Source organism: Martinezella lusitana (assembly GCF_016901135.1).
Lineage (GTDB): Bacteria > Pseudomonadota > Alphaproteobacteria > Rhizobiales > Rhizobiaceae > Rhizobium > Rhizobium lusitanum_D.
Map to the genome: position 1 here is coordinate 1 of NZ_JAFEVL010000003.1, position 57,671 is coordinate 57,671.

At 59.0% G+C, this 57,671-nt stretch carries 48 protein-coding genes and 1 pseudogene (1 of these 49 running past the window's edge); 13 read left to right on the forward strand and 36 right to left on the reverse strand.

Annotated features, from left to right (window positions below):
• Window positions 1–276: 276 nt before the first annotated feature.
• A complete protein-coding gene (locus tag JTP94_RS00790; protein ID WP_204848669.1) occupies window positions 277–462 on the forward strand; it encodes a DUF3008 family protein in 186 nt (61 codons plus the stop codon).
• Window positions 463–1,210: 748 nt separating this feature from the next.
• On the opposite strand, the gene JTP94_RS00795 is transcribed toward JTP94_RS00790, so the two are convergent.
• Window positions 1,211–2,668, reverse strand: coding sequence for a PAS domain S-box protein (locus JTP94_RS00795; RefSeq protein ID WP_204848670.1), 1,458 nt, complete (start codon window positions 2,666–2,668; stop codon window positions 1,211–1,213).
• Between the two features lie 856 nt (window positions 2,669–3,524).
• Here JTP94_RS00795 and tkt point away from each other — a divergent pair.
• From tkt to JTP94_RS00810, 3 genes are all read left to right on the forward strand, one after another.
• On the forward strand, window positions 3,525–5,561 hold the full coding sequence (gene tkt, locus JTP94_RS00800; protein ID WP_204848671.1) for a transketolase: 2,037 nt from the start codon (window positions 3,525–3,527) through the stop codon (window positions 5,559–5,561).
• A gap of 516 nt (window positions 5,562–6,077) precedes the next feature.
• Complete coding sequence (locus JTP94_RS00805) at window positions 6,078–6,446, forward strand: response regulator (RefSeq protein ID WP_204848672.1); 369 nt, start codon at window positions 6,078–6,080, stop codon at window positions 6,444–6,446.
• Window positions 6,447–6,724: 278 nt separating this feature from the next.
• A complete protein-coding gene (locus JTP94_RS00810; RefSeq protein ID WP_204848673.1) occupies window positions 6,725–7,171 on the forward strand; it encodes a PRC-barrel domain-containing protein in 447 nt (148 codons plus the stop codon).
• Between the two features lie 161 nt (window positions 7,172–7,332).
• Here JTP94_RS00810 and JTP94_RS00815 read toward each other — a convergent pair whose 3' ends face one another.
• Window positions 7,333–8,190 carry an alpha/beta fold hydrolase gene (locus tag JTP94_RS00815; RefSeq protein ID WP_204848674.1) on the reverse strand — a complete coding sequence of 286 codons (858 nt, stop codon included), beginning with the start codon at window positions 8,188–8,190 and terminating at the stop codon, window positions 7,333–7,335.
• Between the two features lie 825 nt (window positions 8,191–9,015).
• Between JTP94_RS00815 and JTP94_RS00820 the strand changes: the two genes are divergently transcribed.
• From JTP94_RS00820 to JTP94_RS00835, 4 genes are all read left to right on the forward strand, one after another.
• Window positions 9,016–9,636 carry a hypothetical protein gene (locus JTP94_RS00820; protein WP_204848675.1) on the forward strand — a complete coding sequence of 207 codons (621 nt, stop codon included), beginning with the start codon at window positions 9,016–9,018 and terminating at the stop codon, window positions 9,634–9,636.
• Window positions 9,637–9,717: 81 nt separating this feature from the next.
• Entirely contained in the window at window positions 9,718–9,999 is a 282-nt protein-coding gene (locus tag JTP94_RS00825) for a helix-turn-helix transcriptional regulator (protein ID WP_271023415.1), read from the forward strand.
• 761 nt (window positions 10,000–10,760) lie between these two features.
• Entirely contained in the window at window positions 10,761–11,528 is a 768-nt protein-coding gene (locus tag JTP94_RS00830) for a response regulator transcription factor (RefSeq protein ID WP_204848676.1), read from the forward strand.
• A gap of 401 nt (window positions 11,529–11,929) precedes the next feature.
• The gene (locus JTP94_RS00835) at window positions 11,930–12,199 is read left to right on the forward strand and encodes a helix-turn-helix transcriptional regulator (protein ID WP_204848677.1); all 270 of its coding nucleotides are present in this window, start codon (window positions 11,930–11,932) and stop codon (window positions 12,197–12,199) included.
• Between the two features lie 33 nt (window positions 12,200–12,232).
• On the opposite strand, the gene JTP94_RS00840 is transcribed toward JTP94_RS00835, so the two are convergent.
• Entirely contained in the window at window positions 12,233–13,186 is a 954-nt protein-coding gene (locus JTP94_RS00840; protein ID WP_409456576.1) for a GGDEF domain-containing protein, read from the reverse strand.
• A gap of 310 nt (window positions 13,187–13,496) precedes the next feature.
• Here JTP94_RS00840 and JTP94_RS00845 point away from each other — a divergent pair.
• Window positions 13,497–14,222 (forward strand): annotated as a pseudogene (locus JTP94_RS00845) (substrate-binding domain-containing protein); the annotation flags it as partial.
• Window positions 14,223–14,462: 240 nt separating this feature from the next.
• Here JTP94_RS00845 and JTP94_RS00850 read toward each other — a convergent pair.
• From JTP94_RS00850 to JTP94_RS00895, 10 genes are all read right to left on the reverse strand, one after another.
• The gene (locus JTP94_RS00850; RefSeq protein ID WP_204848678.1) at window positions 14,463–16,607 is read right to left on the reverse strand and encodes a methyl-accepting chemotaxis protein; all 2,145 of its coding nucleotides are present in this window, start codon (window positions 16,605–16,607) and stop codon (window positions 14,463–14,465) included.
• A 16-nt stretch (window positions 16,608–16,623) separates the two neighbouring features.
• On the reverse strand, window positions 16,624–17,553 hold the full coding sequence (locus tag JTP94_RS00855) for a substrate-binding domain-containing protein (RefSeq protein WP_204848679.1): 930 nt from the start codon (window positions 17,551–17,553) through the stop codon (window positions 16,624–16,626).
• A 398-nt stretch (window positions 17,554–17,951) separates the two neighbouring features.
• A complete protein-coding gene (locus JTP94_RS00860; protein WP_204848680.1) occupies window positions 17,952–19,016 on the reverse strand; it encodes a glycosyltransferase in 1,065 nt (354 codons plus the stop codon).
• A gap of 1,145 nt (window positions 19,017–20,161) precedes the next feature.
• Window positions 20,162–21,850, reverse strand: coding sequence for a phospholipase D-like domain-containing protein (locus tag JTP94_RS00865; RefSeq protein WP_204848681.1), 1,689 nt, complete (start codon window positions 21,848–21,850; stop codon window positions 20,162–20,164).
• An 87-nt stretch (window positions 21,851–21,937) separates the two neighbouring features.
• A complete protein-coding gene (locus JTP94_RS00870; protein WP_204848682.1) occupies window positions 21,938–22,408 on the reverse strand; it encodes a histidine phosphatase family protein in 471 nt (156 codons plus the stop codon).
• Between the two features lie 188 nt (window positions 22,409–22,596).
• Window positions 22,597–24,120 carry a hypothetical protein gene (locus JTP94_RS00875; RefSeq protein WP_204848683.1) on the reverse strand — a complete coding sequence of 508 codons (1,524 nt, stop codon included), beginning with the start codon at window positions 24,118–24,120 and terminating at the stop codon, window positions 22,597–22,599.
• Window positions 24,098–25,114: a nucleoid-associated protein gene (locus JTP94_RS00880; RefSeq protein ID WP_204848684.1), complete on the reverse strand. Its 1,017-nt coding sequence runs from the start codon at window positions 25,112–25,114 to the stop codon at window positions 24,098–24,100. Before JTP94_RS00880 ends, JTP94_RS00875 begins: the two co-directional genes overlap by 23 nt.
• A 64-nt stretch (window positions 25,115–25,178) precedes the next feature.
• Window positions 25,179–26,654: a hypothetical protein gene (locus tag JTP94_RS00885; protein WP_204848685.1), complete on the reverse strand. Its 1,476-nt coding sequence runs from the start codon at window positions 26,652–26,654 to the stop codon at window positions 25,179–25,181.
• An 898-nt stretch (window positions 26,655–27,552) separates the two neighbouring features.
• A complete protein-coding gene (locus JTP94_RS00890) occupies window positions 27,553–28,023 on the reverse strand; it encodes an MEKHLA domain-containing protein (RefSeq protein ID WP_034505681.1) in 471 nt (156 codons plus the stop codon).
• A gap of 174 nt (window positions 28,024–28,197) precedes the next feature.
• On the reverse strand, window positions 28,198–29,100 hold the full coding sequence (locus JTP94_RS00895) for a LysR family transcriptional regulator (protein ID WP_204848686.1): 903 nt from the start codon (window positions 29,098–29,100) through the stop codon (window positions 28,198–28,200).
• A 139-nt stretch (window positions 29,101–29,239) separates the two neighbouring features.
• Here JTP94_RS00895 and JTP94_RS00900 point away from each other — a divergent pair, with 139 nt between their 5' ends.
• The 3 genes from JTP94_RS00900 (at window position 29,240) to JTP94_RS00910 (ending at window position 33,393) form a co-directional block, all read left to right on the forward strand.
• Window positions 29,240–30,469: an HlyD family secretion protein gene (locus JTP94_RS00900; protein WP_204848687.1), complete on the forward strand. Its 1,230-nt coding sequence runs from the start codon at window positions 29,240–29,242 to the stop codon at window positions 30,467–30,469.
• Window positions 30,470–30,546: 77 nt separating this feature from the next.
• Window positions 30,547–32,157, forward strand: a complete 1,611-nt coding sequence (locus tag JTP94_RS00905) for an MDR family MFS transporter (protein WP_204848688.1) — start codon at window positions 30,547–30,549, stop codon at window positions 32,155–32,157.
• Window positions 32,158–32,205: 48 nt separating this feature from the next.
• Window positions 32,206–33,393: an adenylate/guanylate cyclase domain-containing protein gene (locus tag JTP94_RS00910; protein WP_409456577.1), complete on the forward strand. Its 1,188-nt coding sequence runs from the start codon at window positions 32,206–32,208 to the stop codon at window positions 33,391–33,393.
• Between the two features lie 268 nt (window positions 33,394–33,661).
• On the opposite strand, the gene JTP94_RS00915 is transcribed toward JTP94_RS00910, so the two are convergent.
• The 15 genes from JTP94_RS00915 to JTP94_RS00985 form a co-directional block, all read right to left on the reverse strand.
• On the reverse strand, window positions 33,662–34,186 hold the full coding sequence (locus JTP94_RS00915) for an invasion associated locus B family protein (RefSeq protein WP_204848690.1): 525 nt from the start codon (window positions 34,184–34,186) through the stop codon (window positions 33,662–33,664).
• 191 nt (window positions 34,187–34,377) lie between these two features.
• Entirely contained in the window at window positions 34,378–34,848 is a 471-nt protein-coding gene (locus JTP94_RS00920) for a DUF4189 domain-containing protein (protein ID WP_204848691.1), read from the reverse strand.
• Window positions 34,845–35,540, reverse strand: a complete 696-nt coding sequence (locus tag JTP94_RS00925; protein WP_204848692.1) for a hypothetical protein — start codon at window positions 35,538–35,540, stop codon at window positions 34,845–34,847. Before JTP94_RS00925 ends, JTP94_RS00920 begins: the two co-directional genes overlap by 4 nt.
• Before the next feature lie 14 nt (window positions 35,541–35,554).
• On the reverse strand, window positions 35,555–36,130 hold the full coding sequence (locus JTP94_RS00930; protein ID WP_204848693.1) for an invasion associated locus B family protein: 576 nt from the start codon (window positions 36,128–36,130) through the stop codon (window positions 35,555–35,557).
• 7 nt (window positions 36,131–36,137) lie between these two features.
• Complete coding sequence (locus tag JTP94_RS00935; protein ID WP_312038130.1) at window positions 36,138–41,621, reverse strand: YadA-like family protein; 5,484 nt, start codon at window positions 41,619–41,621, stop codon at window positions 36,138–36,140.
• A 101-nt stretch (window positions 41,622–41,722) separates the two neighbouring features.
• Complete coding sequence (locus JTP94_RS00940) at window positions 41,723–42,142, reverse strand: hypothetical protein (protein ID WP_204848695.1); 420 nt, start codon at window positions 42,140–42,142, stop codon at window positions 41,723–41,725.
• Between the two features lie 314 nt (window positions 42,143–42,456).
• Window positions 42,457–43,371 (reverse strand): helix-turn-helix domain-containing protein, encoded by a 915-nt coding sequence (locus tag JTP94_RS00945; protein ID WP_204848696.1) that lies wholly within the window; start codon window positions 43,369–43,371, stop codon window positions 42,457–42,459.
• 302 nt (window positions 43,372–43,673) lie between these two features.
• Window positions 43,674–43,874 (reverse strand): hypothetical protein, encoded by a 201-nt coding sequence (locus tag JTP94_RS00950; protein WP_204848697.1) that lies wholly within the window; start codon window positions 43,872–43,874, stop codon window positions 43,674–43,676.
• 422 nt (window positions 43,875–44,296) lie between these two features.
• Window positions 44,297–44,989: an HAD family hydrolase gene (locus JTP94_RS00955; protein ID WP_204848698.1), complete on the reverse strand. Its 693-nt coding sequence runs from the start codon at window positions 44,987–44,989 to the stop codon at window positions 44,297–44,299.
• 208 nt (window positions 44,990–45,197) lie between these two features.
• A complete protein-coding gene (locus tag JTP94_RS00960; RefSeq protein WP_204848699.1) occupies window positions 45,198–45,872 on the reverse strand; it encodes a 4-carboxy-4-hydroxy-2-oxoadipate aldolase/oxaloacetate decarboxylase in 675 nt (224 codons plus the stop codon).
• 141 nt (window positions 45,873–46,013) lie between these two features.
• Window positions 46,014–46,850, reverse strand: coding sequence for an ABC transporter substrate-binding protein (locus tag JTP94_RS00965; protein ID WP_204848700.1), 837 nt, complete (start codon window positions 46,848–46,850; stop codon window positions 46,014–46,016).
• 28 nt (window positions 46,851–46,878) lie between these two features.
• A complete protein-coding gene (locus JTP94_RS00970) occupies window positions 46,879–47,643 on the reverse strand; it encodes an amino acid ABC transporter ATP-binding protein (RefSeq protein ID WP_281434772.1) in 765 nt (254 codons plus the stop codon).
• A complete protein-coding gene (locus JTP94_RS00975) occupies window positions 47,640–48,398 on the reverse strand; it encodes an amino acid ABC transporter permease (RefSeq protein ID WP_204848701.1) in 759 nt (252 codons plus the stop codon). The genes JTP94_RS00970 and JTP94_RS00975 overlap by 4 nt, the downstream gene beginning before the upstream one ends.
• A complete protein-coding gene (locus tag JTP94_RS00980) occupies window positions 48,395–49,102 on the reverse strand; it encodes an amino acid ABC transporter permease (RefSeq protein WP_204848702.1) in 708 nt (235 codons plus the stop codon). Before JTP94_RS00980 ends, JTP94_RS00975 begins: the two co-directional genes overlap by 4 nt.
• A gap of 4 nt (window positions 49,103–49,106) precedes the next feature.
• Window positions 49,107–49,865 (reverse strand): SDR family oxidoreductase, encoded by a 759-nt coding sequence (locus tag JTP94_RS00985; RefSeq protein ID WP_204848703.1) that lies wholly within the window; start codon window positions 49,863–49,865, stop codon window positions 49,107–49,109.
• A 281-nt stretch (window positions 49,866–50,146) separates the two neighbouring features.
• On the opposite strand from JTP94_RS00985, the gene nac reads away from it, so the two are divergent.
• Window positions 50,147–51,052, forward strand: a complete 906-nt coding sequence (gene nac / locus JTP94_RS00990) for a nitrogen assimilation transcriptional regulator NAC (RefSeq protein ID WP_204848704.1) — start codon at window positions 50,147–50,149, stop codon at window positions 51,050–51,052.
• Window positions 51,053–51,082: 30 nt separating this feature from the next.
• Here nac and JTP94_RS00995 read toward each other — a convergent pair whose 3' ends face one another.
• From JTP94_RS00995 to JTP94_RS01030, 8 genes are all read right to left on the reverse strand, one after another.
• Complete coding sequence (locus JTP94_RS00995) at window positions 51,083–52,285, reverse strand: pyridoxal phosphate-dependent aminotransferase (protein WP_204848705.1); 1,203 nt, start codon at window positions 52,283–52,285, stop codon at window positions 51,083–51,085.
• Window positions 52,286–52,337: 52 nt separating this feature from the next.
• Window positions 52,338–53,105 carry a 5-oxoprolinase subunit PxpA gene (locus JTP94_RS01000; protein WP_204848706.1) on the reverse strand — a complete coding sequence of 256 codons (768 nt, stop codon included), beginning with the start codon at window positions 53,103–53,105 and terminating at the stop codon, window positions 52,338–52,340.
• Window positions 53,106–53,144: 39 nt separating this feature from the next.
• On the reverse strand, window positions 53,145–54,143 hold the full coding sequence (locus JTP94_RS01005) for a biotin-dependent carboxyltransferase family protein (protein WP_204848707.1): 999 nt from the start codon (window positions 54,141–54,143) through the stop codon (window positions 53,145–53,147).
• Window positions 54,140–54,850: a 5-oxoprolinase subunit PxpB gene (gene pxpB / locus JTP94_RS01010; protein WP_204848708.1), complete on the reverse strand. Its 711-nt coding sequence runs from the start codon at window positions 54,848–54,850 to the stop codon at window positions 54,140–54,142. Before pxpB ends, JTP94_RS01005 begins: the two co-directional genes overlap by 4 nt.
• The gene (locus JTP94_RS01015; protein ID WP_246754602.1) at window positions 54,847–55,275 is read right to left on the reverse strand and encodes a hypothetical protein; all 429 of its coding nucleotides are present in this window, start codon (window positions 55,273–55,275) and stop codon (window positions 54,847–54,849) included. The genes pxpB and JTP94_RS01015 overlap by 4 nt, the downstream gene beginning before the upstream one ends.
• Before the next feature lie 29 nt (window positions 55,276–55,304).
• Entirely contained in the window at window positions 55,305–56,696 is a 1,392-nt protein-coding gene (accC, locus tag JTP94_RS01020) for an acetyl-CoA carboxylase biotin carboxylase subunit (RefSeq protein WP_204848710.1), read from the reverse strand.
• The gene (accB, locus tag JTP94_RS01025; protein ID WP_204848711.1) at window positions 56,696–57,136 is read right to left on the reverse strand and encodes an acetyl-CoA carboxylase biotin carboxyl carrier protein; all 441 of its coding nucleotides are present in this window, start codon (window positions 57,134–57,136) and stop codon (window positions 56,696–56,698) included. The genes accC and accB overlap by 1 nt, the downstream gene beginning before the upstream one ends.
• Window positions 57,137–57,396: 260 nt before the next feature.
• Window positions 57,397–57,671, reverse strand: partial view of a bifunctional allantoicase/(S)-ureidoglycine aminohydrolase gene (locus JTP94_RS01030; RefSeq protein WP_204848712.1) — the 3' end only. Its footprint extends 562 nt past the window's final position; 275 of the gene's 837 nt are visible here — the last part of the coding sequence; its start codon lies beyond the right edge, outside the window; it ends in the stop codon at window positions 57,397–57,399.

Sequence of the window (57,671 nt, forward strand, 5' to 3'; positions counted from 1 at the left end):
CCGTCATGGCGTTGATGATGCATCTTTCGAGCCATCGTCCGGCAATGGGCGAGTTTCGGTTGCAAATCGGATTGAAGATCGTCGGATGGCTAGCAACGCTCGTCATGGTCGCCGCCGCTATCGGCCTATTCGCAACCTGGTAGGTGCGAGGCTCTGTTGTTGCGGTTGCAGCATGCGTCTCGAAGGGATTTTCCGTTGGCATGTTGGAACGTTCAATGTCTTCCGAAGTTATAGAATTGCCGCCCATGAAAGCGGTAATCTTCAAAGGAGATCGAAATGCCCGCGAAATCCAAAGCTCAACAAAGGGCTGCTGGCGTAGCGCTGTCCGCAAAGCGTGGCGAGACTTCGAAAAGCGAATTGAAGGGAGCCTCGAAAGAAATGGAAAGATCCATGAGCGAGCGGCAACTGGAGGAGTTCGCATCGACCAAGATAAAGGGTAAACCGGAACACGTATCCAAATGAGGATGCGTGGAGGAATGACCGATGCTTCATCACTCCACAATGCTCAAAGCACTTACGACGGCCTTACTTTTGGTCGCAATCACAACGACAACATGGGCACAGTCAGCACCCAGTGCCCTCAGCCAGGAGACGGCCTTTCTTCGCGCTTTTGACGGGCAGTTTACCGGAACTGGTAGGTTGGAGCGTGCCAATGGCTCAGACCACACGCTGACGTGCGAATTCAAAGGCAATAGCGTCGGGCGGCAGGCTGTCTTTGACGGACGCTGCACGACAGCGATCATACTTGGCATATCGATGCGGATCAGTATCCGATATGACGCAGAGACGAGGCGCTATTTGGGCTCGTTTCACGAGAGCATGGGCACCATTGCAGTCCTTGCCGGCTCTCGGCAGGGCGAGACGCTTTCGCTCTCTTTTACCGAGACGGCAAAGAGTATTCGTCCCAATCCACCCGCACGACTGACGATCACACGAAGAAATCACGACATAGTTTTGGCACTTCGCAGAACAAAGCCAGGTCGGGGTCAAAACCTTGACCTTGTGTTGCGCCAAAGCTGAAGTCCACCATTGGCTCACCTGCAAGCGCTCATCTGATGAGAGCCCGCCTCGAGCAGCAACACCGCCTCACGCGTATCATTTTCGATTGCGTCATCGTAGGAGTCTATCAAGAAGGCAAGTATTCGGTCGGCATGGCGCGTCAATATTGCGGAACGGTCGCTTGGATCCGCGACCGAAACGAGGACTTCGATTACGCAACGAGACGTTCTGTCCTAACCATGAGGCGGATCGACAAACCCTCGCGTCTCCATTCGCGAGAAATCTCGCCACCGAGCTGGCTGCGGACCGTCGCCTTGGTGAGGATACTGCCAAAACCATCACCATCGGTTTGCCGCTCGACCCGCGGCCCGCCGATCTCGGTCCACGTCAGGATAAAGTGCTCCCCATCCTCGGCGCATGCTATATCGACGCGTCCGTCCGAGGTGGAAAGAGCTCCATATTTCGCGGCGTTAGTTGCAAATTCATGCAGCAGCAATGCAAAGCTCGTGACCGCGCTGCCGCTAATAGTGACATCGGGGCCTGTAACGATGGCCCGCGATCGCCGGTTGTCGGTGCTGACATCGTAGGGCGCCACAATCGTCTGGATCAAGGCGTGCAGCGTGGTTGTCTGCTCGTTGCGACTGGCTGCGTCAGACGTGCGAGGAACCGTCAAGGCATGCGCAAGCGCCAATGCGTTCAATCGGGCCGAAACAGCGGATGCGAGTTCGCCCGGTGTCGTTGCGGCTCGCGCGCTTAAGGACACAACGCTGCTTGCAAGACTGAACAGATTTTTGACGCGGTGGTCCATCTCCCTGATCAGCAAATGTTGCTGCTCTTCCGCGCGCCGGCGCTCGGTTATATCGCGAGCGATCTTGGATGCACCGACTACGCGGCCTTCGCGATTTTTGATCGGCGACACCGATAATGATATTTCGACGAGACTGCCATCCTTCCGGCGTCGGATCGTTTCATAGTGGTCGATGCGTTCGCCACGGCGGATGCGAGCCAGGATCTCTGGCTCCTCGTTCTGTCGATCCAGAGGAATAAGCATGAGGACGGGCTGGCCGGTTGCTTCCTCCGCCGTGTAGCCGAACAGACGCTCGGCGCCACGGTTCCAGTTGACGATTGTGCCGTTCAAATCCTTGGCGAGGATCGCGTCGTCGGACGATTCAACGATTGCAGCAAACCTTTGGGCTGCCTCTTCCGCAACGGTCCGTTCGGTCAGATCGACGAGCATATTGACTGCGCCGCTAAGATTTCCGGCGGCGTCGAAGATCGGAGTTGGAAATGCGAGGAAAGCCACACGTGTACCATCCGGCCGCTCGGCAACCGATTCCAGCCCTCTGACGGCGCGGCGCTCTTTCAACGCGATCGCCATGGGGCATTCGTCGTGCGGGAGAGGTGTCCCATCGGGCCGGTAGAGCTTCCATGAGCCGCAAAATTCGCTCGCTCCAAGCTCGGGACTGACACCCCACATCACAGCTGCTGCTTTGTTGTAGAACGTGATCCGACCGACAGCGTCAGTCGTATAGACGGCTTCCGGCAGTGCCTCGAGAACATCTTGAAGCGCCAGCGGATGATAGAGCGAATTTGGTTGCGATCCACCTTTAGCAGAAATTTCGGAGGACTCGGTGATCACATCATTCTCGCCAATCGACAGATGGTTCATCGCGTACACTCCGTTTCCCGGCAATGCTTAAAAACCGCTGCGTCATGCGCAGATAGTATGGCCGCGGTAACAAGGCCGAGGATAGGTCTTCTTCACTTACAATTAAAGTACAATCGGGCGGCATCGTAGATGGAACTATTAAGGCGGCAGGACGAGGGATTGTAGATCGAAAAATACTATGGCGATTGGTAGAAATTGTCTTTTTTCGCTGCATAGGTCCATTTTACAGGTGCGCGATGCGACGCCCGCGATCCAGTCATTGAGAAATTCGACCCCAGATTACCGCCGACCGAGACGGCGCCGGAGATCTTATAGGACGCGCCGATACCGATATCGAAAGCATGAATCTCTGCCAGGTTTTCCGAATTTGGACGACTTGGCGATCACGATCAGGTGCGGCATCCTTGAATGAACGCGTGACGCCCTATTCTCTCTCCAAGTGTGCTGAGGCAACGATCGACATGGCGTCGCAGAAAGAGAATTACCTCAGACAGCGCGCCTATCAAATTTAGCGGGAGCGGCGACGGCCGCATGGGGAAGATCTCCGCCATTGGCTGAAGGCGACTTACTTGCCGGAATGGGGCGCCCACAACGATGCTTGAGACCCCACAAACGGCGATATTTCCGTCCTTTTGGCAAGGACGGCGCCGTCGGCGGCAAAGGCAAGCGGGTAAGGGATGCCTAATCGCTCGCGCCGCCAAAGCCGGTGAAGCACGAAACGGGAACCCAAGCCACCCAGTGGCGTTCTGGACTCCTTTCTGAAATCAGGCGTGGCGCCAGCCAAAACAGTTCCCGATTTACGCAGGACCACCATCTGCGCGTCAGATGGCACGGCAATAAGTCCTTGGAGGAATAAATGCAAAACCAATCTCAAGCGGTCGACAAGGCCGTACCGGCTCCCAAAGATCAGCATCTGCGCGATCTCGCCAATTGCATCCGTTTTCTGTCCATGGACGCTGTCGAAAAGGCAAAAAGCGGCCATCCGGGAATGCCGATGGGCATGGCGGACATCGCAGCCGTGCTGTTTTCAGACTTCATGAAGTTCGATGCCGACGATCCATATTGGTTCGACCGCGATCGTTTCGTGATCTCGAATGGCCACGGCTCGATGCTGCTCTACAGTCTTCTGTACTTGACGGGTTACAAAGACATGACGATCGAAGAGATCCAACGGTTTCGTCAGATCGATAGCAGGACGCCCGGACATCCGGAATATCACCACGCGCCCGGGATCGAGACGACCACGGGGCCGTTGGGACAGGGGCTGGCGAATTCGGTTGGCTTTGCTTTTGCCGAACGGATCATGAATTCCACCTTTGGCGACGATCTCGTCGATCATTTCACCTATGTTTTCCTCGGTGATGGATGCACGATGGAAGGCATCAGCCACGAGGCGATTTCGCTCGCTGGCCACCTGAAGCTCGGAAGACTGATCGCCTTCTTCGACAACAATTCCATATCCATCGACGGTGCCACCAGCCTTGCCGAATCCGACAATCAGGCCGACCGTTTCCGTGCATCGAACTGGCACGTGCAGGAAATCAACGGACACGACACAGACGCCATTCGCACCGCGATCATTGAGGCACAGAAAATTACCGACAGGCCATCGATGATTTCTTGCCGAACCATCATCGGCTTTGGTTTTCCGACCAGGGCTGGCACGCAGAAGGCGCATAGCGACGCGCCGGGAGAAGAGGAAATCGCCGGCGCCCGCCGGATCCTCGCTTGGTCCGCCCCTCCATTTGAAATCCCGCAACCGCTGCTCGACAGTTGGCGCCAAATCGGCGCGAGGGGCCGGCAGGCACGGATGGCCTGGGCCGACCGCGTGAAGGAGACGCCGGAAGCGCTTCGAGAAAATTTCGAACGGCGCATGAAAGGGGAGCTCCCTTCCGACTGGCGTCAGGCAATCGTATCGGCCAAGGCCGAGCTGCTTGCCAGCGAGAAGGACCTGGCGACGCGGCAGGCAAGCGGCATCGTGCTCAATCACCTGTTCGATGCCATTCCCGAAATGCTCGGCGGTTCGGCGGATCTGACACCGTCGAACAATACAAAGGCTAATAATCAGGTTGAGATCACGCCTGGCCACTATACCGGTTCCTACGTCCACTACGGTGTTCGTGAACACGGCATGGCGGCCGCAATGAATGGCATTGCGTTGCATGGTGGCCTCATTCCCTACGGCGGAACATTCCTGACGTTTTCCGACTATTGCCGACCGTCCATTCGTCTTGCCGCTATGATGGAAATCCGCACTATCTTCGTGATGACGCACGATTCCATAGGCCTTGGCGAAGATGGTCCGACACACCAGCCGATCGAACATCTGAGTGCGCTGCGCGCCATTCCCCGGCTTGCCGTCTATCGACCGGGTGATCCCATCGAGACTGCCGAATGCTGGGAAGCGATCCTCGACGCACCCAGACGCGCGGCATTGATCGCTTTATCCCGGCAGCCGATGCCTTTTCTTCGGCATGATGCCGGTGGCGAAAATCTCTCGGCGAGGGGCGGCTATATCCTGCTCGACGCCGAAGGCGGAGAGCGATGCCTCACGATCATGGCAACCGGGTCCGAACTGCATCTTGCGAAGCAAGCGCGGGCCGTCTTGCAGGGCGAAGGGGTTCCGACCGCCGTCGTTTCCATGCCCTGCCGCCTGATATTCGAAGAGCAGGATGATGATTACAAACGCAAGGTTCTCGGCGAAACTCGGGCACGCGTTGCCGTTGAAGCAGCGGTGCAGGATTCCTGGGATCGCTATCTGGGACTCGATGGCCGTTTTGTCGGCATGCACGAGTTCGGCGCATCGGGCAAGATTGACGACGTCTACAAGAAGTTCGATATCACGACCGACGCCGTGGTTCGTGCCGCTCGAACGGTCTTAAGAACGGCTTAAGCGCCGAAATCACCCGTACCGCTCATGAAAGCCCAATAGTAGCCGGTGGCCCAACGCCATCGCAGACGATCTTGGTGAGCGCCAGCATCGGAGCAGCAAGGATCGCGCCGTGTACAACCACATCCAAATATTCGAGCGCTTGATCCGAAATATAGCGTAGCGAACGCCTGTGCCCAGAACAGGCGCTTCAGCGCACTTCCGATAAGGCCGGATAAGGAATGGCTCGTCGTGGCACCTTTTCGAACGCCATCGAAGCAGTTCCAATAATCGAAACCTTCGTTCCGGCTTGGCGGCAATAGAGGCAATAAAGCAGACGGCAATTGCCTGCGATCCATCGGTTTGCCCGGAGTCATGAATGGTCACTGTGTGCTTACTTTCGATATACATTGAAAGGCACGGATCAATTTCGAGGCGAGCCGCGTTACATATCCACTGATGCTTACCTTGAACCACGCCAATTCACACCTGCCGCCACCACTTCCAAAGGAGCGGTGGCCCAAGAGAATTGATATTTCAATGGCCCATGCCCGTATTGCCGTTCTCGTGGTCGAGGACGAACCACTAACGAGGATAGACATTGTCAGTGCTCTGGAGGATGGCGGGTTTCTGGTCTTTGAAGCTGCAAACGCCGACGAAGCCATTTTCATCCTCGAACAATATACGGAAATACAAGCCCTGTTCACCGACATCGATATGCCCGGCAGCATGGACGGTCTGAAACTGGCAGCCGCTGTTCGAGATCGGTGGCCGCCCATCAAGATTATCGTGACGTCCGGCCACCAGTCCATTCTGGAAGAGAACCTTCCGGTCGATGGGCGGTTTTTCAGCAAGCCCTACAGCCCTGAGAGAATTATCAGCGCAATACGCGAAATGGTGGCAGCCTGAGCGAGGTCGATACTGATCATCATCCACATTTGCTGAGCTTTCGTTGCCTGCCCACTAGGTCTCAAGGATGAATGCTACTCAGGATTGTATGCCCCAACTATTCAGATTGACTTTATCTCTTTGATTGCGTGCGGAATAAAAGTCCAGCCGACGGGCTATCGTCGTGAAAAGACGAAAAACAAGATAAATCAATGAACTAGGGAACGTTTTCCACTCGCAAGGGTTACCTCCCGGTAATGGCATGCACCTTCGTCTGCCGTACTTTACAGGAGTGTCCCATGAAAATTCGTTCGATCGTTGCCGGCTTGACGCTCACGTTTATGAGTGGCGCAGCCTTCGCTCAGACGACTGCCGCAACCGGCGCAGACGCCGCCATGGCTGGCCCCGGCATCACAATGGGCAAGACGGCAAACGGCGCCCTAAAATACGTCAACATCCAGGACGATGATCTGGTCACGTCGAAGCTGGTCGGCATCGGCATATACAACAAGCAGAACGAAACCATCGGTAAAATATCCGACGTAGTCATCGGTGAAGGCAAGTCGGTGATTGGCGTTGTTGCAAGTGTCGGCGGCTTCCTCGGTATCGGTGAAACCTACGTGGTTCTCGATCCATCCTCGATCGCGCTGGCGCCGGACAACGGCACCTGGAAGGCTTATGTCGACACCTCGAAAGAGGATCTCTCGATGGCCCCGAAGCTCGACTATTCCAAATTGAGGAAATAATGCCGGAGCCAGCTTCGCGTCGGCCCTTTTCCTTCCGACGTTGTTGCACTGGAAACATCCGGCGCTCCAAAAACGTTGGCTCCGGATCACCGCCTCTTCTCCTGTACGGCTATTCCACGCGCGCATGACATGGAGAACGCTAGATCGATGGCGGGCGCCTATCATCGCAAGAATGCTTTCAAGGCCTCCGCCAGAGCCACAGGATTTTCCTCCGCGACATGATGCCCGCTGTCGATCCCATGTCCTTTTATCTCGTTGACCCAAGGCCGCCAGATGTCGATCGGGTTCCCGTACAGCTCCTCCATGTCGTCCTTCGTCGACCACAGGCAAAGGGTCGGACATCGCACTCGTCTTCCCGCCATTCTGTCTTCGAGGTCATGCTGCCGATCGACCGTCAGTCCTGACCGATAGTCCTCCAGCATTCCATGCACGACTGCCGGGTCGTGGATGACATCAAGCAAATCCTGATACGCCTCAACACCCATCTGGTCTGGTTTCAGCCCGCCGTACCACGCGGAAGGATTTGCCGAGATGGCTCGTTCAGGCTTGTCCGGCGTCGCGAAAAAGAACCAGTGCCACCACAGCCGAGCGAACTTCTCGTCAGCACGTTCAAGCGCTTCCAGAATGGGAACGCTGTCGATCACGGCCAGTTTCGTGACGACGTCCGGATGCTCCATCGCCATTCGAAACGCTACATAGCTGCCACGATCATGTCCCGCGACGACAAACCGATCATGGCCTAGCCGCCTCATGAGCTCGACGCAATCCTGCGCCTTGGCGCGCTTGGAAGACCCAGCATGGCCGCTGCTTTGCGGGGACTGAAACGAACGACCGAAACCGCGCAAATCCGGGGAGACGACCGTGAAGAACGGCGACAGCAGATCCGCGACCTGCCCCCATGTCATATGCGTGCGGGGATGACCGTGCAGCAGAAGAAGTGGCGGGCCGGAGCCCCCATGGCGGACGCGAAGCGCTCCAGGTCCGACGTCGATCATTTCCAATTGGAAGCCGCAGAACATGCATTCTCCTCAGTCTCCGGTACGAAGTCGGAGCAAGTGCAAAACACCGGAATACAGCATTAAGAGAAGCAACCCGAGAGCACCCTAGATATTGCGACGTTCCTTCCATTATATAATTTGAGTTGGGTCAGCGGCTCCTCAGCATGTCTTGGCCATTTAGTACGACTTCAGTCGCCGACCTTCGCCGCTGAACGCAGGAATTGCCTTTACTGAGTTGGTGCTGTTGCCGGTGGAGTTGAATTAGCCGCCGATGGCTGGATCGTCGTCTGGGCAGGCGGAACGCGAGAGTCCGATGGACCCACGATAGACCAAAAGCTCCAGGCCAGAGCCGCGACCAGAACAACCGCAAGAATGGCGATCCAAGGAGACCACGCCGGCCGATCAACCGGCGTCGTTCTAAGGTCGAGGCGGGGGTTGTTGGTATCTTTACTCATTGCAACACTCCTGCGGAAGGAAAATCCTTGGCTGCAATAAAGGTTCCACTAGCGATGCGAAATTCGAGTGACCGAATCCGTGCACCGAGTACAACGAAATATTCGCGGGTAGTCCCATCGTCAGATCGATATCGAAGAGCAGATCCACGGCGTCTGAGCAAGGGTCACCAGCTGGTCCTCTATTGCCTTGCTGAGCTCGTGCATCGGAAACAGAGTTATCGGTCGGAACGATGCAGCAGCGACAACGCTCATCACTACAAGCCTTGCCACCAATCATGTCGCCCGCGAGGGGAATCCTGCAATGCAGGAGCGCTTTACGGAGCCGTCGCAGCGGGTACCGGCAGGGGGCTATCAGGTAGGTGCGGGAGATGTCGCCTGGATGAACACATATATGGTCACGCTGTTCATCTTTGGAGCGGTCGTGCTGCTGACTGCGTGGCTGCCGCTGGCTCTGCGTCATATGCCGTTATCGCTGCCGATCTGTTGTGTGGTGATCGGCATGCTTCTGACGTGGTCGCCCCTCGCGCCTCTTCCGCGGATAAACCTGCTCGATAGTCGCAAGCTCACGGAACATCTAACGGAATTCGTCGTGATCGTGGCATTTATGGGCGCTGGTTTGAAGATTGACCGGCCGCTGGGATGGCGGCGATGGGCGATGACCTGGCGATTGCTCGGGATTGCCATGCCGATCTCCATCGGGATGATTGCCCTCCTCGGCTGGGGTGTTCTCGGGCTGGAGCCGCCTCCGCGCTCCTGCTCGGTGCGGCACTCGCGCCTACCGATCCCGTACTGGCGGGATGTCCAGGTCGGACCACCGCAGACCGGCGAGGAAGACGACATCAGATTCGCGCTGACCTCGGAAGCCGGCCTCAACGACGGACTCAGCTTCCCCTTCGTCATGGCCGCTATCGCCGTGACCTCACAAGGAAGCAATCATCATGGATCGATCGCTCATTGGTTCGCCGTTCACGGGTTCAAAACGACCAATCTGCGTCGATCACGTAACCTGTGACATGCTATCACGTGATGGGATTGCAGCGTGATATAGTCAATTGCGTTGATGCTCCCCCGAATGGCTTAAGGAGCAACTCAATTGAACGAAGAGACGGCTGAGCTTTCTGCAGCACTGCTATCGGCGATGGCCAGTCCGATACGGCTCACACTTCTTATGCTCCTCGCAGACGAGGAGCTATCCGTTAGCACCATTGCCGCACGTCAGGGGATCAGCTGTTCATCAGCTTCGCAGCACTTGGCAAAGCTGAGAATGCAACGCTTGGTAACAATTCGCAAGGAGAGGCAAACAGTCTACTATTCCAGTCGGTCGCGGGCAGCAGCCGCGCTTTTACGCACATTGGACGCAATCGTCTTCGACTAGTCCAACTGAACACGCTTCACGGGCTCATCGCAAATTTCCAAGCTCAATGGTGTCGTATTCCCCTTTTTCAAATAGCCATGAAGAGCGCGTTCGCCGTCCATTTGGGCAGCTAAAATAAACCGTCGGTAGATGGTAGAATAATTGCTACCGGTTTGGATGCCACCCCCGATCCGGCCATTGCAGTGTCCGACGAGACTATGCCCCAAGCGGTGTCGTCGGACGCCCCCTCGCCCGGGTGGTCGACAGGTTATCTCAAACCTCAAAAACGAATGAGTCGCATTTGTTGACGCCGCGAGAACGGTCGCCTCCGCATCCGTCTTGTTCCAAAGCGCGGCCAATAACGCTTGCCTTTTACTCTGTTTTGTCACCGCGATGCCGTCGATCGCGTCGGCAACGTTCGCCAATGCGCGAGGAGAACTCAACCGTCTGAGTGACGAGCTGCGGCGGAAAACAGTGACGCGCCTGGCCGACATGGTTGATGGCCAAATTCAGTATCCAACTACTCCCTATGGAGTACATTCATCGGCTATAGAGTTGCGTGACAGCGTCGTCAGAGTATTATTAATATATTTTAATGCACTCAAGAACTAAAAGATATAATAGGTAGTGATCGATAATAAGATAAACCTAGATTGAGGGGAACAATATGAAGCAAGAAGCAATGTCGAAATTTAGACCAGGGCTTTGCTATCCAAAGAATAGAAGTATTCGGGCGATCACAAGAAGAATAAGGGCCACACTAAAGGTTGGGGGTATCGACCATGAACGGGCAGTCATTAACGAATGAGAAGTTTGCTTCAGAAACAGCGGCGCGCATCATTTCAGTTCGAACACCGGATTCATTGAGGCCGTTTGTTGCCTCGGGGATCGCCGGCGCTGCGGAATCAGAGGACTATGTCCTTCTGATCGACTCCAGGGCTCTGGACCGCGAGTGCCTCTCAAGAAGTCTCACCGACTATGACGACAGCATGAATATCGTCACCGTAGCGTCGTTCGAGGAATGGCAGATACGGGACATGCAGGTCGCACCGTCAGCCATTCTCTTCATGATTGGCGGACGCAAGGTTTCCGACTCCGAAATCAGCACGAAGATTTGCGCCTTGGTGGAGAGATTCAAGGCGAGTCCCGTGATCGTCGGCGCCGACAGCGACGAGCTCGCACAGCTTTTGCAAGCACTGGAATGCGGTGCTCGCGGCTATATTCCGACCAGTGTCGACGTCAAGGTCGCAGCGGAAGCCGTGGCCCTTGCACGTGCTGGAGGTGTATTCGTGCCTGCCAGCAGCATTTTGGCTGCCAAGGAGTCGATTACTCCCGCCGCGAACAGGAGTTGCTGCCTCGACAGTCTGTTCACTCCGCGCGAGGTCGTTGTTGCCGAGGCGCTGAGGCGCGGCAAGGCAAACAAGATCATTGCCTATGAAATGGACCTTTGCGAGAGCACCGTGAAAGTTCATATCCGCAACATTATGAAGAAGCTCAATGCGACGAACCGTACGGAAGTTGCCTACAAGATCAGGGAACTCGTGCAGTAACGCTTTCATCGCGCCGGCGAGCTTTGGTTGCTGCCAACCATGTGGCATTGCTAAAGATAGCGGTCGTCGGCGTGAACTTGATATGGCGACAGACGAAGCGTCCTAAGTCAAGGCATTCGTCATCGCCAACGTCGGATCTTAGTCCTTGAAAAGATTGAAGCCGCTGGCCTAGGCCAACGCTGGCCCGCTAGGGCAGCACTACAATTTCACGACATTCCGGCGCTTGCCGGTTTCGTTCTGTGCAGCATTTCTGCGCAGCATTCAAGTAAATGCGGCCTTAAGAATTTCAAATGGACGCCCAACTGCGGCGGAGACTTGAGCTCGCCTGTGACACTTGTCTGTGACAAAGGTCAGCCTCTGCGATTTTCTCTTCTTACAGTTCTTTTTGAAGCGGAGAGCGCATGGGCGGCGTTCGGCCCATGGGAGAAGAGCGCCTCGACCCCGCGCAGATCCGGGCTGCGCGCGCGATGCTGGGTTGGTCCGGGTCACAACTGGCAAAGAAAGCCGACATTTCCTTCTCGACGATCCGCCGAATGGAAATTTCCACCGCAAAGGTTCGAAACGAAGCCCTGACGCGTGTCCGCCAAGCCTTTGAGCTTGAGGGGATACGCTTCCTTCGCGACGGCAAAGGACGAATCTCCGTCGGATTGGGCGATAAATCACACCCATGAATGGGATGGACTTTGCCACACATCGGCGGACGGCTATGATGGCCCCGCCGCCCGAGCAGGATGTGCATCCGGTTCAATACTGATCTGGTCGCGCCCCTTCATTTTGGCGGCGTAAAGTGCGAGATCGGCTCTTCGGTAGAGCTCACCGACGTCATCGCCACGCACGGCACAGGCGATACCAGCAGAAAACGTATAGCGAAAGCTAGCGTGCTCAGGTAGCGGCCGTGACTGCCGCACCGCAAGCAGCATACGATGGACGATCACCTCCGCGTCGTCCGGGGTCGTGTTCGGAAGAATGAGGACGAACTCTTCACCGCCGACCCGCCCGAAAATATCCGTCCTGCGGACCAGTCTTTGCAGCGTGATTGCGAAATCCTTCAGGATCGCGTCGCCAGAAGCGTGGCCGAAGCGGTCGTTGATGTATTTGAAATTGTCGAGGTCCAGCACGGCAAGACATCCAACCGGCTCCGCAACGCCGCCATGGTTGCGCACGAGCTCGTCAAGCTTGGACATGACGAACCGCCGGCTGGGAATCCCTGTCAATTCGTCTGTCTGTGAAGCCTTGAGCGCGAAGTCACGATCTTGCCGGAGTGTTCTTTCGTCGGACCGGATGGAGGTGATGTCACTTGCAACACACAACATCCAGCCGCTGGGCTGCATGGTCTCCGTCATCCAGAGCCAGCGGCCGTCATGGAGATCCGTCTCGAATGCCCGAAACCCGCTCTTGCCGCGCCTGGCCAGCGTTGTCAGCAACCAGCTCTCGAAATCGTCGGTGTTGATGATCGTTCCACGACTAGCATGGAAGTTGCGCCGCATGAGCTCTGGCCATAGCGGATACTCATCCTCGTCTATGAACCACGCCGCGCGAAACGCGCGGTTGGAAAAGCGAACACGGTCATCCTGGTCGTAGACCGCGACCAGCACCCCCGCGGCTTCCATCAACTGCGCAACCTGTAGCATCGTTTCATTATCGACCAAGGCCGTCATGCCCTCAGAATGGATCGTCTCCTCCCAAGCTTTAATCGTGAGCGACGAAAAAACAAATAGGTCGGCCATGCAAAACCAAACAAGCGCCCGAGACCGGGCGGGAAACGTCTTACGCTCATCGTGATCTGCACAGGGCCTGCGGGCGAAGTTCACACCGCAAACGGCAAGTCAGCAAAGCTGGATACCGGGTGCTAATCAACGATCGCCGGCAATGCGATGCCGTTGCGACTGCGTGAAGCGGTCTCGAACATACGCTTTACAGAGTAGCTTCACGTTACGAAACGTCCCCAGTCCCAGATGGCTACCAAGCCTCATGACCGTCGTTTGCGAGATCAACATCAACCGTCATTTCGATCACGTTCATGCGTTGATCAATGCAGACCAGCGGCAATTCGATGCGGTGATCCTGTTCGGCACGGCCTTTCGCGAGGAAACGCTGGGTGATCGACGGCTTGGCCCAGGTTTCCCGCCGATGTTCGTTCTTGCGAGAGACAGCCAAATCCCCGGCGTCCCCGCCATCGCCTGCAATGCCGAACTCGCCCTCAGCGAAATCGTCGACTATCTGTTCGACAAGGGGTATCGCCGTCCGGGCTTCATGGCCGGCGCAAGAGCCCTGTCGACGGCACTTGGAAGGCGCCATCACTATGCAAATTTCTGGCGACAGAAGGGCGTCGCGAACGTCGTTGAATTGACCGCGGAAAGATACAGCGCACAGGCCGGCGCGGAGGCGGCACGCATTTATTTGAGCACGACTGCACCCGGATCGCGCGTCGACGTGTTGATGTGTGAAAACGACATTTTGGCGCTGGGAGCGATGGATGTCGCCCGGAGCGAATTCGGTCTCGAAGTCCCGCAAGACCTGGCAGTCGTCGGCTTCGACAATATCGAGCTCGGCGGCGCCCCTCCCTATGGACTGACGAGCTACGAACAGCCTGCCGACGAGATGGTCGACGCCATTGTCGCAATGATCACCGGAAAGCGCCCGTCTGAAACGGTCGTCCTACCGGGACGTATTGTGCGGAGACTATCAGCTTAATCGCCGAATCCGGGGCCATCGACGATCACCGCCCCGCATGGGGTGGATCGTCTCGCCAGCGACCCAGAGCACGACCCGCGGCTCTGAACCGCCCTCGCTCACATGCTCGATCGCCTTTGATCATAACAATGATCTGTGCGGTCGTGAGGCGCCCAACCTGGCCTTGATGCACGAACGAATGCGACCGGGCTGAAACATGTTTCAACCCAGTCGCATGATCGAAAGCTCTTGGCGCCGACGTTAGGACGCCAATGCGTAGAGACGGGACCCGGGGACAGCGGCGCTGCGTGTCTTGAACCGATGCACCAAGTCCGCGAGGTTTTCCGTCTCCTGCGTCAGGCTCTGGGCAGCCGCCGTGGTTTCCTCCACCATGGCTGCATTCTGCTGAGTGACCTTGTCCATCTGATCGCCGGCGGCCGAGACCTCTCTCAGGCTGGCGGCCTGTTCACGCGCGGCAACCGCGATTTCCGCGACCGTGCTGCTCATCGCGCTGACTTGCTCGACGATCTGTGCAAGCGATGTTCCGGATTCGCCGACGAGCTCCACGCCTGCCTTGACCTGAGCGGAAGACGTTGAGATCAACGCCTTGATCTCTCTCGCGGCACTGGCTGATCGCTGCGCCAGTTCTCGCACCTCTTGAGCGACGACGGCAAAACCTTTCCCTGCTTCGCCGGCGCGTGCTGCTTCCACACCGGCATTAAGGGCAAGAAGATTGGTCTGGAAGGCGATCTCGTCGATGACGCCGATAATATTGCCGATCTTGGAGGATGAACCTTGAATTTCAGTCATGGCCGCGATCGCGCGGGCGACGATCGCCCCGCCGTTCTCGGCATTGGCACGCGCGGTGGCAACCGCGTTCTGAGCATGGCTTGCCCCTTCCGCCGTGCCGTTGACGCCTCGTGTCACATCGCCGAGAGCAGCCACCGTTTCCTCGAGTGAAGCGGCTTGCTGCTCCGTGCGACGGGCAAGATCGTGAGAGGCTGTCGAGATTTCCGAAAGGCCCGATTTGATCGTACCGACCGCACGGATGACGGAATCGAGAGCCTCCTCCAGACTGGAGACCGAGTTGTTGAAATGGTCCCGGATACGGACATAACGACCGTCAACCTCGCCGACACGTACGGTAAGGTCGCCCTTCGAAAGTGCATCGAGGCCCAGAGAGATCTGCTGGAAGGCGTGCTCCATCACCTGCGCATCGGCAAGCCGCTCGGCTTCCTGGCGCAGGCGCTCTTCTTCGGCCGCAAGGCGAGCCCGTTCGGCATTGGCTTCCGCGATGACCTTGCCGCGTCCCGTCTCCTGGAAGACCTTCAGCGAGCGTGCCATGGCGCCGAGCTCGTGACGATGTTCGGTACCGTCGACCACCATTGTGTCGTCGCCGCGAGCAAGCCGCTCCATCGTCCGCGCCATCTTACGCACGGCCGAGGAAATCAGCTGACCGACGAAATAGGCGAGCACGAGACCAATCACGATCAACAGGCCACTGAACATGAGCGTCGAGCGCGTGGCGGAGGCGACCGTCGTATCGACCGAGCCATCGAGCGACTTCTGCCCATCGATGACCGTGGCCTGCAGATTCTGGAAGCCCGTCGCGATTTTCGGTGCCAGAACATCAAGTTCGCTCGCGCGGATCTTGTTGGTCTGCAGCAAGATATCCCTCACGTCGCCAAGACGGCTCGTGTAGTTCTGCATCAACTGACCGGCGCCTAGAACACGCTTGTGCTGCAGTTCACCCTTTGCCACCTTGGCGGCAGCATCGTTCAAAGCCATCGCGTCGTTCAGCGCCGATTGCGCGATGTCGTAAGATGCAAGATCGCCGGAGTAGATGAAGCGCTCCGAGAAATAGAGGCTGCGATTCAATGCCTCGAGTGTTGCGCCGGTCGCATGCAGGAGAGCGACGTCGTTCTGCCGCCAGGCGCTGCGCATGACGTCATTGAGCGCGATACTGGTCCAGGGGCCGAATTCGGTAACCTTGGAGATCAAGGCTTCGCGCCTTGCATGCAGGGAGACGATCTGCTCGAAGGCGGTGCCATAGGCCGCTACATCCTGGCGGATCGTTGCCATTCCCGCCTGCAGGGCGTTGTTTTCTGCGAAGCGCTGGTCGTCGGCGGCAAATGCCTTAACCCCCACACGGAACCGGTTCACGACATCCTGCGTCGGGCTGGATCGGAAAGCTTCCACCGACATCTGAATTTCGTGCAGCTGATTGCTGTAATCGGAAATCGCAAGGCTCTGGCCGGCGGTGCTGCGGTAAGAGGAGAAGATAGACGAAAGTCCGTCCATGCCGGAAATCGCACTGACCGAGAGTAGGCTCATGAGCAGGATCAGCGGCAGGAAACCGGCCGTTATCTGCGCGCGGATGCCAAGTTTATTCCAAAAGCGCAACATCATAATCCTCGTTTGCTCACTGGGTCTTCGGCAAGTATTGGGCGATGTTCTGGGGCGTGACGAGCTCGAAGGGCACGTTGTTTTCTCGTGGCACCTTCTGCCCGTTTATGAGCTTGATTGCGGCGTCGACCGCTGTAGCGCCCTGCCCGGAGGCACTCTGAAGGATGGTGACGTCCAGATCCCCGGCTTGCATCGCCGCCAGCGCATCGTCGGTCGCATCGACGCCTGCGACGACGACGTCCTTCATCGACATACCGTTTCGCTTCATGGCACGGATGGCGCCGACCGCCATCTCGTCGTTGTTGGCGATAACAGCGTCGAACTTCACGCCGGCCGACAGCCATTCCTGCATTTGCTGATCGGCGTAGTCGCTCGACCAATAGGCCGCCTGCCGCTCCACGATCTGGAGACCCTTGCAATCAGGTGTGGCGATGACATTGTCGATGTCCTGCGTGCGTGCCCGCGCGGCTGCGTGGAAGGGTTCGCCCATCAGCACCACGAGGCGTCCCTTGCCTTTCAGGAGTGAGCAGACTTCCTTCGTCTGCATAGTTCCCGATTCGGCTTCGTCTGACGCGACCACGACCTGGTTTTCCGGCAGATCCGACAGGTTCGAGGGGACGTTATTGATATAGACCAGCGGAATATGGGCATCGGCGGCAAGCTTGGTCATCTGCGGGCCGAGGTCGCCATCGGAGACGGCCAGGATGATGGCGTCGACCTTATCGGCTATGAACTGCTGGACCTGCGCCTTCTGAGCGTCGTTGTCGCCTTTGGCGTTCTGCACGACAAGTTTCAGCCCAGAAATCGTCTTTCCCTGCGAAAGGACTCCGTTGAGCAATGCGGTTCTGAATTTATCCAGACCGGACATCGATACGCCGATCGTCTGTGCGCTTGCAGTCGAGGCGGATATCGCCATCACGAAAGCAGCAAGTATGGCTTTTCTCATTATCCATCTCCGTAAGACGCGCACCGCGTTGAAGATTTATAACGAGTTTTTAGTTAAATTTTACTTTACGATAACCAAATTACTTAAGAATATCATCACATACGGAGCGTGACTGGTCCGCTATATATTCATTTTTAGAATATTTTACTTAGCTGCATTATTTGTTGGTAATATTCTCTACCCTGCAAAACATCGCCTTTGAGCCATAGCGACAACAGCGAAATGCCATCACCGATCGGTGCGGCGGCAATTCAGCTCTCCTTGATTGCAGCATTGCAACGCCTGTATGATTCAACGATGCCGATAGCGCCCGGTGCTTGCGGGTTGTGGCGAATCGCGGACAGGATCCGGGGGGCTCCAAATTGGCCATTCCCATAGTCTGTGAACCCGAACCTGCGCTATCCCATGATATGCCGGATGGCTTTTGAAAGGCGCAAAAGGAACTCAGGTCTCGACGAGGCGACGAGTTTCCACGACAGAATGGTCTTCGCCATGCGACGGGGCAGGATGCCTGTCGAAAGAAACCAGGCTGCCTGCATCGCACGGCGGCGTCCGGATACGTTCATTTCCAGGCTGGCAACCGCGCCGGCGGTCGCCAGGGAAAGCCTGGAATCGCCGGCGACGGGGTGCTGGTCCCTATCGATGCAAAGCGACGCCAAACGCTCCTCCAAATGGACGGGATCATGAAGGCCGACATCCGGCGGCACCTTGAGGCCGATCTCCGTCGCCTGATCCGACAAGGCTTCCAGCCGATGAAAATCATGCTGTACGCGCCAGCGCGCGCGTTGGCCAAGCCTCTCCGCAAAGACCGAATGGTTGGCGCCATGTATGCGGTAGGCACCAAGGCAGTCGTCGATAGATGTCACGTCGCCATGCAGCGGCGCGACGGTTGCCAGATACCCGTCTGCCCCTTGTCGGAAATCCTGCTCGGGAACCGGCATGATCCTGTCCAGGACCGAGCGCTTGAACGCCAACCCGCTCGTGACGGTCGTCTGATAGCGCCCTCTCTGCAGCAGCTTCGGGGTGACGTCGCCGGAATCGAAGGGCAGCTCCGGAGGCGGAAACACATCCTGCACATGCATATGCTCATCGACGATATGCAGCCTGAACTGCACCTGGGCTGTTTTGTCCTCCCAAGCATCGACGACCTCGGATATGGCGTTTGGATAGAGATAATCATCGGCATCGAGAAACAGCACGATCTTGCCGCTGCTCGATGCAAAGCCAGTGTTGAACGCTGCGGCATGGCCGCCGTTCACCTCCCGCAGACGCGTCTTGATCCGCGAGCCATAGGAAGCAACGACATCGGCGGTGTCGTCCGTTGAGGCATCATCGACGACAATAACTTCCGTATCGTCGTAGTTCTGCTCCAGAGCGCTGTCGATGCTGCGCCGGAGAAAGCGGGCGTAATTGTAGTTCGCAATAACAATGGAAACTGGAACACGGTCTTGGACGGAATACATCGCATTGAACCTCGCAGATCTGCTTTGGTCGCGGCGAACCTTCTCATTCAGGTCCTTGTGGATAGATCCGTTCCCGGCAGACGCGGCTTTCGGGGCGCAAATGCTGTCTCAGAGACATGCCGACCAACGGGTGCCAGGGATCATGCTCGATCCGTTTGCACCGTTACGAACCTCTTTAGTTTTGTGGCTTTTGAATGACTGGCCAAGAAATCCGACGACCTCGTCGATGCTTTCTTCGAATGGCCAAGCGTTACGACGACCGCGCGCGCTTGATTGACGTGGACATGACTAGTCGATGCCATTCTGCTCGCAAGATGGCAGGTACATGCTGCTTTCGAGTAGCCGGGCAGGCCCCATGACTGCCCATTCGGGTGGGTTAAATAAACCTCTGGTAGGTGGTAGGATGCTTGCTACCAGGTTGGATGCCACCCCCAACCCGGCCAGTGCCGCGTCCGACGAGACTACACCCCCAGCAGTGTCGTCGGACGCACCCACGCACAGGCGTTGGGTCATCTCAATTCTCAAAAACAATTCTGCTGTCTTCGTTGAGCGCGACAAGCGGGAGAATTTGCCAACTGGCGCGCTAAAAGGTCACGCAAGCGCCGCCTTTGGGAAGGGCCAGGCGGGGACACTCTGCAATACTGGCCCCTTGTATCTTGTATTTTGTATTTTGCACGAACACTCCGATCGCAGATCGCGTAACCCCAGTTGACCAGTTTCTTCGATACGTCGTCCCCGAGATTGCTTAACCGGGTAGGTGCGCCCGCAAGGGACGAGACTTCGGCTGGCGGACAGGGCAATGCATTATCAGGCGCAAGCTTTGAGGGATCCGTATCGATACCCCAATAGGCACCGAAGCGGCCGTACCCTTGCATGGAGACAAGAGACGCCTCTTCAGTCAGCGCTCCGGCTTCGAAGCGACCAATGAGATCGCGACGACGTAGCGCCCTCACCTGATTATCCGACACATCCAGGATCCGGCGAAGCTGACTGACCCAGTGGAAAGCAGGGCAATCGCGTATGAGATGGGATCGTTGATGCGATACCCCTTCTCCCCTCGGGGAGAAGGGGTATCGCATCAATAAGGTTCATGGACCATCGCCTTGTCGGGCAGGCAATTGCCGCGACCAGGGTCATCGATGTCTTCAATGCGAGAAGAGAAGACGATCCTTTGCGGATTGGGAGCCCGCCGCATAGAAGCGACGAAACCAGGCGTCTTGCCCGGCAGCCGGGGGCCGCGCGAGCGTCAAGCTGTTGGGTGCGCCCGAACCCTGCATTGCGGCGCGAAAATGCAGATGGTCGAATATCCGCAGGGCCTCGATGGCGTAGGATGTCGCAACCCGCTGATCCTCGATCATGACAAGATTGTCGCCATTGCCCGTTTCGCCGCTCGGCGACAGATTGGATGATCCGGTGAACACCTTGGCGGTCGGCAGGTTGAAGTCTGTCACGACGAACTTGTCATGCTGATGAATGCCGCTTCCACCACTCCATTCGGTCTTGAAGGGCTCCGGCGCATGGCTTGCGAGATAGCTGAAATCCACCAGGCCGACAGTGCCGTCGGGCTTGCGGATTTCGAGCCCCCCTTCCTTATCGGAAATGCCATAGCTGAACACGTCCTTGCCTATCAGCCGATCGACCGCCTGGCGCACCGAGCCCGACCGGATCTGATTGAGGAAGGCGATTGCGTAGAACACCGATGACGACGCCTGGTCGATTGCCGCACCCACGGGACTGAGCGACAGATCGCTCGACTTGTGCGGCGAGAAGCAGAAATGCGCGGCGGGCATGCCGGCGGCCTGAACGAGGTTCCACTTGCTGCTTATGCTGTCCTGGCTGAAGGCCGCCAATCCCTGGAAGGCCAGATCGAAAGCGCGGCCAAACAGTTCGGCCGCGTCGCTCGAATGAAACACGAGCGCATTGTTTGCCTGTATGTAGAGACCCCGGTAACTGAAATTGGTGGAGCCGAACAGCACTTTGATGGGTTGGCCTCCGCGCCGGACGATAAAGACCTTGTTGTGCTGCAGGTTCTTGAAATGCATCCGTTTTACGGCATTCGATCCAGCCGAAACGGCGAGGCGCGCAGCCGCCTGAGATTCAGCGCTGCCAGCTGGTTTGTGCGATCCCGAATTGTCTATGACGGCGCGAACCCGCGTACCGCAACTCTCAAGTTTGGCAACGATGTCGCGTTCGTTGAAATCATAGGCGAAGACATCGATGGCAAGATTGGGATCGTTCACCACCTCGTCCAACAGGCCGAATATGAGGTCATAGGCTTCGAAGCCGAGCCATTGATAGACGTCGCCCTGCAGCTTCGTAAATGTCAGGCCCTGATCAGGATCGCTCGGAATCACATTCGGATTGTTACCGAATTTATCGGCATAGGCCTGCGAGGAGGCGAAGTTGCGGGTGAAACCGACGTCGAGATAGTCGCTGTACGTCATGCGATCGAGCGAGATCGGAAGCTCGGCGACCTGATCGCCGCTGCGCAATGCGCCGGCGGCGTTCATGTGCATTTTGGTCACCCTATAAAGATAGTCGCCATCCGTTGGATCATAGGGAAAATCGATCCAGCGGAACTTCTGGAAGGGCGCAGAGGTCGACGGAAAATTGCGGAAGCCGTCGACGCCCTTCCCTCCAGGGGTATTGTAGTCAAAATTCAAGCGGTTCTTCAGGGTCACATAATCGGCCGAACCCGGACTCTTCACTTCGATCGCGAAGCCGACGAAATCATCCTCGGGGTCGGTAACGTCCATCCCGATGAGACACATGCGTTCGCCTCGCCAGAGTTTGATCGCAAGGCTGCCGTTGGTACCTGTGTTCGCAAAAGCCATCTCAATCCCCTCGTTTCGTTGTAAAGAAGGTGATGCTCGTCTCACATGCGTGAATGCTGAAGGCTGCGAATGCCTGTTAAGATCAGACTAGAATGGTTCGGATACGTCCGAGACCATGGGCACGCTGTCGTGGAAATCAGCGACAAGAACCAGATTGAACACGGTCGGCACCCATGGATCGGGATAGCTTCCCTCAGGCGCGCCGAGCGCCTGCATCAATCCGGGAATATGGCCGTGATGCCAGCAGATCAGGATCGTTCTGCCGTCAAATTTAGGTTTGGAAAGCAGCGCCTCGGCCAAGGCAGCATAGTCCTCATCGGCATAAGGTGTGTGCAATTCGAGGCCTAATGCATCGGCGAGAGGCTGCACTGTCTGAACGGGTCGCTCGCTGTGTTTCGATATGGCCGCGGCGAATATGAAATCGGGGAGACCAAAGGTTTCAGGATACCAGGTGACAAGGGCCTTAGCCCGATCCTGACCTTCAGGTGACAGATTTGGGTCGGCCTGGTCGTCGGGCTTTTCGGCATGCCGCATGATCAATATTTTGACAGGCGCCATTTCATCCCTCCTTGGCTGCCGTCACCTACAATCACTACCTTAAACTGGATTCACGATATTCGCTCTGCAACCAAGAGCAATGCCAATTATTGGCTTTAACAAAAGTTTCATCCGGCTGCGGTCTTTGCAGCAGCCAACTGACTTGCTGCCTTTGATGGCGTCGCGCCCGTAGGGACCAAAGCTCCGGATCATGGAGACGTGGCTCCCGGCGTATTGGGAACCGGCGCAGGCTTTTGAGGACTTGCCACCTGAGGCGTGTTGGCAGCGCCGGAACCTGTTTGCGCTGGTCCAGGTGCGGCGGAGGTCTGTGATTGACCCTGCTTTGAATTCGTTGCGCCGCTGCTCGGCGGCGCCTTCATGGTTGCCGCCGTATAGAACTGAAAACAACCGAATATGATGAGGATGACGACGAGCACGCCGTAGACTTTGCCGACAATTTTCCGAACCCGATTATAGTCCGACACGCTTTTCTGGATCGGCTTCTCGCTGAACTCCTCAATTTCAGAGGCAGTGAGCACCTGGTTCAATCGCAGGGTCCATATTGTGCGTGCCTTGTCCTGGCCTGCAAAGTAGCTGCCGTTCACGAATGTCTGGACGCAAAACGACAAGATCAGGAACGCAGCGGCACCAATGGCAAATAGGCCAGCAATCCAGGCGTTGGGTGTCCTCGAGGCGTCGGAGAGAATCTTGATCACGAAGGGAGTGGTGGCAACGGCGAGATCCTTCCACAACGCACCCGTCATATCTTGCGCTCGCTGGGTCGCTTTCTGCGCCTCGTCCACGACTGTCTTGCGCAAGTCGGCAAGGGCCTTCAAGGTTTCCTTGCTACCGGCCTTCACATAGGCCGCGTAGGCGGCCTTCGCGGATTCAAGACTCCCGTCTCCGAATGCGGCGAGTGCCCCTTGACGATAGCTGCGCGCCCACTCCGCCGCGAGCAGCACGTGACGGGTCTCCGTGTCCCTTTCACCGCCTGTAAACACCCAAAGCACACCGTCACTAAGCCGCTCAAACAGCGTCACCAACTCGACAGCTGAGGCGCTGACCTTTCGGCTGGGCGGGCCGGAAAGCTGATAGACCGTGCTGGCAGCGTCCTTGTAGACTTGGTCTGAAAGCGCCGCCATGAGCCGGGGAGCCGCCAACAAGCGCCAGGCCCCGAAGGTCTGCGAGGATAGCTGCGGGTGATCCTGGAGCAGCCATGGTCGTATGTCCCCGGGCACGAGCCCTATGCTGCTTGCATCATGACTTATGCTTCGAGGATTGGGGAATTCCTTCACCCGATCGAATGGGATTAGAGGCTGCTCGGTCCAAGGCTGAAACCTCGCACCATAGGAGGTGAACGCCTGATCCGCAGTCAGGTCTGCAACGCACACATGAAGGCAGCTATCCAGGTTTTTTGCCGGGCTGACCAAGGATTTTCCGTAGAAAAGCCGAAGAACGGCAGCATCCATGACCTTGTTGAGCGTAATGGCGAAAACCGTGTTCGCAAGCGGCACATCGCCATCATTGAGGGCGATGTCCGTACCATCCCGTCTGATCGTGACGGAGCTCAGGAAAGCAGGAATATTGGCGCGCAACGTCTGCCACTCCGCGCGCAAACCCGCATCATCAAGTCTTGCCCTGATGGTGATCAGCTCCGCGTGCTCCTCGACCTCCTTCGTCGGACGCGTGCGAAGAATAAGATCGAGGATCTCAGTTGGGGTCATCGGTTTCAACCACCAGCTTGTCGTGGATGATGATCATGCCGTCGTCGGTCTTTTCGATCAGCGCGCGGAATTCGTGCGGCACCCGGATCTCGATACCGTTTGCGGTCTTGTAGTACAGGGTCTTTGGTCCCTTCACCTGATCGGGAACAAGCTTCATCGGCACCCCTGAGATTCGCTCGACGCTGAGGGCACGGTTGAACTTGGCGAGCAAGGCGTTGTCGTCCGCAAGCTTGTGCCCGACGACTGTCTCGAGAAACGACCGCTGTTCCTCGCTATCGATCTTGCCGCCGCCCGAAGCAGCATCGTATGTCCGCTTGGTCAATTCCTTGACCACCTCGCCATCGACCAGGTCCGGATTGTCGCCTATCACCTTGCGCGTCACATCCACGAGCTTCTTCGTCAGCTCCGCGTCGCTCAACGTCTGGCGCGCGCCAAGAAAGGCTTCGAAATATTGCGCGACCTTTTGCTGGTTGCGCCTGTCCAGCACCGTCAGCTCGCCGCCCTTGTCCGTGAGTTTGATGAGGGCCGCCTTTTGCAGCGCCGCCTTGTTCTGGACAAAGGTTCGCTGAATGGCTTCAAGACTGACCATCTTCCGACCGCCACTGCCATCCTTCAGGTCGTAGGCGACGACAGTTTCATCGTCATATTTGAGAAGCGCGAACGATCGCTTTGCCTTCGCCCTCAGGACAAATAGCAAAATCGCCCCTTCAGCGGCGGTTCCACCATGATGGCTCTGAAAATCCTCGGCCAGCTTTTCGCTTTCCTCCTGGAAGAGCCCTCCGTTCGATGCGATGCGGCCAAGACGCTCACGTGTCGAAGATGCATCCGAAAAAGCATAGGGCAAGCCGCCGTTCACGGACCTGATACGGTCGACGAAAAAACTCTCGAACTCGCCGGGATTGACTTCCTCCAGCTTGATCAGGCCGTTCTTCGGCCCGACGAGATGGAAGATCATCCTTTCGATCTTGAGCTCATTCAATTCGCTGTCATCGAAAAAAGCCAAGCGCCCCTCCCAAACCCACCGGTGAACACTCAGAAAATAGGATCAAAGTAATATAAGGCGATCATCAAGCCTGGATGACGTTGCTCGTGCAGCCATGCTTTGTGCCACATCCCGAGACACATGGTACGGTGCTCAATGGTACTGTCGGCGCAGCCGTCCAGCCGGCAACCGCGCTTTCGAGATGCACTGCCAAACTCGTCGCACTCGAATGAGACGCCGTCGCCAGAACATCGCCGCCTGCGACGACCTGCGCCGGCGTGATGAGCGACCATGCTCCGTGTTTCCATAGGGCACCTGCGTGTGCCGCGACCGCGACCGCCGTCGGGTGGCTGATCGACGTACTGCCGTGCTTGTTATCCGGCCCAAAGCTATAGAACAGCCTTGCATGCGCAGCGATCGTAGCGGGAGGCGAGCCCTTATGGCTCATGTCGGCGCCATGATGAGGAACCGTCAGTGCCGTTAAGGCATGAGCCGGGCCGCCGCCGATCTCGCTATAGCCTGCGTCACCCGTCAAGAGCCAGCTGGCCTGATAATTATCGTCGTCAAGGTAGCAGGCGATCCCATTGCCATTCCGCGAGGTGCCGCTGCAGCGCTTGATCGATAGGGTCTGCCCACTGCCATTGCTGATCGACCGTGTTGTTCCCGGCGCTGCGGACCAGATATGGAGCGTGCCACCATTTTTGAGGATGCGGTGAGCAAATGCGTGATGGCGTGGCCCCAGATTATATTGCCGCGGCGCAACCCATCTTCTCGCCCTTGCTCCATGATCGCTGTTTTCCCCGGCCCAATGATCGGTATCCCAGTGCGACAGGACAATCGAGGGAGAACCGCGCCAGCAAAACCGAAGCGGCGTTGGTCGTGTTTGACGATTGCCATAAGCGCCAGCACCGAGGTCGAAGTACAGCCGCGCAGTCTCGGAACTATCAAGCAGGCCGATGGCGCTGCCTTGACCGATATCATACATCGCAATCATGTCGATCGTACCGACGCCGGACAGAATAGCGTCAATGTCCCCATCGGCAGCATCAGGCCACGCATCGACATCGAATGCATTCGACAGTGCGGTCGCCGTATCGCCCGTTACCTGCCCCAATGAGAGCAAGTGCGCTATGATCGGCGCGGCCAATAGCGACCCGTAAACATCGACGGGAAAACTTCCCGTAGTTCCGAGCTCGATATCGAGCCAATCCTCTTCGCCGATAGCGATCAGGAAATCCCAATATCGATCGCCCCTCTTCGACGTTACCTCGATGTTGTAAATCGGCATTTCATCGAAGGGGTCTTTAGGGGGGCTAAGGTAACCTTTAAACAATTGCGACCAGAAATCGCGCATCTGACGGCGCGTATCATCGGGCTTTCCCAAATCCATCCATACATCGAATGGAGGTCCGAACCAGCCAGCATCGACGGCGTCAAACGAGAAAACAGCCTCTTGCGCCGTTGCTAAGTTGTCCGGCTCATGATGGTCGAGGCGAGCGTAGGATCTAGCCGGAAATTTCGGCCACGCAACTTCGGGATTGATTGAGAAGATCCGATTCATTGCCCTTCTCCTGCAATGCGGAAATCCACTCTATATTTGCCCGTTATGCAAGAATAAGCAAGTTTATATTTCGCGCAATAATAATTATCTTACGTACAGATAGTATCTAATTTTCAAATTTCAGTTGTATTCGCAGCATTTTACACAGGTTGATTGGCCTGATCGGATGACAGCCGGCAAGCCGGCCTGGAGATTACCTTGGCTCAAGCTTTCTGAGTTTCCAGAAGTCACACCAATTCACGTGCGATCGATCTTCGCCATGGACTCGCAGGCAATAAACTCCGCGCTTACGGACGCAGGTCATTCGACGTATCGCAGACCTGTAGCTGGCATTGGCGTCCCCCAGCGGAGGTCAGGGTAAGGCGCTCGGTAAGCTTGCTTTGGCAGCGATCCGGGCCATCGACAAATCGGTCAAACAATGGGACGCCGCGTGGAGATGAGTAGTGAATAACCACTGCGCCACGCTGACGAATGGTCGTCTGGAGTGTCTCACAGCTTGCGGCAACGGAGGGGGTCCCTGCCTCCGCAACAGCAGGCGCAATACATATCGCGAAGACGAGCATGCCAATCGAATTTTTCATGTTGCTCTCACAATTGTCGTTCGAGAAAGTTGCAGACAACAAAGCATATGGAGAACCATCGAGCACTCCGTTTATTGCTGTGGAACCCGTATTAGCCGGATAATACTCGAATAAATTACAGCTCATAGTGGAATGTCAAATTTTGACGAACCGGGCTGCCGCGCCCGGGATACCCTGGCGTGGCGTCTTCGATCATTTAATCTCAACAGGGCTGCTGCCTCATCCTTCGCCTTGGGAGAATTCGAGCCGTCGGCCTTCACAATCAGCTTTGTCGGCTTCTGGGGCGATAGCGAGACGGTAGCTATCGCCGCGCAAGCCTAGGCGTCTTTCCATCTGGAAAACGTCGCTGCCTGTCCGCACCTGATCCCATCACGATCGACGAGCTGCCAGACAATGCCGTCCTCGATCCAGAAGCGCCGCCCGGATTTTGCAATCCTCAGCCCACGATAGTCGGAAATAAAGCCATTGCGCGTCACCGCATCCAACAACCGCTGGCGTTCCGCGCGATTGGGAAGCTCCGCCGAAAGACGTGAAGGTAGGGTTACAAACTCGTCCCATGGATATTCGAAGCAATTTTGCCCGGCTTTGTTGGCATAGATGAAGCGCGGATCGGCGTCCGTGTTGTGGGCCACGACCACGAAAGGAGCATCGTGATAGAGCCAATCCGGTCCGAGCCCCTCGTCAACGAGAGGAGCCCCAACGATGCGACGAAAACTGTCGGTCAGCAGTTCGAAGAACGCTCCATCAACCGATAGATCCGCGGCATTGACTTCAGGTTCGCTAGTCATCAATTCCCTTCCCATCATCCTGTGCATCGATGGGTGCGATATCTACTAAATTGCCATCAAGATCGAAAGCAGGTGAGATGCCACACCGGCCAGAACGACCAGTTTGCCAATGAATGCCCTTCTCCTGCCCTATGCGCGAGCCAGATCGTGGCTGGCGGCAGACTACAGGATCGCTCAGGTCATCCATTTGCGATGTTCGGCAAAGCGTTCCACCAGGAGATCGATGAACAGCCGCACCTTGGTCGGCAGATGGCTGCGGTTAGGATAGACGGCATTGATGGTGAATTCCACGGGACGGTAGTCCGGCATCATGCGGATGAGCCGGCCGGCGGCGATGTCCTCGAAAATGATGAAACTCGGGCCGAGGAATATCCCCTGGCCGTTCGCCAGAAGATAACGCAACGTCTCGGCGCTGTTGGAGACGACGTTGCCGGAGACCTTGACACTCTGCTGCTTTCCCTCGGCATCCTCGAAACGCCATTCGTCGCCATAGGGATAATAAGCATATTGCAGGCAGTTGTGCTCGGCGACTTCGGCCGGCGTCTTCGGCATGGGATGGGTTTCGAGATAGGCCGGGGAGCAGACGAGCACATGGCGCCAGGGCGTGAGCTTGCGCACGACCAGCGAAGAATCCGGCGGCGGCACGGTGCGGATCGCGAGATCGTAACCCTCCTCGATCATGTCGACCATGCGCTCGCCGACGCTGAAATCGAGAGAGATCAACGGATAGAGGGCCATGAACTCGCTGATGACAGGCAAGAGGAAGCGCACGAGCGCCGTGGTAGAATAGATCTTCAGCGTGCCGCGCGGCGTGGTAGCGAGCGCGCCGGCCGCCTGGTCGGCCTCCTCGAGATCGGCGAGAATCTGCGAGGAGCGTTCGTAATAATATTTGCCGGTTTCCGTCAGGCTGACCTTGCGCGTGGTGCGGTTCAAAAGCCGCACGCCGAGGCGATCCTCCAGCGATTGCACGTGGTTACCCACCATGGTGACGGACATGTTGAGCCGGCGGGCAGCGGCGGAAAAACCGCCACATTCCACCACCCGGCCAAAGACTGCGAGGCTGGTCAGCCGATCCATATTGCCCTCGGATTATCCGCTGAGAGTTGATGATCCTTCCAGATTTAAGGAGATTATCAGAAGGACCGTTTGGACGCATCTTCTTCGCATCAAACAGGACCCCATGCAAATGGGGCTGCGATATCGAAGGAGAAGGACAATGGTCGAACTACCCCGCAACGAGGCGTTCAGGAACGCAAGCCAGGCCGAGGCCGCTCCGGCCGGCGAGATGGCAAAATCTCCCGTCGCCGAGGCTCCACATGCGCCGGTTGTCGAGGCGCCCGCCTCTGCCGCTGCTACGGCTCCCAAGACCGGCCGCAAGCTCATCAAGCGCGGCGTGCTTGCCGCCGCACTGCTGGCCGGCGTCGCCTTCGGTGCCGACTTCGGCTACCACTACTGGACGGTCGGTCGCTTCATCGAATCCACCGACGATGCCTATGTGAAGGCCGATTACACCACAATCGCCCCGAAGATTGCCGGCTACATCAAGGAGGTGCTCGTCAACGACAATGACACCGTCAAGGCCGGCCAGGTGCTTGCCCGCATCGACGACCGAGACTATCAGGCCGCTCTTTCCCAGGCGAAAGCCGATCTCAAGGCCGCAGAGGCCGCGATTGCCAACATCGATGCGCAGATATCGCTGCAGCAATCGCTGATCAACCAGGCCAAGGCGACGGTTGACGCTTCGCAGGCCTCGCTCGATTTCGCGCAATCGGATGCCGCCCGCTCGGCCCGGCTGATCAGCAATGGTGCCGGCACACAATCGCGCGTCGAACAGACGCAATCGACTCGCGATCAGGCTACCGCCGCCGTCGAGCGTGACCAGGCCGCCCTGGTTGCGGCTCAGAACAAGGTGCCGGTGCTGCAGACCCAGCGAGACCAGGCCGCCGCCCAGCGCGACCGCGCCGCCGCTGCGGTCCAGCAGGCGGAGCTCAACCTCTCCTATACGGACATTGTCGCCGCCGTCGACGGCACGGTCGGTGCCCGCTCGATCCGTCTGGGACAGTACGTCACGTCGGGCACGCAGCTGATGGCCGTCGTACCGCTGCATTCGGTCTATGTCGTCGCGAATTTCAAGGAGACGCAGTTGACCTACGTGCGTCCCGGCCAGTCGGTCGAAATCAAGGTCGACAGCTTCCCCGATGTCGCGATCAAGGGTCATGTCGACAGCCTCTCGCCGGCGAGCGGGCTGGAATTCTCGCTGCTGCCACCGGACAATGCCACCGGCAACTTCACCAAGATCGTCCAGCGCATCCCGGTGAAGATCGTCATCGACGACGAACACCTGGTGGGGCTGCGCTCCGGCATGTCGGTCGAGCCAGAAATCGATACCAAGGCCGCGCAAACCGCGCCTGCCAACGCCGAAGGGTTATCCAGTCACGCTGGATGATCCTTCCCATTCTTCGCCAATTATCATCTCAACATCGTCATGAGATTATTTCCGCATCAGTCGGAAGGAGAAGCATCATGGCCACTCTTCAGATCGTCGCAAACAACAATTCCGCCGCGGCAGCCGCCCCGGTCGCCCGGCCCGCCATGAGCCCGCTGCGCATGTGGACCGCCGTGATCGGCTCCACGCTCGGCGCCTTCATGGCCGTCTTGAACATCCAGATCGTCAATGCCTCGCTTGCCGACATCCAGGGCGCTATCGGCGCCGGCACGGATGATGGCGGCTGGATCTCGACATCCTATCTGATCGCCGAGATCGTCGTCATTCCGCTCAGCGCCTGGCTTGCCCGCGTCTTTTCGGTCCGCATCTATCTGCTGACCAATGCCATCCTCTTCCTCCTCTTCTCGGTCGCCTGCGCCTTTGCCGCAAACCTGCAACAGATGATTGTCCTGCGTGCCATACAAGGCTTCTCCGGCGGCGTCCTGATCCCGATGGCATTCACCATCATCATCACGATGCTGCCGAAACCCAAACAGCCGATAGGCCTTGCCCTTTTCGCCCTTTCCGCGACCTTCGCGCCGGCCATCGGCCCGACGATCGGCGGCTACCTCACCGAAAACTGGGGCTGGGAATATATCTTCTACGTCAATCTCGTGCCGGGTGCTCTGATGGTCGGCATGCTCTGGGCATCGCTTGATCGTTCGCCGATGAACCTTTCGCTGCTCGCCAAGGGCGATTGGCCTGGCATCATCACCATGGCGATCGGTCTTGCCGCGCTGCAGACCGTGCTTGAGGAAGGCAACAAGGACGACTGGTTCGGTTCGCCGTTCATCGTCCGCCTGTCGGTCATCGCCGCAGTCTCGCTGACACTCTTCCTCATCATCGAGCTCCGGGCCGCCCATCCGCTCCTCAACCTGCGCCTGCTGGTGCGCCGCAATTTCGGCTTCGGCATTGTCGCCAATTTCCTGCTCGGCATTGCGCTCTATGGCTCGGTCTTTATCCTGCCGATCTATCTCACGCGCATCCAGGGCTATAATTCCGAGCAGATCGGCATGGTGCTCGCCTGGACCGGCATTCCGCAGTTGATCCTGATCCCGCTGGTGCCGCAGCTGATGAAGCGCTTCGATGCCCGCCTGTTGATCCTCGTCGGCTTCGCGCTCTTTGCCGCTTCGAACTTCATGAATGTCTACATGACCGGCGACTATGCCAGCGATCAGCTGTTCTGGCCGAACATCGTGCGCGCCATCGGCCAGGCGCTTGCGTTCACGCCCCTTACGGCGATCGCCACCGCCGGTATCGAACAGGAGAATGCCGGCTCAGCCTCGGCGCTCTTCAACATGATGCGCAATCTCGGCGGCGCGGTCGGCATCGCGGCGCTGCAGACCTTTCTCACCAAACGCGAGCAGTTCCACTCGAATATCCTGACGAATTCGGTCTCGGTTTTCGAAGACGCCGCCCGAGATCGTGTCGCCAGGCTCACCAGCTATTTCATGAACCATGGCGTCAGCGACCAGGCACTTGCCACCCACAAGGCGGTCATCGCCATCGCTTCCAGCCTGCGCAAACAGGCCAACATCATGGCCTTCAGCGACACATTCTTCCTGCTCGGCGTAGCACTCGGTGTCGCCCTGCTTGCCAGCCTGTTCCTCAAGAAACCCGGTCACCTCTCCGGTGCTGGCGCGCACTGAGCGCCGCACCTGAAACAGGAGGAGATAGTCATGACCATGCTGTACGACATGCCCGAAACCGCAAGTCTAAATGCCAGGCCGACGCGCACCAGCATCAATACTGCTGCGACCCTCAGCCTCATCGAATGGCTGACTGGAGACGAGTGCCACGCTCTCGATGAAGCGGGTCTCGTCTCCGGGCTGGGGCGCCGTTTACAGGCGCTTGGCCTTCCCGTCGACCGGCTGACGCTGCACTTGATGACGCTGCACCCGGAATTCATCGGCCGCACCTTTTCCTGGGCGCCGGGCGAGCCGATCGAGATCCACGACCGCGAACATGGGATGCGGCTGGCGCTTGCCAATACCCCGCTCCAGAAGGCGTTGGAAACCCGCGAACTGTTGATCGCCGGACCAGGCGAGAGCCCGCACGGCCGCTGGCAGCACATCGATGTCTTTTCCGGCCGCGGGCTCGTGCAGCTGGTGATAGCGCCGCTCTGCAATGCCGATGGGCCGATCAGCACTGCCGTCTTCGGCACCAGGCGGCCAGGTGGTTTTACATCCACCGAGCTGCAGGTGATCGAGCGCATTCTGCCGGCGCTGCGCAACACCAGCGAGCTGCGCGTCCTGCGACAGTGCGAACTCAGCCTGCTCGACACCTATATCGGCCCCATGACGGCAAGCCGGATCCTTGCCGGACACATCCGTCGCGGCGAGATCGAATCCATGGAGGCAGCGCTTCTGCTCTGCGACCTGCGCGGCTTCACAGAATTGTCCAATCAGCTCCCTGCCAGCACCGTCCTCGGACTGCTGAACGCTTATTTTGACAAGGTGGTGCCCGCGATCACCCGGGAAGGCGGCGAGGTGCTGAAGTTCATGGGCGATGCCGTTCTCGCCTTCTTCCCTGGCATCGATGCGTCCGGAGCCTGCCAAGCCGCGTTGGTGGCTGCAAAAGCCATCCTCGATGAAGCGGACGACTTCCAATATGACGGCATCCGCGTCAAGGTCGGCATCGCGCTGCACTATGGCGAAGTCAGCTACGGCAATGTCGGCTCCGGCAACCGGCTGGATTTCACGCTGATCGGCCCCGACGTCAATGTCGTCAGCCGCATCCAGAGCATCTGCAGCGAAAGGGGCGAAGCGCTCTTGATGTCTCACTCCTTCCGCGAGAAGGCGAGCATTGGAGACGCGGTGCCGATCGGGCCGCAGCGGCTGAAGGGTTTCGCTGATGCAATGGAGCTGTTTACGATTGCGCATTGAGGAAGAGTGTCGGAGGAACGCTACTATATCCGACCGATCTTCTTAGCAGATCTCAGGACATCTCTGGCACTCGTCTGCTGTCGTGGAGTCAGCGACTTGAAGGAATTCGATCCCCCAGCGTTCGGAATCAGAACTGGGAGAATATGGCTGTAGGCATCTTGGACCTAAACCACCAGGTTCATACCATAGGCTGTGGCATCCCGCAGTTTGCGGTATTCTTCCAAGACGGAGCAAACCTCTGCCAAACTTTGGTTCTCCCCGGTATTTTCTACCTGGGACTCAAGGCGGCAACGCGATCGAGGGCCGCCGAGAAGCCGTGTAGCGACACCTGAAAGCTCAGCGGCTTGTCCGCATCAGCTGTAACCTTGAGGTTTAGGCGCGAGCCCGTCCGCAACTTTGCAAGTGTCGCGGGATCGATCGGCAACAAGGCAATACATCCCGTCGGCAAACAGGTGCGGAAACGCACCGGCTTTAAAGGCGGCTGATCATCGACATTCGGCGTTACACCGGAGTCGAGAACGATGCCGAACGGGAGGAGGAATGTTGCGATCGCACTGCCATCGGGGCGCATCTGCATCTCGACGGCGAGCAGCCTCTGACCGTTCTGCTGGGTCTGATCCTGCGAAATCGAACATGCTGGCGCCTTGTCGCGCAGGTTGCATGCAACTCGCCAGTCCTGGTAGGTCTCCTGCACGGTCGATGCGCCGTTTGGCAGAGCTGACTGGGCAAAGGCTGCCGGAGCGAGCATGAATATGAGGCTCGAACAAAGAAGGGCGAACCCCGAACGAGACATGCCGTCGATTGTCCTATGAGGTCGGGTAGATGTCGCGATGAGCAAAGGGGCGCGTCTTTCTGTTACAAGGAGGACAGGGTCCTCGATTGGTCTATAGGGTAATGAAGGACGAAGGGGTGAGGTCCGCGCGACCACTGGAAGCATGGCCTCCGTGGCTTCCATCCCGGTGGCCGCATCTAGTCATGACTGGGTCATGTACACACCCACTCGCGAACCTTGCATTGCGACCCTGAGCGCCCACATGCTTTGAGAGCAAGGTCCTCGGCATCTTGGCGCGTCGGTGCGGAATTTGCGCTCCACGGTGTGGCTCGATTGTTTTCTTGCTTGCCGATGGCGAGCGCGCCGCAGTGATAATACGGAAATCCGGTGTTATCGTCGTCTTTCCAATGCCGGTGATTGCGGAATACGCTGACCACGACACACTTGCTGCCGCCGTCCCGCTCGCAATGCTTGAGGGCGATATCCATGGCTTCCTGTCGCTTGTCGGCGCCCCAGAAGAAACCGTGTTTTTCATCTGGCGTGGAGTAGGCGATTGCGGCCCATATGCCGCGTTCGGGCGGTGGAACAGGAGCCTCCGGCTCCGTGGAGAGGTCTGCCGCGCTTGGGTGCCCTGTGGAGGCGAGCAGCATGCCGATCGCCGCAATGCTGGACCTGAATCTCATTTGGCACCTCCTTGCTTCCCTGCGGCCGACGCCACCGAGATAACGACGCAGCCGTTTCCGGCCGGCAGGAGCATCGCGTCGCCTCCGTTATTGCCAAGTTCGTAGACGCCGACCTGTCCAAGAGTGTTGATAAGCTTGCTGCCGTTCGAAAACTTTGCCGAAATATCCGTGCAGGAGGCCGTGAACGGCGCCACGCGAACCATTGATCCTTCGCAACCGGATGCGATCGGCGCGGCGAAGACGACGCCCGCAGCCGGGCCGCTATAGCCCTGAGTGGCATAGTTCATGCCCACGAGTGCTTGCACCGCATGCTTGTCGGCTGCCCCGTTATTCCAGACCGACTGGACATTGTATTGGGTGCCGTTTGTCAACAATTCGCCGAGCGCGGGAAAGACGGTGGAGCAGGATTGCAAGCCGGCCTGTTTGGCGTGCTGCAGAAACGGCGTGTCGGCCAGGGCTTGATTGGCTTCGTTGGTCCCGGCAACCGCCGGCTGCGATATGAAATTCTCGACCGTGTCATATTGCATGACGATGGCGGCGGCGGCACTGACAACGGCAATTGCGAGCAGCGAGAAAATGACTGTTTTCCGCCAACCCCGCTTCGGCTTCTCTTGGTCGCTGACCAAGCTTTGACTCTCAGCGCCGTTCTGGTTACGGGACATTATTCGATCGTGGATTGATTGCTGATTCATTGAATATGGATCCGTCAATTTATCGCCTTAACGGCTGTGGAAAGGCCCTTGAGGGTCGCGGTCACGCTGATCGTCGTCCCATCTGTCGTCAAATAAGAGATCATTGGCGCCGCGTTTTTCGAAATCTGTTCACGCAGTACAGGCCCCACCGGCAGCATGCCGACGCAAACCGCTTTGCTGCATCCTTCGAGTTGGACTTGTATCGGTTCTTTGCGTCCCTCGAACCTCAGCGAGACAAGGCCGTCGCTCCTGGCAACCGGCGCGGTGCGCAAGATCATGTAAGGACTGCCTTTCTTGTTGGCCGCAAGCGACCAGCTGAACGCAACCTGTCCTGCCTGGTTCTCGATGATCTGGGTAACGTTGCAAACCCGTTGGCGGATCTTCAGGTTTTCGTCGCAAATCAGTGTCCAGTTTTCGAACGGACGAATGGTCCTCTGATAGTCACCAAGCTTCAGCTCCGGAGGCACGACGACTTCGGAAGGCTTTATTCGATAGTCGGAAGAGGCTGCCTCCTGTGCGGCCGCGGGCGGACCGAACAGGAGCAGACAGGCGATGAAAGCCACAACGCCGGAAAGCGTTCCCTTGACCATATCGGACTCAATTCAAAGTGAAGCTGAGACCGGCGCCGATACCGACTTGCCCGCCGGCTGCCGTACCCGACAAATTCCCTCGAACCCGGCCATTTTCACTGGTGTAGCCTGCACCGAAGGCCAAGGCACCTTCTCCCCGCCACAGGCCGCCGCCGACCGCCACGCTTACCTTGCCGGGGCGATCGTCATAACGAAGCGATGCCGCGGCAAGCCCTATTGCGGCCGCCTGCCTCGCCTCCGAGCGTACGTCGCCAATCTCCTGGTTCAGCTGACCGAATTTCTGGTCCGTATAGCTGTTGGCCGCAGTCAACGTGTTGGCGGCAGCGGTGTCCGTATAGGATTTGACCTGAGTGACGCTATCGCCCAATTGGGCAACATTCACGGCATCCGTGGGGGCGACGCCCTTGCCAACGTTGGAGATGACCACCGGCGCATTGACGTCACCGCCCTGCAAGGTGATGCTGTTCTTCTTGCTGCCATCCGGATTGAGGTCATACGTGACGGCATTTTTGGTGATAGTTCCAACACCGGTCTGCAGACTTTCAACCGCGGAATTGGTGGCATAAAGCTGTGATCCGTTTATGGCGTCCGTACTGTCAGCCGAAATGCGGCCCGCCGCGACATTGGTTATGGTCCGCTCCGCGCCTTGAGCACCAACGCTGACGGTACCGACAGGCGTGGTCCCGGCAAAATCATAGTGCTGTCCTTGAATGGTCGTTCCGGACGTACCGACAGCCGCCTGTGTTACGGAACCGGAGCCCAATGCCACATCACTGGCATTGTTGGCCTGCGCGCCCTGGCCGAGAGCAACAGCCCCCTGTCCCACGGCGGTGGCTCCATGTCCGGCCGCCAGGCTGTCCGTTCCGCTGGCGACGCTTTCCGGGCCAATCGAGACGCTATCAGTGCCTGAGGCCTGCGAGTCCGCCAGCGTCGAATTGGCATGGAAATACTTGATCCCGCCGCCGCTGGTGATGTTGGTCAGCGTGCTATCGACCGCGCCGAAGGCGTCATAGACGGTCGAATAGCTGTTGCCCTGGACATTGTAAGTCGGACCGGTGACCGAGCCATCGGGATTGACCACGGTCGTACCCCCGAAGAGATTGGCGACATTTTGCGAGACGCCACGCAACTGCGAGACGTTGACCGCGTCTGTATTTGCCGAACCGGCGGCAAGATTTGTCAACTTGCGCTCCGCTCCCGCAGAGCCGATCGACACCTCGCCGACCGAGGTCTGCGGGCTCGCAAGAGCGTAAGCCGTGTAGTTCGTCTCAGCGCCGACGGTGGTTATCGATTGCGCGCCGAGCGCAACGCTATTGATGTTGTTGCTTTGCGCACCAGCGCCGAGCGCGACCGATTGAATGCCCGCTGCCGTCGAATTCGTGCCGAGTGCCACGCCGTCAGCCAGCATGACGTGAGCGTTCTGGCCGATCGCCGTCCCGCCGGGCGCCACCTGATCAACGATGGCACCGTTGCCGATACCGATGCCGTTGTCCCCATTGACCACCGTGGTCGGGCCTACCGCCACCGACTCTGCGCCGACGGCGAGGGAATCGCCGGCGGCCGAGTTCGCATGGAAGTATTTGCCCGGCGTCGTTGCGACCGAAGCGATGGCACCCTGGAGCTGTCGAACCGTGACGGCATCCTGAGCGCTGGTGCCGTCAGCGACGTTGATGATTTGCCGGTAGGACGTGCTCGAACCGACCGATACTGCGCCCAAAAGTGTTTTATCGGTCGTATTGTATTGGATGAAGTTCGTTGGACCGGCCGCGATCTGGCCAGTGGTCGGCGCCAGGGCGCGATCGGAAATCGATCCGGAGCCGAGGGCGACCCCACCGTCGATGGTGGCCTGGCTTTCTCTTCCAAGCGCGAGCGAACTGTCGGCTACAGCGGTAGCGTTATATCCGACCGCGGTGGAGCCGACGCCCTGAGCGGAGGAATCGCTGACAGCAAGCGTGCTGTCATTGGTGCGCACATATCGGATGCCCTTACCGTTGGCATCCGTAAAGGTCGTCGATGTGTCGCCGGCAATATTGGTGATCGTATTGCCGAGATTGCTGATATCCGTCGTATTCTGCGTGACCTGATTGCCAAGGCTGTCGACCGCCTGGTTGGTCGCGAAGAGCTGCGAGCCGTTGATCGCATCCGTCGAGGATCCGCTGATCCGCCCCGCCGCCACATTGGTGATGGTGCGCTCGGCGCCGACCGCACCGACGCTGACCGTCGAGGTCGGAGTGGTGCCCTGGAAGGTATAGGTCGTGCCGTTGATCACCGCATTGGGCGTGCCGACCGCGACGGCGGTCACCGAGCCGGAACCCAGCGCCACGTCGCCTGCGTTGCCCGCGGTGGCATTGGTGCCTAGCGCGGTCGCATCCGCGGCGCTGGCATTCGCCTGTTTGCCGAGAGCGGTTGCTTCAACGGCGGTTGCAAACGCGTTCTGGCCGATCGCGGTGCTAGACGTCGCCGTGGCATTGGCATTGGGTCCAACGGCGGTGCTGTATTGGCCTGTGGCCTGGGATATGTATCCAAACGCCGTTGCATTGAGGCCCGATGCCACTGCGCCGTTGCCGATGGCCGAGGCGCTGACGCCGGAGGCGCTCGAGTTGGTGCCGGCCGCAATGGCGCTCGTCCCCGCCGCGGTCGAGACCGGCCCGATCGCGACCGAATCCGTACCCGTCGCCGACGAGTCCGCCAGTGTCGAGTTCGCATGGAAATACTTGATGCCGCCGCCGACGTTGATGTTGTTGAGCGTGGTGCCGATGGCATCGACCGCCTGGTTGGTGGCAAAGAGCTGCGAGCCGTTGATCGCATCTGTCGAGGACCCGCTGATCCGCCCCGCCGCCACATTGGTGATGGTGCGCTCGGCGCCAACAGCACCGACGCTGACCGTCGAGGTCGGAGTAGTGCCCTGGAAGCTATAGGTCGTGCCGTTGATCACCGCACTGGGCGTGCCGACCGCGACATCGGTGACACTGCCCGAGCCGAGCGCGACGGCGCCTGCGTTGCCGGCGGTGGCGTTGGTGCCCAGCGCGGTCGCATCCGCGGCGCTGGCATTCGCCTGTTTGCCGAGAGCGGTCGCTTCAACGTCGGTTGCAAACGCGTTCTGGCCGATCGCGGTGCTGGACGTCGCCGTAGCATTGGCATTGGGTCCAACGGCGGTGCTGAATTGGCCTGTAGCGTTGGATATGTATCCAAACGCCGTTGCATTGAGGCCCGATGCTACGGCGCCGTTGCCGATGGCCGAGGCACTGATGCCGGAGGCGCTCGAGTTGGTGCCGGCCGCAATGGCGCTCGCCCCCGCCGCGGTCGAGACCGGCCCGATCGCGACCGAATCCGTACCCGTCGCCGACGAGTCCGCCAGCGTCGAATTGGCGTGGAAATACTTGATGCCGCCACCGTTGTTAATGTTGGTGACCGTGGTGCCGATGGCGTCGACCGCCTGGTTGGTCGCGAAGAGCTGCGAGCCGTTGATCGCATCCGTCGAGGATCCGCTGATCCGCCCCGCCGCCACATTGGTGATGGTGCGCTCGGCACCCACTGCGCCGACGCTGACCGTCGAGGTCGGGGTGGTGCCCTGGAAGCTATAGGTCGTGCCGTTGATCACCGCACTGGGCGTGCCGACCGCGACCGCAGTTACCGAGCCGGAACCCAGCGCCACGTCGCCGGAGCTCGCGGCCGCCGTCGCGCCATTGCCCAGGGCGACGTTGCCGACGAAACCGGATGCGCCCGCGGTGGAGCCATTGCCCAATGCCACGGAGCCCTGGCCGATCGCCTTGTTGTTGTTGCCGATCGCAACTGCGCCGGCCGCCTGGTTGGCGGCGGTGGCGGTCGCTGTGCCGTCGCTGTTGGCGATGTTGTTGGCGCCGCCGGTGAAGGCGCCGGTGCCGCTGGCAAAACTGGGATCACCGATGGCGACCGCGCCGTCGCCGAAAGCGGTGTTGCCGGAGCCAATGGAAACGGCCTTGCCGCCTGTTGCCACTGCATTTTTGCCCATGGCGACCGCTTCCACCGAATCCGCTTTCGCGCTGGCGCCTATGGCGATGGCGCTGGTTGCGGTCGCCCCGCTTGCGCGCCCCATCGCAATGGCATCGACCTGGGATGCACTCACATCTGTACCGATGGCGATGGCGCTCTGTCCACTGGCGCCTGCTCCAGCAGTGCGCGAGCCGAGATAGACGGAGTTTAAGCCGGACGCAGTCGCCGCAGCGCCGACAGCGACGGAATTCTGGGCGCTGGTTACGGCGCCGATACCGAGTGCGGTGCTGCTGAGCCCGCTGGCGTTGGCACTGACGCCGGCAGCGAGCGAATTGTTTCCTGTCGCCTGCGTTCCAGATCCGTACGAGGATGCGTTTGTGCCACTGGCGACAGCCTGGCGTCCTGTGGCAGTGGAATTGTCACCGCTAGCGCTGGCGCCGGCGCCGGTGGCAACCGAAAGAACGCCACTGGAATTCGCATTGTTGCCGAGCGCGATGCCGGAAGTCGCGGTACTGGCGACGATTGCGCCCGATCCTATCGCAACGCCGCCACCGGCAGCGAGCGTCTGCGCCTGGTTACCCAAGGCGACCCCGAAAGCTCCCGACGCAACGGCGGTAGGGCCGATGGCGACCGAGCTGGTCGCCGATGCAGCGGCTGACGCGCCGATGGCGATGGTGTTGGCGCCCGTGGCGTTGGCGAGATAGCCCACGGCAGCGGTCTGCAAGCCGGAGGCGGTTGCCCCGTTTCCGACTGCCGTGGACTGGTTCGCCGACGCTGTGGCGGAGGTTCCGAACGCGCTGGCCCCGGTCCCCGTCGCGGAAGCGCTCGAACCCACGGCGCTCGACCATGCGCCCGTGGCCGTTGAGGCCGTACCGAGCGCAACGGACTCGAAGGTAAAGCCGGCAGGAGCTGTGCCGCTTGCATTCGCATTCGTGCCAATGGCAACGGGAGAACCGCCGCCCGTTCCGGCGTTTGCCTTGGCGCCGACCCCCATGGCTATCGCGGCACCGTTTGCAGATGAGGCGTTGGAGGACAATCCAATCGCTACCGAGGCGCCACCCGAAGCGCTGGCCGTTGAGCCGAGGGCGAGGGCGTTTGTCCCGTTTGCAGTGGTGTTGACACCGAAGGCTGAAGCTCCGTCCGCAAGTGCGCGGGCGTTCCCGCCTACGGCAAGAGCATTGACGCCGGTCGCGTTCGCGAAGACACCCATGCCTATGGCGTTGAGACCATTGACACCCATCGAATAGCCGATGGCGATCGAAGCATTGCCTGTTGCGGTGTTAGAGGTGCCCAACGCCACGGCGTTCTGGCCATTCGCTTGGGCAGCGTTACCGATGGCGACGGCGTTGGGGGAGGTCGTTGACCCGCCGCCGGCGGCGTACTGCGCCAGCGCCGGCGTGGCGATGCCACCGAATGCGATCGTGCCCAGCGCCACAGCCCCACCGATTCCCAACGACCCAAGCCCCAACCCCTTACGCTTTATGCCAAGCGCGCGATGCGCCAGACGCAAAACCGCCATCAACCGCCGACGAAGCGAACGACTGTCGCTTCTCCCCGAAATCCAGTTTCGAGCAAATCCGGGACGAGATTTAGTCTGCAGATGCTCCCCAACGCATTCCTTCATGCTGCCTTCTCCTCGCTATTGCCTGAACGACTGAGCGCGCTTGGATCCGCATCGGCGGCCAAGTCGTTGTTGAAACTGTGTATTTCTTGAAGCATGCGCCCCATCTTGGCGCCCTGGCTTTCAATCAGCTCACGGGCACTCGTGACCCATGGCTGTGTCGGCTCCGGAACGGCATACAAGGCGGCGTCGGTCCGATCGGGCGGGAGCCTCATCGCCACCAACGCGCGGCAGACATCGAAATGAAGGGCCGGCTCCCGCTCGGCATATGCCGGAGAGGTCAATCCAAAGACAAGACAGGCAAAAAGATGATCGAGTTCCACGCCAGTTATACGGCTGGCATATTGGCGTTCCAAGGCGGTCCAGGCCACCTCGACTTTCGGAGCAAAGATCTCAAATTCCGGGAACTGAATGTCCATAAGCCCACCGAATTAATACCATAGCGAGTTTGGCCATATTTGCGGTGGTGGTATTTTAGAAAATTACGGACTATTTATAAAAAATTCCGGTCTTTACTCGGCAAACAGTAAGTGTGTCCGCTTTACCACACTCAATTTGAACTGCTCCGCTTTTCATTGGACCATGGCGCACGGGTGTCGTCCGACGATGCACAAGCACGCCACCAGATGGATGATTCTTCAGTGTAGACGGGGGCGTAACGGATCGCGCCGACGCCGAGACAGCCATTAGCGGACGTGCTCAAAATCGCAATCGTCGCTAGAGATAATACCGATTACCTCGCAAATCGCAGCTCTGTCGGGGTTTTCCCCCTGTACTTCTTCATGGTGGCGGCCAAATGGCTTTGATCCGAAAATCCGGCCATGTAGGCGACTTCGGTAATCGCGAGCTCACCATCGACAAGCAGTTTTTCCGCAAAATCCAAGCGCAGGTTAATCAGGTACCGATGCGGCGGCACTCCAAACGTCTTGGCGAACCTCACTATGAAGTGATTCGGTGAAATTCCCGCAACCGACGCGAGCTCGGCGATATGTATCTTTTGCGTCAGATGTTCCATGAGGTATTCTTGAACACGTCGAGCGCTAAGGGCGGAGAGCCCGCCCTTGGGTGACGCGGGCTGTTTCTTGCGGCGTGTATAAGTACGAAGCAGATGAATACCGAACAGCGTCACCAATGAGTCCAGATAAAGCTCATTCGGAGGTGCTTTCTCAGTCAGCTCGGCGGAGACCCTCTGGGCTATATTGAGGGCCCAGAGATCGACTGTACCGAAAGCAGGCGGCTCAAGCTCCACATCGGCGAGATCGAACTCATGAAGAGCTAACTCGGACAGCACTTCGGGGGGTATAGCTACGACGAGATTTTTTCTGGTCGCCAACCAGGCGAGGCTACTATCGACGCCCGCGGGATTAATGGCGATACAGCCAACCGGCGCATCGTACTCCTGGATTTTGTCGCTGCCGAGCGAGGCTCTCAACTTGCGCGCGGGCGCCAGCACAATTCCTACGGAATGCTCCTTGGCTAAGAACGTCTGCGATCCAGGGCTGCGAATGGAGTGTATCACGCTCCCCCGCATGGTAGCCTTTCTCGGACCTGCGCTTTCCGGAATTATGTCGAAGACATATCGTTCCGTCCGCCCAGGATCAATATCCCGGTAATCGGCTCGTTGCCGAGCCTCTTCCGCATCTCTCATTCTGTATCGCCCCGCCGAACGAAATCATTTATGCACGAACAAGCAGGCAGGACTTCAATCTTTGCTTGAAATCCCTTTCTTTTCCCAACCCCACTTGCCGCACAGCGCCGCCAAAAATCAGCGGAACGCGCGGACTTTAGATAGGACAGAACAGTTAATAGTGAAGGTGGAAATGTGTGTGAAACAAAAGAAAGAATCGGTTGATTGCACCTTTCCTCGATAAGTGCCTGGACGTGGTGCTAGCCGGCCGATCGCTCTCCAGATTGAGACTGAGCTTCCTACCTTACCGCAAGAGCCTCTGGTTACAAATCACCGCGACGGTCCTCATAGAGATCCCATGAGAGGTCCACCAAGGCCAGAAGAACATCCTTCTGATTCCATCCAGCCGCAACCGCTGCCCGGACAATTTCATCGATGAGAGGCAGCAATTGGCGCTGGCACTCGGTCGAGATGTCGGCAGCGGCGTCACCCGCCGGAGGTTCACCGAAGTTGAACTTCACCATTAATCCTCCCATGCAATCAATATATCGGTAACCATATTCATAACATAAGATAAATCCGGCAAGAAACATAGAACCCTTGAAGGGCTGCTCCAGATCACAGCAATTCTATGCTTCGCCGCAGCAACGTGGGTTAGGGCCACCTTAAAGTATGACTTAACGCTTAATGGGGTGGCTTGTTTTAAATACTGCTATGATAATATGTTTGTTGAACGTTCTACGAATCAACAAAACGGCCTTGATCCCGATGACATCACACTGATCGCGGTTGTTTTCGGCGCGCCTGCCCTGAACGCACGCGAAAGCGACCGGCATGAACGACGAGCAGGCGCAAGCAAGGGCCTTCGGCTTCCCTTCCGGACGGATATTTACGACTGTTGCGACCTGTGACGGCCGTCTTGGGAGGGCCTGACGCATCCAAGGGCTCAGTACTGCGCCAATCCACATTGCTGCAAAGAGCCTATCGCTGCAGATTTATCACGAAAGTCCGACACCACGGTTGCTCCCGCCCTTGCGAGGATTTCCGCCTTCGGGCCTGTTCCTACACCGAGGAAGTGCAACCCCAGGGCCGCGGCAGTCCTCAGGTCCCAAATTCCGTCACCGATCGAGACAACCCTGCCTGGGGTGTGGGCGTAGTGTATTCGAGCTGCTTCAATCGCCTGCGTGACCAATTCTTCCCGTGTTACATATTCGGATGCGGTCACGAGCAAATCATCTGCGAAGTTGACACCGATTGCACTCAGTTTTCTTCGTGACATTTTACGCAGCCCACCTGTCGCGAAGGCAACAGCCCAGCCCGCATCTCTCAGATGTTCGACAAAGGCGGCCGCACCAGCAATTTCGGCAATGATCCGCCCCCGGCTGGTCTCTTCGAATTCGTTTTCCAAACGAATGTGGAATTCGCCGCGCTCCTCCAGCGATGGTCGCCTGCCGTAAGCAGAGGACCACGCTTCTTCGAAGATGGCTGTATCGGTATGATGCGTGTAGCTCGCCCAATCCCGATTGAGTGAAGGGAAGGAAAAGCCTTCCATGACCGAGAGGAACGCCGTCTGGTGAAGGGGGATGCTGTCGGACAGAGTGCCATCGATATCGAATATGGCCAGCGGGCGATTGGTCATGACGTCCTTCCGGGAGCGAAATTCATTCGAGAAGATGTGACGAACATATCGCTTCGATCTTACCGAATATTCAAGCCCGAGGCCGCAAGCGCGCTTGGATCTATGCCAAGGCGCACTTGCACAAGAACGGCTCGACGATGTGGAACATCATCGTAAGCGCAGACGATCAATCGGCCTCGTCTGCAGGAAGCCTATGCCGCTTTCGTTGTCAGCTTTCGATCACCAATCCCTTGGCCTTCAAAACGGCTTCGAGATTACTGACCTCCACCACTGACTTTCCGGCCTTGTATGCCGCGATGTAGCCCGCTTCGGCGTCTTCTCTGGCCTGCGCCAGTTTGACGACCTCGACGGCCTCCGATTTGCGCACGACGACCAGACCGTCGGCATCCCCGACGATGATGTCGCCCGGATGGACGATCTCGTCACCGATCATGATCGGCTCGTTGGTGGTGCCGAGCGTTTCCTTGACGGTGCCCTTGATGCAGACGCTGAGCGAAAACACCGGAAAATCCAGCTCGCGCAGTTGCAGCGTGTCACGCACTCCCGTGTCGGTCACAAGCCCGCCGATACCCTTTGCGAGGCAGGCATTGGCAAGAACGTCGCCGAACGAGCCGGCCTCTTCATATTCGCCGGCGGAGACGACGATGATGTCGCCGGGCTGTGCGTAGTTGATCGCCACCTGGAGCATGATGTTGTCGCGCGGCGCGCATTTGACGGTGAAGGCGGGTCCGCAGAGCTTCATCCTGTAATCGATCGGCTTAAGCCGGGAAGACAGCGCGCCGCGGCGCCCCTGGGCCTCGTGAAGGGTCGCCGGCGAAAACTTCGCGATCGCCGCGATCTCTTCCTTGCCAGGGCGATCGATCTTTTGCTTCAATATCACCATTTCATGTTTCTCCAGACCAATTGGCGATTGCAGGCCCGCTCCACCGAGCAGGCCGAAAAATGTCGTGCGACCGCGATACGGCACGGCAAGATGCCGGCCGCATCGCTGAAAGCGTCTGGGCATTCGCGCCCCGTTGCGGAATTACGGGATCGGATCGAACTTCAGTTCGGTGATCGGGACGACCTTGTCCGTGCGGGTCATCTTGAACTCGGTGTTCGGGCCGAGCCACTTGTCCCAGATCCTGTTGATCTCCCCGGACTTGTCGAGCGACACGAGGATTTCATTGATCTTAGCCGTCAGGGCCGGCTCGTCCTTTTTCATGCCGATACCGATCGGCTGATAGAGCATCGGCTCATCGATCATACGCATCTCGGCGCCCTTGGTCTTCGAGTCGTTGACGATTTTCGTCGTCGTCATCGTGTTGGCAACCATGCCGCGGGCCTTGCCCTGTTGAACGGCGAGATAGGCCGAACCCGTATCCTGGAAGGTCAATGGCTGTGACTTGTTGAGGCGGATGGCAAGTTCGGACGTCGAACCCTTGGTCGATGCCAGGCGGACACCGGCGAAATCGGCCTTCTTCTGGCCGTCATCGCCCACCTTGACGATCAGCATTTCCTTGGCGAGGTAGTAGGGATCGCTGAACTGGATCTGCTCGGCGCGGCTGACGGTATAGGCAAGATTGGCAACGGCGATGTCGACATGGCCGAGCTTGACTTCGGGAACACGGGCCTCGACGGAAACCGGCTTGATCTCCGGCTTGACGCCGAGTTCGTGGGCGATCGCGCCGCAGAGATCGACGTCGAAGCCAACCATTTCGCGCGTTTTCGGATCCGGGGATGCAAAGGGAGGAACGTCGGCGAAGGTTCCACAGCGGATCACCTTCGCCGCCATGATGTCAGCCAGCTGATCCGCATTCGCCGACCCGGCTAGCGCTGTCGCTGCGAGCGCGACGCTTAGGGTCCATGACGTCATGTTCATTGCAAGGTCTCCTGTAGGTTGGACGAAATCAGTGCCGTAGATCAGCGAGAAACCGCTGAGCGCGGGCATGTTGCGGGCGAGAGAAAAAATCTTTGGGCGGGGCCGTCTCCAGGATCAGCCCGTCATCCATGAACCAGACGCGATCCGCCACATCGCGGGCAAATCCCATCTCATGCGTGACGCACATCATCGTCATGCCATCGGCGGCCAGGGTCTTCATGACGGCGAGCACCTCGCCGACCATTTCCGGATCCAGCGCGCTTGTCGGCTCGTCGAAGAGCATCACCGGCGGCTCCATGGCCAAAGCGCGCGCGATCGCGACCCGCTGTTGCTGCCCGCCGGAAAGCTGACCGGGGAAAGCGCCTGCCTTGTCGGCGAGCCCCACCCTGTCGAGAAGCTGCGCCGCCTTGTTCCGGGCAACATCGCGCGCGACCCCCTTCACCCGGATCGGCGACATCGCGATATTGTCGATGACCGACAGATGCGGGAACAGGTTGAAGTTCTGGAATACGAAACCGATACGGCTGCGTAGACGGTTCAACTCCCTGGCGGGCATCGACCCGTGCATGTCATTGCCGTCGCAGGTGATCGATCCGCTGGCGATCTCCTCGAGCCGGTTCACCGTCCGGATCAAGGTGGATTTTCCGGAACCGGAGGGACCGCAGACGACGACGACCTCGCCGCGCGCCACCTCGGCATCGATCCCCTTGAGGACTTCGAAATGGCCATAGGACTTGCGCACCCCGGACAGCCGGATCATGGGCGGGTTCTGGGAAGACTGGGTGATGGTCATAGCGGCTGATCCGTAAGAGCTTCGAGTTGCAGGACTTTTTCGGGTGCCAGCGGAGCCGTGCCGGCGCGTCTGCGGATGATCCGACGCTCCAGAACCGCAGCCACCTGGGTCAGCGACCAGCAGATCACGTAATAGACGGCCGCCAGGATGAAGAAGACCTGGAATGGCTGGGTCAGAAGCTGGTTATTGATCTGATTGGCCGCGAAAGTCAGGTCCGGCACGTTGATCACATATCCGAGCGTCGTGTCCTTGATCGTGGAAACGAGAACCGAAAGGATGCTTGGGATCACGTTGAACAGCGCCTGCGGCAGGACGACGTAGCGCATGGTACTGAAATAGCTATGCCCAAGCGCCCGAGCCGCCTCCGTCTGGCCGTGCCCGAGGGCAAGGATGCCACCGCGCACGACCTCGCTCAGGAAGACGCCCTGATAGACGACCAGCGTCACAAGCATGGTGACGAAACTCGGCACGTCGGCACCCGTCAGGAGGGGAACGAGGAAATAGCCCCAAAGGATGAGCATCAGCAGGGGCACGCCGCGCGTGAAATAAACGAGCGCGGTGACGGGCCAGTTCAGAAACGGTGACTTCGAAAGCCGGGCAAGCGCCAACATGATGCTGACCGGAAAGGCGAAGGTGATCGCCAGGACCGAGAGGATCAGCGTGGCCGCAAGCCCGCCGATCGGGCCGTTCGGATACTGTCCGATGAGCAGCAGCAGCCAGTAGTCATGGATGATCTTGAGGATGCCGCCAATCATGCCCGTCCGCTCCTGATCGGATTGGTTCTCCGGGTGATGTATCCGCCTGCAACCATGATCATCAGCGAGAAGACGAGATAAAGAACGGTGGCCAGCAGATAGGTCTCGAAGGTCAGAAAGCTCAGATTCTCGACCTCCTTGACGGCGTAGGTCAGTTCCGCGACACCGATCGCCACCGCCAGGCTGCTGTTCTGGAACAAGGAAACGCTGTGATTGATCAGCGCGGGCAGCGCGTTTCTGATCCCTTGCGGGATCATCACGAAACGCATGGCCGAAACATATCCGTGGCCGAGCGCGCGCGCCGCCTCCATTTGCCCGGGGCTTACCGACCGCAAGCCGGAGCGTAGATCCTCGCTGAAATAGGCCGCCTGACACAGGCCAAGCCCGATGATCGCGAAGATCGCCTCCGCATTGTGGTCGTTCAGCCAGTCGGTGAGCGGCTGCGGCAGCAAGGCGAAAATGCCAAAGTACCAGAGCATCAGCTGCACAAGCGTCGGGACGTTCCGGTGATAGGAAACATAGGCGGAGACGACTGCATTGCCGACCGATCCGGGGGCGTATCGCAGGCCGAGAAGAAGCATGGCAAGGCTCATCGCCAGAAGCCAGGAGCCGATCGCCACGACAAAGGTCATCTCGACCCCGTGCAGCAGCATCGACACATATTCTGGATTGCTCAGTATCGCGGAAAGATCGAGCTTGCCCACCGCCTCATTCCCCGTGCTTCGGAGACTGCGGCTTTACCGTCTGCAAGCCGCCCATCACCTGAAGGGTCGGCGTGATTTCCATATGACCGATGTTCACGGCAACCGGCGCGGCAATCGCAAAGGCAATGGCATCGGCGATATCTTTCGCCTCAGGAAGCTCGAAACCGTCGATGAAGCGCTCCCGCACCTCGGGGCTGTCGCCATGGACATGCGCGAAGATATCGGTGGCGACGCGGCCGGGGCAGATTTCCGTCACACGCACCCGCTTGCCGAAGGCGTCGAGACGCAGCTGGTTCGACAGCATGCTGACCCCTGCCTTCGTCGCATGATAGGTAGAGTTGCCGCCGAAATTGTAGGCGGCGGCGATCGATGAAATGTTGATGACGTGGCCGCAATCGCGCGCCACCATTCCCGGCACCACCATCCGGCAGAGATGGAGGACCGCGCGCAGGTTGACGTCGACAAGGAGATCGATGTCGCCGTCCTCGGCCTCCAGGAATTTCTTGGGGCGATCGACGCCGGCATTGTTGACGAGAATGTCGAACGGAACGCGCTTCGTCAGATCCGCAAGCGCCGCCCGGTCGGTGACGTCGATCACATGCGCGATGCAGCCGGTGCGCTCCGCCAGCTTCCGCAAAAGCTCGCCATTGCGGGCGACCGCGTGCACCTCAAGCCCCTCGGCGCAAAGGCGCTCGACGATCGCCGCCCCGATTCCGGAGGAGGCACCTGTGACAAGTGCGGTTTTATAATCTGAGAATGGCATTCTCTGTTCCCTTTTGTTTGAGAAACCTTAGCCGACCTTTCCGCCGCGCGATAATTCCGATTATCTTTGGAGGGATAAGCCTATCTTATGAGGGGTATCCCGCTGTGTCATGACGTTGATTTTATTATGGGAATCTGGGTATCTTCGCCGACGCAAACGACCCTCTGGCGCTCCCGCCTCAGCATTCCGCACCTAAAAAGTGCTTGGGAGGGGCCGCGTTGCAAACTAACAGTCAGGCTGTAACAATGCTGGCCGGCTGTAAAAGTGAGCGTTAATCTCGGATGGATATCAGGCGTTTCAAATCTTTTGTTGTGATCGTTGATACCGGCAGCATCACAAGAGCAGCCGATATACTCCACATTGCACAGCCGGCGCTCAGCCAGCAGCTCGCGGCACTCGAGGAACACTTCGGAACGAAGCTCCTGATCAGAAGCCAGCAAGGTGTCGTCATGACGGACGCCGGCGCCGAGGTCTATCGCCACGCACAGATCATCCTGCGGCAGATGGAACAGGCCCATGCGGACGTGGTCGCGGCAGGCAAGCATCTTGCGGGCCGGGTTTCCGTCGGTCTCACACCGTTCAGCGGGGCGGCGACGCTCTCCTTCGAGCTTCTGGCGGAAACGCGCCGCCGCTATCCGGGTATCGTGCTTCACCTCACCGAGAGCGTCGGACAGACCTACAGCCAGATGCTGATGAACAATCGGCTCGAAATCGCACTGATCCATGGCGCCGGCCCCATGAAGGGCCTACGCTTCTCCCCCCTTCTGCGCGAGGATTTCTACCTTGTCGCGCACGAGAAATTCGAGATCGAAGCCAGCGACACGCCGATAGCCATATCAGCACTCGAATCCCTGCCGTTTCTCTTACCGCCGCCCTACAACTTCGTGCGGCGCGCTGTTGAAACCGCCTTCTCGCGAAGCCGCACCAATCTGACAGTGATCGGTGAGGTCGAGGTCATCCGGACGCTGGCGCGCGCCGTGAACAGCGGCCTCGGCGCGACCATCATGCCCAAGGCGGTGGCTGACCGGATCGTATCGGAGGGTACAGGCCCGATTGTCTGTCGGAGCGTCTCGCCGAAGATCGAGGAGACGCTGTCCCTTTGCGTGTCGGAACACACCTCGCTCTCAGACCCTGCCGCCGCCGTGCAGGAGATTTTGCAGGAGCTGACCGAGCGGCTGAAGCAGTAAGCGCTGATCGCCATCAGCGCCTGCTCCATCCTATTTCAGATCATGGCAGAACTGGGCTATGCGCGCGCAGCCATCGGCGAGCTTCTCCATGCTTGTTGCGTAGGAGATGCGAAAGAACGGGCTCATGCCGTAGGCTGCGCCCTGCACGGTCGCCACATGTTGCTCATCGACGAGCGCCATGACGAAATCCGTGTCGTTTTCTATTCTACGGCCGGATTTGCTTGTTTTGCCGATGAGGCCGGCAATGCCCGGGAAAATGTAAAACGCCCCTTCCGGTCTGTGGCACGTCAGCCCGTCGATGCCGGCCAGCTTGTCGAGCACGAAGTCGCGGCGCTGCCGGTAGATCGCCGCCCGCTCCTTCAGGAGATCCTGCGGGCCATCCAGCACCGCCACGGCGGCGGCTTGGGTGATTGTGGACGTTCCGCCGCTATTCTGGCCGTTGACGTTGCTGATGGCGGAGATCAAGTCCTTCGGTCCGCCGCAGAAGCCCAGCCGCCATCCCGTCATGGCGTAGGCCTTGGACGCACCGTTGACGGTCAGGACCCTGTCGTAAAGACGCGGCTCGACTTCGGCGATCGTGCAGAATTCGAAATCGTCGTAGATCAGGTGCTCATAAATATCGTCGGTCATGATCCACACATCCGGATGGCGCAACATGACCTCGGCTATTGCTGCCATTTCCGCTCGCGAGCAGGCAGCACCCGTGGGGTTATTCGGGAAATTGAGGAACAGCCATTTCGTCTTCGGCGTGATGACCGCTTCCAGATCTTCGGCACGAAGCTTGAAGCCGTTCTCCTGCTTGCAGGCGACTGGAACGGGCACACCGCCCGCGAAGCGGACGATATCGGCATAGCTGATCCAGCCCGGCGCGGGTATCACCACCTCGTCTCCCGGATTGCAGGTCGCTAGGATGGCGTTGAAGATTACCTGTTTGCCGCCGCCAGCCACGACGATCTGGCTCGGTTCGTAGTCGAGCCCGTTCTCCCTCTTGAACTTACGCGCGATGGCGGCTCTGAGCGTCATTGTGCCGTCGAGCGGCGGGTACTTCGTATCGCCGGCGAGAGCCGCGGCATGAGCCGCCTCGATGGCGTGCGGCGGTGTCGGAAAATCCGGCTCGCCTGCCGACAGGGAAACGACATTGATCCCCTTCGATGCAAGATCGCGGGCGCGCTGCGTCATTGCGGCGGAGGCGGATACGGAAACATTCTTGAGGCGGTCGGCTAGGGTCGGCATTGTTTTACGGCTTTCGATGATCGTTGAAAATGTCGGGTTTCGGCTGAAGCGTTCAGGCGAGGACTTCGCGGGCGGGCGCTATTGTCGCTCCGACGGCCTCGATCTCGCTGCGGACGATCCTTGCCAGTTCGAGCGAGCCCGGCGTGTCGCTATGGACCAGGATCGAGCGTGCCTGGACCTCGATCGTCCGGTTGTCGATCGTCGTGACCGTTCCGCTTTCCAGAAATTGCCGCACCCGGGCGCGGACCTTGGCTTCTTCCTTGATGACGGAATTGGGAAGCTTGCGCGACACAAGCTGGCCGGCGGCGTCATAAGCCCGATCCGCGAGGAAGAGCGTCAGCGTCCTCAGTCCCGCGCATTTCGCGGCCCGCTCTATTTCGGTGTTCGGCATGGAGAAGACGATGAGATCGGGATCCACCGACTTGATCGCTTGCATGATCAGCTCGGCGAGCGCGGCATCGCGGTTGATCATATTGCCCATGGCGGCATGGAAACCGATATGGGCGACCGGAACCCCCTCGCCCCTGGCGATCGCGGTCAACGCGCCCAACTGGTAGAGGACCTGCTGACGCATCTCGTTCGCCTCCACCGGTATTTCCCTGCGCCCGAAGCCGAGGCGGTCGGGAAGGCCAGGATGAGCCCCGACGCCGACGCCGCGGGCCTTCGCCAGCCGCACCATGCGCGCCATTGTCTCGGGGTCGCCGGCGTGAAATCCGCATGCGATATTTGCCGACGATACCACGCCCATGAGCGCCTCGTCGTCGCAGAGCCGGTAGGGGCCGAAACCCTCTCCCATGTCCGAGTTGAGATCGATCTTCATCGTTTCCTCTCCTGTCTTTCCTTGTCCTGCTCCTGAGCGCTATCGACGCGACATGGTCGCCAGCGCCCGGGTCAGCATCGGCACCGTGCGTCTGATATCTTCGAGATAGTCCTGCACTGCCCGCTCGGCGGCGCGTGCCTCGGCGACATCGGAGCGAATGAACCGGATACGGCTGCCGATGCGCGCCTGACCCAGCCGCCAGAGATCGACCTCCAGGACACCGGCGATCTTGGGATAGCCGCCGGCAGTGTTGGCGTCGCTCATCTGGATGATCGGTTCACCCGCCGGCGGCATCTGCACGACGCCCGGAACAACGCCGTGCGAACGCATCTCCACGGGCGACATGAGCATGATGGGATCGCCCGAAAGCCGATAGCCGGTGCGGTCGCTTTGGGATGAGATCTTCCATGTCTGGGTCCAGAAGCGCTCGGCCTCTTCGCCAAAAAGAGCATATTCTCCGGCGGGAATGGCCCGGACGGGAAGCACGCCGTCTTCCGAGGCCAGAAAGTGCCCGGCGAGCGCCGTTTCGGGCGGTACCGCGCCGAACCCACCCTCCGGCAATGTGCCGACTGCCATATCTGAAATACTCAGGTGATCGCCCGTTGCCAGAAAGCGACCCTCCAGCCCACCGAAGCCGCCGCGCAGCGAGGTGCTGCGCGACCCCATCACCGGCTCGACATCAATCCCGCCGGCAAAGCAGAGGTAGGCACGAGCAGACCGGATGGGGGTTCTGAGTTCCAGCACCTGTCCCTTCGAGACCGACATTGCCCACCAGGGCGGTAGCGGTTGCCCGTCGAGGCGCGCGCCGCAGTCTGCGCCGGTGACGGCAACGGCCGTGTCCTTCTCGAACTGAAGGCGAAACGGGAAGGTCTGGATCTCAAGGGCCGCCGCTCCATCCTCATTGCCAAGGAGCAAATTGCCGACGATGAGAGCAAGCCTGTCCATCGCGCCGCTCGATGTGACGCCGATGTTCCGGTAGCCGAAACGGCCGAGGTCCTGCACCGTGTTCAATGGGCCGGTCTGAAGGACTTCGATCACAGCTCGATCCTTTCGGGAAGGAAGCGAACCTTGTCGCCTGGAGCCAACAGTGCCGGCGACGCTCTCGTGGGGTCGAACACCGACAACTCCGCAAAGCCGATGGAATTCCAGCCGTTCGGTCCCGTGAGAACCGACACGCCGGTTTGCATGCCGCCGATCGTCACCGTGCCCTTGAGCATTCTCAGCGACGGCACCGTCTTGCGCGGCATGTAGATGCGTGGGTCAAGGCCATGCAGGTAGCCGAAACCCGGAGCACTTCCGAGGGCGAAAACGGTGTAGCTTCCTTCCGAATGCAGCCGAACGACCTCGCGGTCGGTCAGGCCGGAAAAATCACAAACGGCTGCGAGATCGGTCGCATGTTCACCGCCATATGTCACCGGAATCTCGATCGTCTTGCCGGCAAGATCGATCCCATGGCCGCGATCCCATTCTCGTCTCAGCCGAGCCTCCACCTGATCCGGCTCCTCCGGCGTCTGCTTGAGGATCACCAGAAGGTTCGTGACGCCGGGGACCAGTTCGCGAACCTCCGACCATGTCTCCACCACCTTGGCCAAGGCCCAGATCCGCTTCTGGGTCGGAAGGTCGAAATCCCCCGGCGCTTCCACCAGATAGGCGCTGGTGCCGATGACGGAGATTTTCGGAGCGTCCGCAGGGACGGGGGAGATGAACCCCGGCGTTGACAGAGCTGTCGTTTGCATGACGGTCATTGTGCTGGCTCGATCGAAAAAATGGTGTCGCCATAGCCGACCAGATTCCCGGCCTCGACCGAGCATTCGTTCAACATGCCGGCCTCGGCCGCGCGAACCGCCATAAGGAGCGGCCCGACCTTTACGAAGCCGACAATATCCCCGGCGGCAGCGGCGGTGTCTTGCGCCGCCGCAGGCGTGTCGCGAGCGGGGTGCGCGTCAAGAAAATGCCCGGCGAAAGGCGCCTTGGCGATCGTGACTCTTGCAGGCATCGCCGGAACCATGTCGCGCGGTCCCTTGTCGGCATGCAGAGCGGCCTCTTCGTCCATGACGATCCGAAGGTGACGGCCGTCCTCCGTCTCGATCTCGATCGCGCTTGCGCCGGCAGTTTCCAGCCAGCTGGCGATCTCCCGCATGACCGAGGGGTCCGTGAGATCTTCAGTCATCCTCTTCGCCGGTCGCTTTGCTCGCTTCATCATTGCTTCCGCTCGCTCAACCAGTGCTCAAGATGATGGATGTCCGTTCCGCCGGCCACGAAAGCGGTATCCTCGAAGATTTCCCGGTGAAGCGGAAGATTGGTCGCGATCCCGTCGATCCTGGTATCCGCCAGCGCCACCTGCATGCGGCGGATCGCCTGATCGCGTGTCGGCGCATGGACGATCAGCTTGGCGATCAGGGAGTCGTAATGGGGCGACACCTTGTAACCACTTGCCACATGGCTATCGACGCGGACACCGGGACCTGCCGGAAATCGTGCATCGACGATCCGGCCCGGAGAAGCCGCGAAGGTGAAAGGATCTTCCGCATTGATACGGCACTCAAAAGAATGGCCCGACGTCTGCACCTCAGCCTGGGACATCCCAAGCGGCAAGCCCTGGGCGACACGGATCTGTTCGCATACGATATCGATGCTCGAGGTCATTTCGGTTACCGGATGCTCGACCTGAAGACGCGTATTCATTTCGATGAAATAGAATGCGCCGTTCTCGTAGAGAAACTCGAACGTACCCACGCCCCGATAGCCGATCCGGCGACATGCCTCGACGCAGCGCTCCCCGACAGCCGCCGCGATATCGGCGGGTATGCCGGGCGCCGGCGCTTCCTCGACCACCTTTTGATGACGTCGCTGCATCGAGCAGTCGCGATGACCGAGCCACACGGCGTTGCCGTGGTTATCACAGAGAATCTGGATCTCGACATGCCGGGGATGTTCTAGGAATTTCTCGAGATAGAGCTCCGGCGTGCCGAAAGCTCTTCTGGCCTCTTCCCGCGTCACGGATACGGCATCTTCCAATGCCGAGGCGTCACGGACGACGCGCATGCCTCTTCCCCCACCGCCACCTGCCGCCTTCAGGATCACCGGATAGCCGATGTCGCGGGCGATCTCCCTGATAGCGGCGATATCGTCGGGGAGCGCCGTATCCGGCCCAGGCACGCAGGGTACGCCGGCCTCGATCATGGCCCGCTTGGCGGCGATCTTGTCGCCCATCGTACGGATCGCCGAGGCGGGCGGCCCGATGAAAACCAGGCCGGCATCCTCCACGGCTTGCGCGAAACCCGCATTCTCCGACAGGAACCCGTATCCCGGATGGATGGCCTCCGCACCCGTGGTTCGCGCGGCAAGCAGGATGGCGGCCTGATTGAGATAGGTTTGACCCGGCGCCGAAGGCCCGATGCAGATAAATTCGTCGGCCGTTGCCCCGTAGGGCGCGTCCCGATCGGCTTCCGAGCAGATCATGACCGAACGCAGGCCCAACTCGCGGCATGCCCGCTGGACGCGCAGCGCGATCTCGCCGCGATTGGCGATCAGCACGCTGCCGAACCGGCGCTCGCCCTCGACCCGGACTTTTCTTTTGCGCGGAGACATCAGCCGATCTCCATCAGCGGCTGACCCGCTTCCACTTCCTGCCCGTCACCGGCGAGGATGCGCAGGATCGCTCCGGCCTTTTGCGCCGACACCGTGTTGAAGACTTTCATCGCCTCGATGATGCAGAGGCTCTGGCCCGCCTCGACCACATCGCCCACGTCGACGAACGGCTGCGCGCCGGGGCTTGGCGAACGATGCAGCAATCCGAAAACAGGCGCGACCACCGTTTGGTCAGTCTTGTCGCCTTCGGCCTCGGCGGCATCCGTGACGACGGATGGCCGCGCAGGCTGCTGTCGCGCAACACTTGGATTGCCCGCAGCTACCTGCCTGGAAATGCTGTTCGAGATTCGCACCGTCGTCCCGTCCTGGCTTACCACCAGCTCGGAAATTCGCGACCGACCGACGAATTCGATCAGCGTTTTGATCTTTTGCAGATCCATGATCTCTCCACCATACACGGCGTTCGAACTGCCTCCCCGCGCCAGGCTGGAAGCGAGCGCAAGGCACGGCCGGCCAGTCGAAGCGATCAGGATAGTTACACAACGCCCCGCCTGATGGGGGCAAACAAAGTTTCAATGGAGTGTCATCTCCGGCTAACGACCGGCCGCCAGCAATGCAAAGATTTCGGCAATGCAGCTAAACACTGAACAAACAAAAACCCGCGCCGGAAGGGCGCGGGTTCCCGAAGAAGGTGTCGAGCCTACCGGCGCGAACCGAAGGGGCGGAGCGTCATGTGGCGGTTGACGTCCTTGTAGAGCAGGTAGCGGAACGGGCCGGGGCCTCCGGCATAGCAGGCCTGCGGGCAGAAGGCGCGCAGCCACATGAAGTCGCCGGCTTCCACTTCCACCCAGTCCTGGTTCAGGCGATAGACGGCTTTGCCTTCCAGCACGTAGAGGCCGTGCTCCATGACATGGGTTTCCGCGAAGGGAATGACAGCACCGGGCTGGAGGGTGACGATCGTCACATGCATGTCAT

What these genes read in the sequence shown, in the direction of transcription:
- JTP94_RS00935 (WP_312038130.1), bottom strand. Translation starts at nt 41,621, where the DNA reads ATGGCGGTTTTGCGTCTGGCGCATCGCGCGCTTGGCATAAAGCGTAAG.
- JTP94_RS01000 (WP_204848706.1), bottom strand. Translation starts at nt 53,105, where the DNA reads ATGAAGATCGATCTCAACTCGGACATGGGAGAGGGTTTCGGCCCCTAC.
- JTP94_RS00820 (WP_204848675.1), top strand. Translation starts at nt 9,016, where the DNA reads ATGGTCACGCTGTTCATCTTTGGAGCGGTCGTGCTGCTGACTGCGTGG.
- JTP94_RS00795 (WP_204848670.1), bottom strand. Translation starts at nt 2,668, where the DNA reads ATGAACCATCTGTCGATTGGCGAGAATGATGTGATCACCGAGTCCTCC.
- JTP94_RS00830 (WP_204848676.1), top strand. Translation starts at nt 10,761, where the DNA reads ATGAACGGGCAGTCATTAACGAATGAGAAGTTTGCTTCAGAAACAGCG.
- JTP94_RS00865 (WP_204848681.1), bottom strand. Translation starts at nt 21,850, where the DNA reads ATGGCTTTTGCGAACACAGGTACCAACGGCAGCCTTGCGATCAAACTC.
- tkt (WP_204848671.1), top strand. Translation starts at nt 3,525, where the DNA reads ATGCAAAACCAATCTCAAGCGGTCGACAAGGCCGTACCGGCTCCCAAA.
- JTP94_RS00915 (WP_204848690.1), bottom strand. Translation starts at nt 34,186, where the DNA reads ATGTCTCGTTCGGGGTTCGCCCTTCTTTGTTCGAGCCTCATATTCATG.
- JTP94_RS00950 (WP_204848697.1), bottom strand. Translation starts at nt 43,874, where the DNA reads ATGGTGAAGTTCAACTTCGGTGAACCTCCGGCGGGTGACGCCGCTGCC.
- JTP94_RS00895 (WP_204848686.1), bottom strand. Translation starts at nt 29,100, where the DNA reads ATGGATCGGCTGACCAGCCTCGCAGTCTTTGGCCGGGTGGTGGAATGT.
- JTP94_RS01015 (WP_246754602.1), bottom strand. Translation starts at nt 55,275, where the DNA reads ATGACTGAAGATCTCACGGACCCCTCGGTCATGCGGGAGATCGCCAGC.
- JTP94_RS00985 (WP_204848703.1), bottom strand. Translation starts at nt 49,865, where the DNA reads ATGCCATTCTCAGATTATAAAACCGCACTTGTCACAGGTGCCTCCTCC.
- JTP94_RS00890 (WP_034505681.1), bottom strand. Translation starts at nt 28,023, where the DNA reads ATGACTAGCGAACCTGAAGTCAATGCCGCGGATCTATCGGTTGATGGA.
- JTP94_RS00810 (WP_204848673.1), top strand. Translation starts at nt 6,725, where the DNA reads ATGAAAATTCGTTCGATCGTTGCCGGCTTGACGCTCACGTTTATGAGT.
- JTP94_RS00835 (WP_204848677.1), top strand. Translation starts at nt 11,930, where the DNA reads ATGGGCGGCGTTCGGCCCATGGGAGAAGAGCGCCTCGACCCCGCGCAG.
- accC (WP_204848710.1), bottom strand. Translation starts at nt 56,696, where the DNA reads ATGTCTCCGCGCAAAAGAAAAGTCCGGGTCGAGGGCGAGCGCCGGTTC.
- JTP94_RS00860 (WP_204848680.1), bottom strand. Translation starts at nt 19,016, where the DNA reads ATGTATTCCGTCCAAGACCGTGTTCCAGTTTCCATTGTTATTGCGAAC.
- JTP94_RS00955 (WP_204848698.1), bottom strand. Translation starts at nt 44,989, where the DNA reads ATGACCAATCGCCCGCTGGCCATATTCGATATCGATGGCACTCTGTCC.
- JTP94_RS00870 (WP_204848682.1), bottom strand. Translation starts at nt 22,408, where the DNA reads ATGGCGCCTGTCAAAATATTGATCATGCGGCATGCCGAAAAGCCCGAC.
- JTP94_RS00910 (WP_409456577.1), top strand. Translation starts at nt 32,206, where the DNA reads ATGCCCGAAACCGCAAGTCTAAATGCCAGGCCGACGCGCACCAGCATC.
- JTP94_RS00925 (WP_204848692.1), bottom strand. Translation starts at nt 35,540, where the DNA reads ATGAATCAGCAATCAATCCACGATCGAATAATGTCCCGTAACCAGAAC.
- JTP94_RS00850 (WP_204848678.1), bottom strand. Translation starts at nt 16,607, where the DNA reads ATGTTGCGCTTTTGGAATAAACTTGGCATCCGCGCGCAGATAACGGCC.
- JTP94_RS00815 (WP_204848674.1), bottom strand. Translation starts at nt 8,190, where the DNA reads ATGTTCTGCGGCTTCCAATTGGAAATGATCGACGTCGGACCTGGAGCG.
- accB (WP_204848711.1), bottom strand. Translation starts at nt 57,136, where the DNA reads ATGGATCTGCAAAAGATCAAAACGCTGATCGAATTCGTCGGTCGGTCG.
- JTP94_RS00840 (WP_409456576.1), bottom strand. Translation starts at nt 13,186, where the DNA reads ATGACGGCCTTGGTCGATAATGAAACGATGCTACAGGTTGCGCAGTTG.
- pxpB (WP_204848708.1), bottom strand. Translation starts at nt 54,850, where the DNA reads ATGACCGTCATGCAAACGACAGCTCTGTCAACGCCGGGGTTCATCTCC.
- JTP94_RS00940 (WP_204848695.1), bottom strand. Translation starts at nt 42,142, where the DNA reads ATGGACATTCAGTTCCCGGAATTTGAGATCTTTGCTCCGAAAGTCGAG.
- JTP94_RS00855 (WP_204848679.1), bottom strand. Translation starts at nt 17,553, where the DNA reads ATGAGAAAAGCCATACTTGCTGCTTTCGTGATGGCGATATCCGCCTCG.
- JTP94_RS00975 (WP_204848701.1), bottom strand. Translation starts at nt 48,398, where the DNA reads ATGATTGGCGGCATCCTCAAGATCATCCATGACTACTGGCTGCTGCTG.
- JTP94_RS00805 (WP_204848672.1), top strand. Translation starts at nt 6,078, where the DNA reads ATGGCCCATGCCCGTATTGCCGTTCTCGTGGTCGAGGACGAACCACTA.
- JTP94_RS00970 (WP_281434772.1), bottom strand. Translation starts at nt 47,643, where the DNA reads ATGACCATCACCCAGTCTTCCCAGAACCCGCCCATGATCCGGCTGTCC.
- JTP94_RS00960 (WP_204848699.1), bottom strand. Translation starts at nt 45,872, where the DNA reads ATGGTGATATTGAAGCAAAAGATCGATCGCCCTGGCAAGGAAGAGATC.
- JTP94_RS00995 (WP_204848705.1), bottom strand. Translation starts at nt 52,285, where the DNA reads ATGCCGACCCTAGCCGACCGCCTCAAGAATGTTTCCGTATCCGCCTCC.
- nac (WP_204848704.1), top strand. Translation starts at nt 50,147, where the DNA reads ATGGATATCAGGCGTTTCAAATCTTTTGTTGTGATCGTTGATACCGGC.
- JTP94_RS00900 (WP_204848687.1), top strand. Translation starts at nt 29,240, where the DNA reads ATGGTCGAACTACCCCGCAACGAGGCGTTCAGGAACGCAAGCCAGGCC.
- JTP94_RS00885 (WP_204848685.1), bottom strand. Translation starts at nt 26,654, where the DNA reads ATGAATCGGATCTTCTCAATCAATCCCGAAGTTGCGTGGCCGAAATTT.
- JTP94_RS00945 (WP_204848696.1), bottom strand. Translation starts at nt 43,371, where the DNA reads ATGAGAGATGCGGAAGAGGCTCGGCAACGAGCCGATTACCGGGATATT.
- JTP94_RS00965 (WP_204848700.1), bottom strand. Translation starts at nt 46,850, where the DNA reads ATGAACATGACGTCATGGACCCTAAGCGTCGCGCTCGCAGCGACAGCG.
- JTP94_RS00905 (WP_204848688.1), top strand. Translation starts at nt 30,547, where the DNA reads ATGGCCACTCTTCAGATCGTCGCAAACAACAATTCCGCCGCGGCAGCC.
- JTP94_RS00790 (WP_204848669.1), top strand. Translation starts at nt 277, where the DNA reads ATGCCCGCGAAATCCAAAGCTCAACAAAGGGCTGCTGGCGTAGCGCTG.
- JTP94_RS00930 (WP_204848693.1), bottom strand. Translation starts at nt 36,130, where the DNA reads ATGGTCAAGGGAACGCTTTCCGGCGTTGTGGCTTTCATCGCCTGTCTG.
- JTP94_RS00920 (WP_204848691.1), bottom strand. Translation starts at nt 34,848, where the DNA reads ATGAGATTCAGGTCCAGCATTGCGGCGATCGGCATGCTGCTCGCCTCC.